42 protein-coding genes and 1 tRNA gene are annotated in these 43,792 nt (G+C 39.2%); 25 read left to right on the plus strand and 18 right to left on the minus strand.

The genetic code is table 11. The annotated features are described in order from the left end of the window. Positions 1-98 precede the first annotated feature (98 nt). A tRNA-Asn gene (locus H5120_RS18605) sits at positions 99-175 on the minus strand. A gap of 1,051 nt (positions 176-1,226) precedes the next feature. On the opposite strand from H5120_RS18605, the gene H5120_RS18610 reads away from it, so the two are divergent. The 5 genes from H5120_RS18610 to H5120_RS18630 all read left to right on the plus strand — a co-directional run bounded on the left by H5120_RS18610 (position 1,227) and on the right by H5120_RS18630 (position 7,343). Further along, positions 1,227-2,606 carry an MATE family efflux transporter gene (locus H5120_RS18610; protein WP_182675736.1) on the plus strand — a complete coding sequence of 460 codons (1,380 nt, stop codon included), beginning with the start codon at positions 1,227-1,229 and terminating at the stop codon, positions 2,604-2,606. Then, positions 2,603-4,597 carry an excinuclease ABC subunit UvrB gene (gene uvrB / locus H5120_RS18615; protein WP_154903414.1) on the plus strand — a complete coding sequence of 665 codons (1,995 nt, stop codon included), beginning with the start codon at positions 2,603-2,605 and terminating at the stop codon, positions 4,595-4,597. Before H5120_RS18610 ends, uvrB begins: the two co-directional genes overlap by 4 nt. A 2-nt stretch (positions 4,598-4,599) precedes the next feature. Further along, complete coding sequence (locus tag H5120_RS18620; protein WP_182675737.1) at positions 4,600-5,538, plus strand: class I SAM-dependent methyltransferase; 939 nt, start codon at positions 4,600-4,602, stop codon at positions 5,536-5,538. After that, positions 5,539-6,219: a tRNA (adenine(22)-N(1))-methyltransferase TrmK gene (locus H5120_RS18625; RefSeq protein WP_182675738.1), complete on the plus strand. Its 681-nt coding sequence runs from the start codon at positions 5,539-5,541 to the stop codon at positions 6,217-6,219. Positions 6,220-6,320: 101 nt separating this feature from the next. Further along, positions 6,321-7,343: a hypothetical protein gene (locus H5120_RS18630; RefSeq protein ID WP_182675739.1), complete on the plus strand. Its 1,023-nt coding sequence runs from the start codon at positions 6,321-6,323 to the stop codon at positions 7,341-7,343. A gap of 4 nt (positions 7,344-7,347) precedes the next feature. On the opposite strand, the gene H5120_RS18635 is transcribed toward H5120_RS18630, so the two are convergent. After that, positions 7,348-7,590, minus strand: a complete 243-nt coding sequence (locus H5120_RS18635; RefSeq protein WP_010553668.1) for a hypothetical protein — start codon at positions 7,588-7,590, stop codon at positions 7,348-7,350. 196 nt (positions 7,591-7,786) lie between these two features. Between H5120_RS18635 and H5120_RS18640 the strand changes: the two genes are divergently transcribed. Next, on the plus strand, positions 7,787-8,236 hold the full coding sequence (locus tag H5120_RS18640; protein ID WP_024596448.1) for an isoprenylcysteine carboxylmethyltransferase family protein: 450 nt from the start codon (positions 7,787-7,789) through the stop codon (positions 8,234-8,236). A gap of 94 nt (positions 8,237-8,330) precedes the next feature. Here H5120_RS18640 and queC read toward each other — a convergent pair whose 3' ends face one another. Then, positions 8,331-8,987 (minus strand): 7-cyano-7-deazaguanine synthase QueC, encoded by a 657-nt coding sequence (gene queC, locus H5120_RS18645; RefSeq protein WP_002960416.1) that lies wholly within the window; start codon positions 8,985-8,987, stop codon positions 8,331-8,333. Between the two features lie 145 nt (positions 8,988-9,132). Here queC and queE point away from each other — a divergent pair, with 145 nt between their 5' ends. Beyond that, entirely contained in the window at positions 9,133-9,798 is a 666-nt protein-coding gene (queE, locus tag H5120_RS18650; RefSeq protein WP_024591014.1) for a 7-carboxy-7-deazaguanine synthase QueE, read from the plus strand. Positions 9,799-10,024: 226 nt separating this feature from the next. Further along, positions 10,025-10,768: a class I SAM-dependent methyltransferase gene (locus H5120_RS18655; RefSeq protein ID WP_182675740.1), complete on the plus strand. Its 744-nt coding sequence runs from the start codon at positions 10,025-10,027 to the stop codon at positions 10,766-10,768. 214 nt (positions 10,769-10,982) lie between these two features. On the opposite strand, the gene H5120_RS18660 is transcribed toward H5120_RS18655, so the two are convergent. The 5 genes from H5120_RS18660 to H5120_RS18680 form a co-directional block, all read right to left on the minus strand. Next, positions 10,983-11,609, minus strand: coding sequence for a hypothetical protein (locus H5120_RS18660; protein WP_182675741.1), 627 nt, complete (start codon positions 11,607-11,609; stop codon positions 10,983-10,985). An 80-nt stretch (positions 11,610-11,689) separates the two neighbouring features. Continuing rightward, complete coding sequence (locus H5120_RS18665; protein WP_182675742.1) at positions 11,690-12,313, minus strand: hypothetical protein; 624 nt, start codon at positions 12,311-12,313, stop codon at positions 11,690-11,692. 6 nt (positions 12,314-12,319) lie between these two features. After that, on the minus strand, positions 12,320-13,291 hold the full coding sequence (locus tag H5120_RS18670) for an STM4504/CBY_0614 family protein (protein ID WP_182675743.1): 972 nt from the start codon (positions 13,289-13,291) through the stop codon (positions 12,320-12,322). A gap of 606 nt (positions 13,292-13,897) precedes the next feature. Next, positions 13,898-14,377: a thioredoxin-dependent thiol peroxidase gene (gene bcp, locus H5120_RS18675; RefSeq protein ID WP_002963124.1), complete on the minus strand. Its 480-nt coding sequence runs from the start codon at positions 14,375-14,377 to the stop codon at positions 13,898-13,900. Between the two features lie 11 nt (positions 14,378-14,388). Next, on the minus strand, positions 14,389-14,922 hold the full coding sequence (locus tag H5120_RS18680; protein WP_007583906.1) for a glycine cleavage system protein R: 534 nt from the start codon (positions 14,920-14,922) through the stop codon (positions 14,389-14,391). Between the two features lie 358 nt (positions 14,923-15,280). Between H5120_RS18680 and bamC the strand changes: the two genes are divergently transcribed. Together bamC and H5120_RS18690 are read left to right on the plus strand one after the other, a co-directional pair. Further along, on the plus strand, positions 15,281-16,342 hold the full coding sequence (bamC, locus tag H5120_RS18685) for an outer membrane protein assembly factor BamC (RefSeq protein WP_039487313.1): 1,062 nt from the start codon (positions 15,281-15,283) through the stop codon (positions 16,340-16,342). Between the two features lie 66 nt (positions 16,343-16,408). Further along, positions 16,409-17,779, plus strand: a complete 1,371-nt coding sequence (locus tag H5120_RS18690; protein ID WP_138489349.1) for a YjiH family protein — start codon at positions 16,409-16,411, stop codon at positions 17,777-17,779. Positions 17,780-17,831: 52 nt separating this feature from the next. On the opposite strand, the gene H5120_RS18695 is transcribed toward H5120_RS18690, so the two are convergent. Together H5120_RS18695 and H5120_RS18700 are read right to left on the minus strand one after the other, a co-directional pair. Continuing rightward, positions 17,832-17,978: a DUF2897 family protein gene (locus tag H5120_RS18695; protein ID WP_182675744.1), complete on the minus strand. Its 147-nt coding sequence runs from the start codon at positions 17,976-17,978 to the stop codon at positions 17,832-17,834. A gap of 89 nt (positions 17,979-18,067) precedes the next feature. Then, positions 18,068-18,604 carry an acyloxyacyl hydrolase gene (locus H5120_RS18700; protein WP_182672816.1) on the minus strand — a complete coding sequence of 179 codons (537 nt, stop codon included), beginning with the start codon at positions 18,602-18,604 and terminating at the stop codon, positions 18,068-18,070. Between the two features lie 244 nt (positions 18,605-18,848). Between H5120_RS18700 and H5120_RS18705 the strand changes: the two genes are divergently transcribed. Both H5120_RS18705 and H5120_RS18710 read left to right on the plus strand, forming a co-directional pair. Continuing rightward, positions 18,849-19,442 carry a phospholipid-binding protein MlaC gene (locus H5120_RS18705; RefSeq protein ID WP_024595677.1) on the plus strand — a complete coding sequence of 198 codons (594 nt, stop codon included), beginning with the start codon at positions 18,849-18,851 and terminating at the stop codon, positions 19,440-19,442. A 357-nt stretch (positions 19,443-19,799) separates the two neighbouring features. Then, positions 19,800-21,137 (plus strand): ankyrin repeat domain-containing protein, encoded by a 1,338-nt coding sequence (locus tag H5120_RS18710; protein ID WP_182672817.1) that lies wholly within the window; start codon positions 19,800-19,802, stop codon positions 21,135-21,137. A gap of 80 nt (positions 21,138-21,217) precedes the next feature. Here H5120_RS18710 and H5120_RS18715 read toward each other — a convergent pair whose 3' ends face one another. Genes H5120_RS18715 through H5120_RS18735 form a run of 5 tightly spaced genes read right to left on the minus strand, consistent with a single transcriptional unit; the run spans position 21,218 to position 24,737 of the window. After that, on the minus strand, positions 21,218-21,661 hold the full coding sequence (locus tag H5120_RS18715; protein ID WP_024595679.1) for a DUF2069 domain-containing protein: 444 nt from the start codon (positions 21,659-21,661) through the stop codon (positions 21,218-21,220). Beyond that, positions 21,658-22,212, minus strand: a complete 555-nt coding sequence (wrbA, locus tag H5120_RS18720; RefSeq protein WP_024595680.1) for an NAD(P)H:quinone oxidoreductase — start codon at positions 22,210-22,212, stop codon at positions 21,658-21,660. Before wrbA ends, H5120_RS18715 begins: the two co-directional genes overlap by 4 nt. Further along, positions 22,212-22,559 (minus strand): arsenate reductase (glutaredoxin), encoded by a 348-nt coding sequence (gene arsC / locus H5120_RS18725; protein WP_182675745.1) that lies wholly within the window; start codon positions 22,557-22,559, stop codon positions 22,212-22,214. The genes wrbA and arsC overlap by 1 nt, the downstream gene beginning before the upstream one ends. 53 nt (positions 22,560-22,612) lie before the next feature. Further along, positions 22,613-24,070, minus strand: a complete 1,458-nt coding sequence (locus H5120_RS18730; protein WP_182675746.1) for a M48 family metalloprotease — start codon at positions 24,068-24,070, stop codon at positions 22,613-22,615. A gap of 1 nt (position 24,071) precedes the next feature. After that, the gene (locus tag H5120_RS18735; protein ID WP_182675747.1) at positions 24,072-24,737 is read right to left on the minus strand and encodes a hypothetical protein; all 666 of its coding nucleotides are present in this window, start codon (positions 24,735-24,737) and stop codon (positions 24,072-24,074) included. Positions 24,738-24,882: 145 nt separating this feature from the next. On the opposite strand from H5120_RS18735, the gene H5120_RS20260 reads away from it, so the two are divergent. From H5120_RS20260 to H5120_RS18785, 11 genes are all read left to right on the plus strand, one after another. Next, the gene (locus H5120_RS20260) at positions 24,883-25,101 is read left to right on the plus strand and encodes a hypothetical protein (protein ID WP_039487329.1); all 219 of its coding nucleotides are present in this window, start codon (positions 24,883-24,885) and stop codon (positions 25,099-25,101) included. Further along, positions 25,094-26,170, plus strand: coding sequence for an AI-2E family transporter (locus H5120_RS18740; RefSeq protein ID WP_024606584.1), 1,077 nt, complete (start codon positions 25,094-25,096; stop codon positions 26,168-26,170). The genes H5120_RS20260 and H5120_RS18740 overlap by 8 nt, the downstream gene beginning before the upstream one ends. Before the next feature lie 135 nt (positions 26,171-26,305). Beyond that, on the plus strand, positions 26,306-28,561 hold the full coding sequence (locus H5120_RS18745; protein WP_182675748.1) for an aminotransferase class V-fold PLP-dependent enzyme: 2,256 nt from the start codon (positions 26,306-26,308) through the stop codon (positions 28,559-28,561). A 400-nt stretch (positions 28,562-28,961) separates the two neighbouring features. Next, a complete protein-coding gene (gene pgi / locus H5120_RS18750; RefSeq protein WP_182675749.1) occupies positions 28,962-30,608 on the plus strand; it encodes a glucose-6-phosphate isomerase in 1,647 nt (548 codons plus the stop codon). A 269-nt stretch (positions 30,609-30,877) separates the two neighbouring features. After that, a complete protein-coding gene (gene zwf, locus H5120_RS18755) occupies positions 30,878-32,350 on the plus strand; it encodes a glucose-6-phosphate dehydrogenase (RefSeq protein WP_024597624.1) in 1,473 nt (490 codons plus the stop codon). 2 nt (positions 32,351-32,352) lie between these two features. Further along, positions 32,353-33,063 carry a 6-phosphogluconolactonase gene (gene pgl / locus H5120_RS18760; RefSeq protein ID WP_182675750.1) on the plus strand — a complete coding sequence of 237 codons (711 nt, stop codon included), beginning with the start codon at positions 32,353-32,355 and terminating at the stop codon, positions 33,061-33,063. A 336-nt stretch (positions 33,064-33,399) separates the two neighbouring features. Continuing rightward, positions 33,400-34,104, plus strand: a complete 705-nt coding sequence (locus H5120_RS18765; RefSeq protein ID WP_024597622.1) for a SapC family protein — start codon at positions 33,400-33,402, stop codon at positions 34,102-34,104. A 127-nt stretch (positions 34,105-34,231) separates the two neighbouring features. Beyond that, entirely contained in the window at positions 34,232-35,263 is a 1,032-nt protein-coding gene (locus H5120_RS18770) for an isoaspartyl peptidase/L-asparaginase family protein (RefSeq protein ID WP_182675751.1), read from the plus strand. Positions 35,264-35,457: 194 nt separating this feature from the next. Next, on the plus strand, positions 35,458-39,345 hold the full coding sequence (gene hrpA, locus H5120_RS18775) for an ATP-dependent RNA helicase HrpA (protein WP_182675752.1): 3,888 nt from the start codon (positions 35,458-35,460) through the stop codon (positions 39,343-39,345). A 75-nt stretch (positions 39,346-39,420) separates the two neighbouring features. Beyond that, positions 39,421-39,801: a PleD family two-component system response regulator gene (locus tag H5120_RS18780; RefSeq protein WP_024597850.1), complete on the plus strand. Its 381-nt coding sequence runs from the start codon at positions 39,421-39,423 to the stop codon at positions 39,799-39,801. A gap of 9 nt (positions 39,802-39,810) precedes the next feature. Further along, entirely contained in the window at positions 39,811-40,107 is a 297-nt protein-coding gene (locus tag H5120_RS18785) for a PilZ domain-containing protein (RefSeq protein WP_182675753.1), read from the plus strand. Positions 40,108-40,137: 30 nt separating this feature from the next. Here H5120_RS18785 and H5120_RS18790 read toward each other — a convergent pair whose 3' ends face one another. After that, the gene (locus H5120_RS18790) at positions 40,138-41,328 is read right to left on the minus strand and encodes a class I SAM-dependent methyltransferase (RefSeq protein WP_182675754.1); all 1,191 of its coding nucleotides are present in this window, start codon (positions 41,326-41,328) and stop codon (positions 40,138-40,140) included. Positions 41,329-41,468: 140 nt separating this feature from the next. Here H5120_RS18790 and H5120_RS18795 point away from each other — a divergent pair, with 140 nt between their 5' ends. Together H5120_RS18795 and H5120_RS18800 are read left to right on the plus strand one after the other, a co-directional pair. Beyond that, complete coding sequence (locus tag H5120_RS18795) at positions 41,469-42,125, plus strand: HD domain-containing protein (RefSeq protein ID WP_039487345.1); 657 nt, start codon at positions 41,469-41,471, stop codon at positions 42,123-42,125. A gap of 1 nt (position 42,126) precedes the next feature. After that, the gene (locus H5120_RS18800; RefSeq protein WP_182675755.1) at positions 42,127-42,567 is read left to right on the plus strand and encodes a VOC family protein; all 441 of its coding nucleotides are present in this window, start codon (positions 42,127-42,129) and stop codon (positions 42,565-42,567) included. Here the strand turns inward: H5120_RS18800 and H5120_RS18805 are convergent. Both H5120_RS18805 and H5120_RS18810 read right to left on the minus strand, forming a co-directional pair. Next, positions 42,564-43,556: a two-component system response regulator gene (locus tag H5120_RS18805; RefSeq protein ID WP_002961438.1), complete on the minus strand. Its 993-nt coding sequence runs from the start codon at positions 43,554-43,556 to the stop codon at positions 42,564-42,566. The two genes, H5120_RS18800 and H5120_RS18805, sit on opposite strands and share 4 nt — an antisense overlap. 3 nt (positions 43,557-43,559) lie before the next feature. Then, a partial coding sequence (locus tag H5120_RS18810) for a hypothetical protein (RefSeq protein WP_182675756.1) occupies positions 43,560-43,792 on the minus strand: 233 nt, incomplete at its 5' end.

Below are 43,792 nucleotides of genomic sequence, written 5' to 3' on the forward strand. Positions count from 1 at the left end.
TGGCCTCAGCTCCGCGGCTTGAACGGTGGACCTACTGCTTAAGTTTCCGTCGCTCTAATCAAGTGCGCAGATGGGGAACTCTCTGTAGTTGAAAGACTTGGCTCCCCCTCCCCGACTCGAACGGGGGACCTGCGGATTAACAGTCCGTCGCTCTAACCAACTGAGCTAAGGGGGAAGCGTCTTGCCTTTCAACGGGGCGAAATATTAATGATGGAGCCGCAAAGTGTCAACATATAAAAGTCATAAATTGAAAAAAGAAGTTTATTCGTTGTTTTTGTGTTCGATCTGCGTGATTTATAGCTCTATTAAAGCTATTTTTTTGAGAATTTAAGAATACTAATGCGAGTTTTATTATTGTTGAGTCTTTAAATTGGTTAAATTAAACACGCCATTAAAGCCACTTGTAATTAAAAAACAACTCAAAAACATAAAATTTCATTTTTTACTTTCGGGTATTCTTCGTATTTATTTACTTTTTTATTTTAATTTTCTAAAAATATACCTACACGAATAGTCATAAAAGTATTTTCCCTCTTAATAGTGATCCAATTTTGATCTATAAATTGAGTATTTATTATCTTCGCTCAAAAATAGAACAATCAATAACTTAACTTTGTATTAAACGTTTTTTATTTACTAACGTATAACTATGTAAAGAAGAAAAATTGGCAAGCTTGCGTTTTCAGTGTGAGTTTATAAAAATGCCACAATTAGCAAATCAACAATTGGTTGGACCTCAGCGAAAATTGCGAGTCTCTCAAGGCCTTTATAAATGCGGCTTTGAATGAGTTATCCACGGTTTCTGTGGATAACTCTGTTTATGAAACTTTAAGAACATCATCGGCACCAATGTTTTAGGGTGCTACAACGATTTCAAGCTTTTAAATCACTATTTTTTATTCATTGTAAAACAGTAGGTTATGTTTTGGTGGCTAATAGATGTAACTCCATGAATGAATTTTTTCGTAACGATAAACCAAGTAGTTGCTTTGTGTAAAAAAGCATCAGATAACACAGGGGGTTTGTAATAAAAGTTATAAAAATGTGTTTTAATTGTTTTTTGGCGTGTTTAGGCTCTATTTTAACAAAAAGATGTAAAAACCAAGTTTTACTATTTTTTAGAATATTTACTTCCGTAATTACATCAATTGTAGTGATAAATCCGTGGCTTGAACTGCCTTGATGCTTTAAAATGATTCGTTCAGTAAAAGAGGCCTATTTATTTCATGCGCGCAATTTCAAAATCTCAGACTCGCCCAGATTTACTAAACGATCCTATCTTGCCTACATTAAAGACGATGACCATACCGATGATATTCGGCATGATCACACTAATGATGTTCAATATTGTAGACACCTTTTTTATAAGCTTACTTGGCACCGAACCACTAGCTGCCGTGAGCTTTACATTTCCGGTTACTTTTACCGTTATCAGCTTAGCAATAGGGCTGGGGATCGGTACATCAGCAGTAATAGCGAAAGCGCTCGGCAGTAATAAAATTGATGAAGCACGTTTTGATGCCAGTATTTCTTTAATGGTTGGTGTGGTTCTGGTTATTGTGTTGTCATCTGTTGGATATTTACTGATTGACCCCATATTTACTTTGCTAGGAGCGGGCGCGCAAGTATTGCCGTTAATACACGAATACATGAATGTATGGTTTATCGGTAGCGTATTTTTAATAACCCCAATGATTGGTAATTCGGTACTGCGTGCCAGCGGTGATACCAAAACGCCAAGTATAGTAATGGGCGGAGCCGGGCTGATAAACGCCGTACTTGACCCAATACTTATATTTGGCTTTGGGCCGGTACCCGCGTTAGGAATTCAAGGCGCTGCCATAGCAAGTGTTGTTGCATGGTCGGTCGCTGTGGTTATTATTTTATATATATTAGCGGTTAAAAAACGTTTGTTGAGTCTCAAAGCGGGCAAGCAAACTATAACTGGCGCTATTCGTAAAATATTAAAAATTGGTTTACCTGCTGCAGGTGCAAACATGCTTACACCCGTTGCAATGGCTGTAATGACCGCCTTAGTAGCGCATCATGGGCCAGAAGCCGTGGCCGCATTTGGAGTAGGAAGCCGGATAGAATCTATTGCAAGTATTTTAGTGCTTGCGTTATCGATGACATTACCGCCATTTGTGAGTCAAAACTTTGGGGCTGGCAAATTATGCCGTGTTAAAGAAGCGTATACCGGCACACTAAAATTTGTGATGGTATGGCAATTTGCCATTTACGTATTACTAATTGCATTTTCAGGTGTTATAAGCCAATTATTTGGTAAAGAACAAGCCGTAATAGATGTAATTAAGCTCTTTATTTATACCATCCCACTAAGCTATGGCTTACAAGGGGTGATCATATTATCAAACTCATCGTTTAATGCTTTACACAAACCAATGAACGCATTGGTACTAAGCGTTATTCGTTTATTCATATTTTATGTACCATTTGCTTATATCGGCAACGAAATAGCCGGATTATTAGGGTTATTTATAGGCGCTGCCATAGGTAATTTATTTACAGCAATAGTGGCATATAAATGGTTTATGAAAAAACTAGAAGCGCTGAGCGGCGAATCGTTACAGGAGTGCAATAATTGAGCGACCATTTTCAGTTAAAATCACATTTCAAACCAGCAGGCGATCAGCCTACCGCCATTAAACAGCTATGCGAAGGGTTAGAAGCGGGGCTTGCACACCAAACGTTATTAGGTGCCACCGGTACAGGTAAAACCTTTACTATGGCCAATATTATTAGCGATTTAAATCGTCCAACAATAATAATGGCGCACAATAAAACATTGGCTGCGCAGCTATACGGCGAGATGAAAGAGTTTTTTCCTAAAAACGCGGTTGAATACTTTGTATCGTATTACGATTACTACCAGCCAGAAGCCTATGTTGTATCTAGCGACACATTTATTGAAAAAGATGCTTCGATAAATGAGCACATAGAGCAAATGCGTTTAAGCGCGACCAAAGCATTGCTTGAGCGTCGCGACACCATTATTGTGGCATCGGTATCGGCTATTTATGGTTTGGGTGACCCTAAATCGTACATGAAAATGATGCTGCTTTTAAAAGTGGGCGAAAAAGTCGATCAACGCGACATGCTACGCCGCCTTGCTGAAATACAATATACCCGCAATGATATAGATTTTAGCCGAGGTACATATCGCGTACGTGGCGAAGTAGTTGATATATTCCCAGCTGAGTCAGACACTTTTGCTGTACGTGTAGAAATGTTTGATGATGAAATAGAACGCCTAAGTATTTTTGACCCGCTTACCGGTGCAATTGAAAAGCACATAGTGCGCGCTACTATTTATCCTAAAACGCACTATGTTACCCCGCGTGAAAAAATACTTGGCGCTATCGAAAAAATAAAAGAAGAACTAAAAGAGCGACGCGCTCAGTTACTCAGTGCAAACAAGTTAGTAGAAGAGCAACGTGTAGCACAGCGAACGCAATACGATATAGAAATGATGACCGAGCTAGGTTATTGCTCGGGTATAGAAAACTACAGCCGTTATTTATCGGGGCGTACGCCAGGCGATCCGCCGCCAACATTGCTTGATTACCTACCTGATGACGCATTAATGATTATTGATGAATCGCATGTAACCGTATCGCAAATTGGCGCAATGTATAAAGGCGACAGAAGCCGTAAAGAAAACCTTGTTGAGTATGGTTTTAGAATGCCCTCAGCAATGGATAATAGGCCACTGCGCTTTGAAGAGTTTGAAGCTATAGCACCACAAACTATTTATGTATCTGCAACGCCTGGCGACTTTGAGCTTGAGCGCAGCGCAGGCGAAGTAGCAGAGCAAGTAATTCGCCCAACAGGGCTGCTCGACCCACTTATAGAAGTACGTCCTGTGGGCGATCAGGTTGATGATTTACTCTCAGAAATATACAAAAGTGTGGAGAAGGGCGAACGCGTACTGGTAACTACACTTACTAAACGTATGTCTGAGGATTTAACAGATTACCTAAGCGAGCATAATGTAAAAGTACGTTACTTACATTCAGACATTGATACCGTTGAGCGCGTAGAAATAATTCGTGACTTACGAGCTGGCGTGTTTGATGTGTTAGTGGGCATTAACTTACTGCGAGAAGGCCTTGATATGCCTGAGGTGGCACTTGTTGCCATACTTGATGCTGACAAAGAGGGTTTTTTACGCTCGGCTCGCTCGCTGATACAAACCATTGGCCGTGCTGCGCGTCACTTAGATGGCCGCGCTATTTTATATGGCGACAGAATTACAAAATCAATGGCAAAAGCCATGGACGAAACAGCGCGCAGGCGCGAAATTCAGCATGCATACAACGTTGAGCACGGCATAGAGCCTCATGCTCTGGCTAAAAAAATACTTGATGTAATGGATGTAGGCGAAGAAGCGGCCCCTAAAGACAACCTTAAACTTATTCGTAAAGAGTCTAAAAAGGTTCTTAGTGCGAAAGAAATTGCCGTGCAAATTAAGCAGCTTGAAACCAAAATGCATGCATACGCAAGCGACCTAGAATTTGAAAAAGCGGGCTCTGTTCGCGATGAAATACATGAACTACAACAACAGTTGATTAATTAAAAATGACAGCAAACTTTACACCTCTTATTACTGCGCTTGAAGACGCGCCAATTTTAAAAAATGAACTGTGTCGTGTTTTTCATGGCCGAGGCCATAGCGTCGAAGCATTAAGTCATATTAATTTAGACTTTTACCCGCCCAGTTTATTTTTGGTTTCGTACGACGAAATTGACGAGCAAACACTAAGCGAGCTCACCAATGTTGTGTGGCAGTGGGCACAAAAAAATCAGCCAGAGCTTATTACGTCACTTGTGTACCAGCAACGTGCTGGCGTACAAAGCCAAAACACCGTGGTTTATGGGCAATTACCTAACCCACATGTTGTAACCGAAAATGGCATTCGCTTTTTGGTTGATTTACAAAGCCGCCAAAATACCGGAATATTTCCCGATATGCGTAGCGGCCGTGAATTTGTAATGGCTAACAGCAAGCATGGCAAAGTGCTTAATTTGTTTTCATATACGTGTGGGTTTTCGCTTGCCGCCATGCAAGGCGGGGCAGATCATGTGATGAACATGGATATGAGCAAAGGCGTGCTTAAAGTCGGCAAGCAAAACCATCAACTAAATGGTTTTGAGCGCGGCGTAAGTTTTTTACCCCACGATATTTTAAAATCTTTTGGAAAACTAAAAAAAGCAGCCCCGTTTGATTTAATAATAGTTGATCCGCCAAGCTTTCAAAAAGGCAGCTTTATATTAACTAAAGATTATCAAAAAGTGCTGCGCAGGTTGCCAGAGCTACTTTGCGATACCACACAATTATTATTGTGTGCTAATAGTCCAGAGCTTAGCGAAGATGCGTTTAAAGCATTAATAAACGAGCACACCCAAGGCGCAATTGAATTTGTACAGCGCCTAGCCCCCACCGAGCGTTTTATTGAAGTAGACAGCGACAAAAGTTTAAAAGCGCTTGTCTATAAAACGCCACAAACACCTGCTTAAATGAAGCTCAGTAAACGCCTAACTGCCATTGATACATTAATTTCGCAGCATCACGATATTATTTGGGATTGTTGCTGCGACCATGGTTATTTAGGCATGGCGCTATTAAAACGCGCAGCTGCAAACCACGTTATTTTTGTAGATATAGTCGCCACTTTAATGAACGACCTAGAAGCGCAATTATCATCTATTAATAAATTACAAAAAACCTGTGATAAAAACCCGCAGTGGCAGGTCTTATGTCAGGATGTAGGCAAAATAGAAATTGCGCAAAGTAAAAGCCAAGTAGTTGTAATAGCAGGTGTTGGCGGTGAGCTGTTGTTAAGTTTAGTACAACAAATCATTGCTAATAACGCAGTTGAGCATTTAAATAATGTTCGGTTTATTTTATGCCCAGTGCATCACACTTATAAGTTGCGAGTGGGTTTAAAACAACTTGGTTTAGGGCTTGTAAGTGAGCAAATAGTTTACGACAACAAACGTTTTTATGAAGTGATTGAAGTGAGCTTTAGTACCAATATTGAGATTAGCCATACCGGCAACAAAATGTGGGACTTTGCTAGTACAGAGCACGCTATGTACCAACGACAACTCATAAATCATTATAATAAAATGCTCAATAAAGATAAGCCATACTATCAAAAAGTTATAACAGACTATCAAGAACTCACCGATAGTTAAAAAAGCCCAAAAGTAGGGCGTACATGTGATCTAATTACGACATTGACGACGTAATGTGTTCATAGTTTATATCGCACAACGCGAGTTTATTTGGTTTATTTATGTCAGATAACAAGAGTCAGATTAATCATTTGCTTAGCAATGAACAAAAATGGCAACACAGTTACGAGCAACCTATTTCTTATGCACCCCTTGTGCAATTGGCTAATAGTAATTGGGTGGTGCCACAGCATTTTTTACGTTACAAGCACACGCTTCAAAGCGTAAACGAAATTCTCGAGAGTATTGAGTTTTCGGCTCACTTTAGGGTGCTTGCTGCACAAAAAGGTGAAGAAATTTACCTGCAAGTAGCAGTGCTGAGCCCAGATAACTATCAAAAAAGTGCATCTGCAAATGAAGGCAAAGCCAAAAAGCTATTATTTGGCAGACGCTGGATAGTAGAGGAAAACTTACCTACCTCAGAGCTTATTCAAACCGCATTTTTAGCGTTAAAAGTAGCGCGAGAACATGAAGTAAGAGAGCTTTTTCAGTTAATGCAAAGCGGCGCAACAAGCACGCCATTTAACAATCACCACGACTTACCTGTAATGGCGCAAAACCCAGAACTTGTTAAAAGCGAAGCGGTTACAAGTAACGTTGACAAAGTGCTTAAACGTATTGTATTTGCAGGAAAAAGTATTGAACTTAAAAGTCAGCAGCAAATAGCCGAGCAACATTTATATACTGTTGAGCTGTTGTGTGAGGATTGCCAGCTTAGCGAGTTTAATAAAAAAACAATCGCGTTTTTAACAGCAAATCCATCCGCTAATAGCTTTTTACACGCCTTAATTACAGCATTAGTAGCCACAAGCAATGATTACGTAAACGAGCAGTTTAAATACAAAGGTTTTGCCCGCTTTAGTAAGCACGTAGTGGTTGAACAAATAGGTAACCTAAGTATCGCTATGCGCTCGCCAAGCACCGTAGGGCTTTGCTCTATGGGTAAGCAACACGCTAATCAGTTAAACTTTGAGATAGACAGTGGGCGAGCACCACAGGGCTGCGGGCAAGCTATTGGTGGGTTTTTAGCTGCTCACGGCATTGAGCAGCCAGAAAATGCACATTTATATCCAAATTACCTATAACAACTTAAAGTTTATTAATTTCATCTTTAACGTTAAAGCTTGAATCAGTAACAATAGCCTCAAGTGTTTGTACTCGCTCTTTTAATGCAAGCACTTGTGCGTTTGTTTCAGCTAATTGTTTATGGGCATCGCTGTTGTTGTTTTGCATTTTATGCTTAAACTCAAGATGCTTTTTATACATATCGTAAACTACTCCTGAGCCAACCGAAATTAGCACAATAAGTACAATCATTGTAGTTCCAGACATAACCTCATTCCTTATCATTTTATTATTCGTTTATGGTTAAAGTATAACCTTTAAGCGCTTTTGATAAAGCTGACAATTGTAACTTAATTTGTATACTTTATTTAATTCAGCTTTGAGCGTGTTCATCATTTATACACTTCAGATATTGTTTAATAGCTACTTAAATAAACATAATTAGCCAATACAGTGAGTTGCCATGTTAAATAATAAAATTCCACCGGTTATCGTTGTGCTGTTTTTTGCAGGCATAATGGCGCTTATTGCGCATTACAGTGTTATTGATTTCACCGCCTTTATTACCTACCTAGCAGCAAGTTTGGTCATTATTGGGTGTGTTTTTTGTATTGCAGGTGTGGCGAGCTTTAAAATAGCAAACACCACAGTAAATCCTAATAAACCTGAGCAAGCGTCAAAACTTATTACGGGCGGCATTTATAAAATTTCGCGTAACCCAATGTATGTGGGTTTTGCATTTATTTTAGCAGGGTGGGGTGTTTGGTTAAGTTCCTTGTGGGCGCTTTTATGTATTATCGGGTTTATTGCGTATTTAACGTTTTTTCAAATAATACCCGAGGAGCGTGCGCTCACTAAATTATTTGGTGAAGAGTTTACCGCCTATAAAGCGCGCGTAAAACGCTGGCTGTAATCAATACCATTGACTTAAAACCTGACAAACAAAAAAGGCTATCGATGATAGCCTTTTTTTGTTTGCAGCAATTGTATTACTAATTAATTGCGGCTTATTCGTATTCTAACGGGTCTGTAATGTTATTTAGTGCAAATGCTTCAAGGCGTTCTTGGCACGCGCCACATTTACCACAGGCCTTTTCACGGCCGTTATAACAGGTCCACGTTTGGCTGTAATCTAAACCCATTTCAATACCGTCGGTTAAAATACCAATTTTAGTATTATTTAAATACGGGCTAAAAATTTCTACCGCGTCGTAGTTCGCAATACGACACACATCATCCATTTTTTGCACAAATTCAGGACGGCAATCAGGGTAAATAGCATGATCCCCAGAATGAGCGCCGTAATAAACTTGGCTAGCTTTAAGTGATACCGCGTAACCAACAGCAAGCGAGAGCAAAATCATATTACGATTAGGTACAATCGTACTTTTCATGCTTTCTTCTTCGTAATGGCCTTCAGGTACGTCAATATCATCAGTAAGTGATGAGCCACCAATAAGTTGGTTAATCGCCGAAATATCAACAATTTTATGCGGAACGTTTAATTTTTCACACACACTTGCCGCTACTTTAAGCTCTTTTACATGACGCTGACCATAGTCAAATGAAAGGGCATATACATCATGGCCTTGTTGCAGGGCTTTATTTAATACGGTAAACGAGTCCATACCGCCGGAATAAATAACAACTACTTTTTGCGTCATATCTGTTTTGCTCTTAGTTTTAATAGAGGTTTATATCAGGGCGCGATATACTACACGGCCGCAGCTTAAATAACAATTTTTGCACAGCGCTTTTTGGTTTTTTAATAGTAGCAATTTGGCTGCTAGGTAGTAAGTGAGATCTCTTTTGTACAAAATTAATGAAGTGTTTGAAACCATTCAAGGTGAAGCTAGCTTTACTGGCACACCCTCAATATTTTTACGTCTGCAAGGCTGCCCAGTAGGCTGCTCTTGGTGCGACACCAAGCAAACGTGGGATGTTGATAATGTATATAAAGTATCGCTGGACGAAACCGTAGAAAAAAAAGCCGACTCAGATCATTGGGCTAACGCCAGTGCAGAGCAAATTTTAGCGTTGTTTCAATCACGTGGTTATACCGCAAAGCACGTAGTTATTACTGGCGGCGAGCCATGTATGTTTGATTTAAATCCAGTATGTAACTTATTACACGAACACGGCTTTAGTACACAAATAGAAACCAGCGGCACGTTCGAAATACTCGCCCCAGAGCAAACATGGGTAACGGTATCACCAAAAATCAATATGCGCGGCGGCTATGAAGTACTTACCAGTGCAATGAAGCGTGCCAACGAAATTAAACACCCCGTTGCCATGCAAAAGCATGTAGAAGAGTTAGAAGAATTATTTGCTAAAACAGGTGTTAACCCTAAGCTTGTTTATTTACAGCCAATTAGCCAAAAAGTATCAGCAACTAAACTCGCAATCGACACCTGTATTGCCAAAAACTGGCGCCTATCAATACAAGTACATAAGTATTTAGGAATTAGTTAAAGCCAGCTTAAAGTTATAGTACGTATGTTGGGTAGAGCGAAGCTAAACCCAACAAACCTCTACTTCCGCACCATTTTCTAATAACGTTTTATAATATTTAAATACGTGGATTGGATAAGCGAAGCACCACCCGACAACCCTAAAGCTCATATCTTCTTCGCTAATAGCCATAACTAGTTTACTATGCGCGACTTAAAAATATTCTACTACTTACCACTAGGCTTATATGTCCGCAAATGCGCTTTACACCGACCTTTCTGATTACTACGACTTAATGTGCGCAGATATAGATTATCAAGCCCAAAGCAATTCTATTCACAGGCTGCACCAAATTTTTGGGAATGGCGCAAATACCCATCTCGATTTAGCATGTGGCACCGGCCCGCATGTACGCCACTTTATTGATTACGGCTATAAAAGTAGTGGGCTTGATTTAAACCAGCCAATGCTCGATAAAGCAAAAGTTCGTTGTCCAGAAGCGCAATTTTCGTTGCAAAACATGAGTGAGTTTAAAGTAACCGAGCCCTTGGATTTAATTACCTGCTTTTTGTATTCAATCCATTACTGCGACGGTATTAATAAGTTAAAAGAATGCCTTGCCAGCGTACACAGCGCATTAAACGTAGGTGGAATATTTTGCTTTAACACGGTTGATAAAAACAAAATCGACAGCGATTCATTTGTAGAGCACACAGCAACAAGCGAAAATAGCTTCTTCACATTTCGCTCTGGCTGGCACTATAGTGGCAGCGGCAGTAAACAGTTATTAAAACTCAATATAGAAAAAACCACCGCAGACAAAACACTCGTATGGCACGACGAGCACCCAATGGTGGCTTTTAGTTATACCGAGCTCAAAGAAGCCTTAAAGCCGTACTTCGAAATCCACATGTTTGAACATGACTACGACAAAATAACCCCATGGGCAGAGCGCTCAGGCAACGCCATTTTTGTCTGCGTAAAAATTTAAGTTAAACACGTAGGTTGGGTAGAGCGCAGCGAAACCCAACGAGCTCCAACGAACTTCCAATACCACGCCCCCAATAACCCCGCATTATATATTTGAAAATGTAGGTCGGATAAGCGAAGCGCCATCCGACACAGTAACTTATTTAAGTTTCGGCGAATATGAATAGCTAATTAATTATGATGTATGAAGTCAATATTTGACCCCTATGGCTCTTCTATGGCTCTTTAGAAATACTATCTTCCTTAGCTACCCAAATTGAAACAAGCTCTTGAGCATTGACGTATTCTGGATTTTCAGCTAAAGAGGAAATAGCAACTTTAGCTTCTTCAATAGAAGTTAGCTTTAAATTGCTTCTGTTAAAATACGCAGTAAGCTTTTGTTCTTGTGTTTTAGTCATATTATCGTAGTTGTTTGCAACCCAATATACGATGTGGATCAATGCTTCTGTATGTTTATTTTCCATACGCAGTATATTAGCTAAATCTACATGCACTGTGGCATCTAGCGCAAGTACTTGTTTGGCAGTGAAACCTGCATTATTTGCATGTTTCATATATGACATTTTTTGTTTTTGAAGTAACTTCCATGCTTCATCAAATAACTTGTTCTTTATAGCAACTTTTGCATTTTTTTTCAGTGCTGCGGCTTTGCCTAAATAATCCTCAGTAGTAGTGCTACTACTAAACAATTCCCCTGTATATTTAGATTCTCTTAGTCCACTACGAGAAACTATCTTTGTATCAGGTTTTCTTATCTGCTTATTAATATCTCTTTTTTGCTTTAAAGCTATGAAATACAACAATAGAAAAGCCCCGAGTAGAACTAAAATAAAAATCACCATAATCTATCTTCCTTATATAGATATTATATTGAATATAAAATTGTTAAATTGAGTAAATGAATTGCAAGCAAAAAGTAAATTTAGCTCTTGGTACCGTCTGGACTTTTATTTAAATTTTCTACAACTTCTCTATAATGTTGCTCTTTCAACTTTTTACGTTCTTCTAACTCTATTTTTTTCTTAGGCAATATTTCACTTGGATCGCAATACACTGATGCTTCTGAAGGAGGTAGTCCAGCCAAAATTCTCAGCTTACTTGCTAATTCTAATGCTTGAATTCCTAATTCAGTATAATGAAAATGCCGAGCATCGAAGCCTTTGTCATAAGTTGGTAGATCATCATACTCAAATGCTGCTGATATTATTTCATTCGCATTTTCTATTTTATTCGGAAAGTTTAAAGTCTCATACATCAATTTGTGCGGTAGTGATTTCCATTCTACATCTAACTTATAAGGGTCAAAGCTTGGTGGTTCAACTTGTACAATCGCATAGCCGTTTTTATCATATTGACCACATACAGTTCCGTCATCATTAATTACATCTATGCAGCCATATACAAAACGATCAAGCTCACATACGACCCGAATAGAAAGGTATTCATATTCTTTTTTACGTTTTAAGTGTTGAAGATACCAATCTTTAAATATCCCTAAAACAAAACCAAGACAAACACCTATTAACCCATATGTGGCTTTATCCATAAATTCTTAAATCCTTTCAATAATTGCTAAATTTTTTTCTGACTCTATTAAGAACAATATTGTTGAAGCAGTCATATGCAGCGTGAACAATGCTAATGAAATGGGAATATCTACAGTCTGTAAACCAGCCCCATGAGAATCATTTTTGTTTCTTATAGTTGGTATACTACTTTCAAGCAATGTTCTTAAAGAAGTCAATTGAGATTGTAGATAATCTGGAAATAACTTATTTTCAAAGCATATTTTAATTAAACCACTAGCACTTGCTTTAGTTTTAGCTTTATTCTCAGAAGATTCAGTTGCATTTGCAGACGTGTCGTAAAGCCAACCTTGTTTATGAATGATCACTTTCATTACACTCTCAAAAGCTTTGTTACACTCAAGAATAGCAGTGCCATTTTCGCCTTTTCTATATGCTTCATGAGCCTTTAAAAACTCGGTTTCTGCACCTACATACTCTTTTTGATTAAGTAACCTTAAAGCTGGTACAACAGCTTCTGAGTGTATGATCTCAGAATCAATTCGGATAATTTCATTATTTAAGAATTGATAACCTACCGCATTTTCTTTGAGTCGAATATTTAACTCATTTATGGCTTTTTCAACTTCATCTCTATTGAATCTATCGTGAAAACTATTTATCCCTCTAAAAATCAGCTCAATAACGTCAAGATTCTGATTTATTTTTTGGGCTTTAGTAAAGAAATTTATAATTGCTAAACTTGGTTTATCTTTGGTCAATATATTATTATGTGGAAGTTCAAATACGCCCATTTCTCGACACAAAACATGATGAAAGTGTCCATATATTTGGTACACATGACCATTATTCCAATTTTCAAAGTTACCGATCACATCATTCCAGATATGAATAATTTGATTTTTCAATTTATCAGGCAAGTAGTCATATTGGTAAACATCAATTTGATCGCCATTTAATCTAGCTTGTCGTTTAGAGTAAGTTTCATAGGTACTCATTTAAATTCCCTCTTAAATTAACTTTTTAAAGACTTAATATTACACCAGTCATGTTTTTTCTTGCCGCCAGAATATGTAACAGCTAGCTTATTATCAAGTAATTGATTTGAAAGTGATACAGCATCTAAGAATACATCAGCCACTATTACTTTAGCTTCTCTTAGCTTTTGAACTGTGAATTGCTTTGCTTTCTAGCTAATATTTTTTCATTTTCACATTTTGCCCTTAACTCAGGCGTGTCGATATTAGCTACTCTAACACTTATATTCTCACCAAAAATTCAGGGCATATCACCATCAAGATTAACTCGAAATGTGTCTCCATCGTAAATACTTACAATTTCAGATACGTTCAAATCCCCATAATTTTTTGCTACTGACAATGGTACGAATAGAAGAGTTAAAAAAAATAGAACCAAAGGGGTCAAATATTGACTTCATACATCAAAATTATTGACTGCCTATTTATCCCTCGAACATGCTCTTACTTAATCGAAATATTTAATAACTAGCATAAAAAAAGCGTTGCCCTTGAGCAACGCTTTTCTGTATTTGTCTAATAGCTGGTAGCTAACTTACCAAGCTGCTGGCTTACTCAGCCGCTAGCTTATTCTGCTGCAAGATAATCCAAAACCACTTGATGGTGATCTTTAGTTTTAAACTTATCAAATAGGTGTTTTATTTTACCGTCTTGGCCTACTAAAAACGTTAGGCGGTGAATACCATCGTATTCTTTACCCATAAACTTTTTGTAGCCCCATACACCAAATGCTTCAGCAATGGCGTGGTCTTCATCGGCTAATAAATCAAAATTAAGCTCTTTTTTAGTTTCAAAGTTTTTAAGGCGCTTAATTGGATCTGGGCTAATACCTACAACGCGGGTGTTAAATTTGGCAAGCTGTGCTTGCTCATCGCGTAGGTTTTCGGCTTGTACAGTACAACCCGGCGTTGACGCTTTAGGGTAAAAGTACACAAGCACTTGTTGCTCTTTTAACAGCTCGCTTAATGTTACTGTTTCGTCGTTTTGGTTTTGTAGGCTAAAAGCGGGTGCAGTATCGCCAGCTTGTAATGGACTAATTGTGTTCATGTTTAGCATCCTTAACGAATTCGTTTAAAAATATAATCTACGTTTAGTGTGTGAGAAAGGCTCTCAAAACTAATTTTAAATTGATCTATATCTACATCAACAGGTATGTTGAATTCAAGTTCACAACGCATCTTTATGTTGTCTTCTTGGGAATAAGTGTCTGACTTAAGTGAGCAAATACTAATATTATTGTCGGCAAAAAAGCGCGTTACTTTGCTCAATGTGCCAGGGGTGTCTATGCCTGTATATTCTAGTGTGTAACCTGCACAAAATTCGCTAGGAGTATGACTTGCTGTACGCTTCATCATGGTTAGCAGGCCAAGTTCCATGGCTTTAGTGGGCAGTACGTGCTCTATGCGGCTTATTGCCGACATGTCGCCGCTAAGTAGCATTATGAAGGTAAATTCGCAGCCTAAAATAGCAATACGGCTGTCAATAATGTTGCAGTGGCAATCGCTAACCAGTTGGGTTAGTTCACTTACTATACCGGGTCTGTCTTCGCCAATCGCTGTTAAAACAATTTGATGATTTGAAAATGCAGTCATGAGTTCAAATACCTTGTTACTTGGATTATATCAACCGAGTTGGCAACACCAAAAATACACACGAGAAGTTGCACGGCGGCGAAGTTTAACACAAAAAGGGCTCTAAACTACAGCACACGCTAATTAAGCGCTTTTAAAGTGCGGTGTTTCTTGTTTTTACTGGCACGGGAAAGTACCATAGCTAAAATTTGCTTATTTGCGCTTAGTTGCTTACTAAGTTGAAGTGCTGAACTTTATTGCATTTAGGCAGCCAAATAATAAATGTAAAGTTAATATTGATTTTACACTGAACCAAATCGGTATTACCCACTCATATATTTGTTAAAACAATTAAAGGGTATGCTAAGGAGAAATATCTGTGCAGTATTGGATCCCAAAAGCACTTGCAGTAAGTGTATTGGTAAGTTTATCAGGGTGTAGTGTATTTATTAATAAGGCACATGACGAGCGTAATTATCGTACGCATGAGCCTGTAAAAGCACCAGCGTCGTTATCTCAACCAGCTCAAGACCCAGTTTATAAAATGGATGTAGGTCAATACGACAATAATCCTGAAGCTACAAATTACCGCCCACCGGCACAAGTATTAACAATTGCGAAAGGCAGTTGGGTAGAAGAGACAGATAAACAAGCGCGTATTTATTTTGATAAAAATGATGGCATTGCTGATTTAGATGAGTTTCTTTGGGATACGATTAAATCTGTCCTAGCTGATAATAATGCAGGAACTACTAAAGAAGATAAGCTACTTGGTATTATTGAAACTGATTGGTACTCAATCATTAAAACCGAAGAAGGTTTTTGGTGGTGGGGCGATGAAGTTAACGATGATTTAGAAAAGTTTAGGTTCACTATTGAAGAAAAATCACATCAACGCACTGCGTCTTTACGTGTAGAGCTGATTGATTTTAAAGGTGATAAAACGCTAACAGACTTACTCAAGCAGCAGCTAGAAGTACGTGCGCTTAACCAAGTAGTAAGCGAGTTTGATTACCGTTACCGTCAACTTGAAGTTGATATGCGTAAACGCCAAGGTATTATTTCTCTTGAAATGGGCTTTGATAATAAAGGTAATGCAGCACTTGTAACTGAGCAATCTTACGACGCTGTGTTTGACCGTTTCTCTGGGTTTTTAGAGCGTTTGTCGTTCTCTATTGTTGAAATTAACCCAGATACGGGCTTAATTACTGCAGATTATACTAAACCAGAAACAAGCGTTTGGGATTCAATTTGGGGTGATGACGTAGCTCAACTACCTATTGATGAAGGCCAATACCAAATTTTAGTAAGTAAAACTAAAGAAGGCGGTACTAGCTTAACGTGGATGGATGATAAAGGCGAAACGCTTGAGCCAGGTACTATGAATGGTTTACAACAAGCATTAGAAGCAGCACTCATTCAGCGCGGCATTAAAATTTAAATAATAATAAGTTTTACCACAAAAAGAGCGCTATGCTCTTTTTGTGGTTTTTATAGGTTAAACAATATGTCTCAGCTACCTGAACGTTCACACTATACGTGGCGCACTTGGTTTACTTTTTTGGTTCCTTCGTTAATTGGTGTGTTTTTATTTATGACACCCATTAGTACTTCGCAAGGGATGACCATTCCTATTGCCGTTATGGCAAAAGCGGTTCAAGCAATGATGCTTGGCTCTGCTCAAGCAATTATTACCCTCATTATTTGTATTACAGGGGTTATTTCTGTAATTACTAAAGTGTTTAAACCCGCCGCTATATGTAACTCACCTTTGTTAAAGCATTTATTTGATGTGAGCTGGACATGGCTGGTGGTGCGCTTATTTGGTATGGCGTTTGGTTTAATGACGTACTTAAGCCTAGGCAGCGAGATGATTACCTCGGCTAATACTGGCGCGCTGGTATTAAATGACTTATTGCCTGTGTTGTTTTCGGTATTTATTTTAGCGGGCTTATTACTGCCGCTATTAATTAACTTTGGTCTATTAGAGCTTGCTGGTACGTTAATGACCAAAGTAATGCGCCCTGTATTTGGTGTACCAGGTAGAAGCGCGGTTGACTGTACTGCATCGTGGTTGGGTGATGGCAGTGTGGGTATTTTGATGACTGCAAGGCAGTACGATCAAAAGCACTATACACAACGCGAAGCGGCTATTATTGGTACTACGTTTTCAGCGGTTTCAATTACATTTAGTTTAGTGGTGCTTGGGCAAGTTAAACTTGAATACCTATTTGCACCGTTTTACGCAACGGTATGTTTAGCCGGTATTGTTGCCGCTATTATTGTGCCGCGATTACCGCCACTGCGCTTTAAAAAAGACTTACTCATTGATGGCACTGAGCCAGATAGAGACGCTGAAACAATTCCGGGTCATAAAACTTTATTTGGCCATTCGTTAGATGTTGCACTAGCTAAAGCAGATAATTCAACGGGTGTTAAAGGCACTATAAAAGAGGGCGTACATAATGCGCTTGATATGGTGTTTGGTGTGTTACCTGTAGTAATGGCGGTAGGCACATTTGCACTGATCATTGCTGAGCATACGCCTATATTTCAGTATTTAGGTATGCCGTTTGTGCCATTTTTAGAGCTATTGCAAGTACCCGAAGCAGCCGCTGCGTCGCAAACTATTATGGTAGGCTTTGCTGATATGTTTATTCCATCAATATTAGCTGCAGGGACTATCGAAAGTGATGTAACGCGCTTTATTATTGCCGCAATGAGTGTAACTCAGCTTATTTATATGTCTGAGGTAGGTGCACTTTTACTTGGCAGTAAAATACCGGTAAATATTTTAGAGCTATTTATTATATTTATTTTGCGAACGCTAATTACTTTACCTGTTATTGCGCTAATGGCGCATTGGCTAGTAGGCTAAATTAGCAAAAATATATTTAGCGAATTGGTATTATTGAAAAAGCCCTGATTGATCAGGGCTTTTTTGTGCCTGTTGTATTTTTTATATTGGCGTTGGGCTTTATAAACTCCTGTTTTGCAGAGAGTCTAATCAGCGCAATATTACCAATGATAATGGCAAAAACAACAGCCACAATAATTACAATATGCCAAGTTTGCATCGCAGTATCACTTAATATTTAGTACGTTTAAGTGTGACCGCTTTGCGCTATAACAGCAATTAATTTACTCAAAAATACAACCAATAACCTTAAAAACGTCTCGCTACCGAAAGCGTTAAAAAGTTAAGCCCAGGGTTTGGCTCTTTAAAGCCTGCGTTTGAATAGTGAATAACGCGAAGGGCAACATTGGTGTGGCCAAAATCGGCTACAAGGCCTATGCGGTCTTCAAACTGGTAGTGAGTACTTATGTTTTTACCGGCAAACTGCGTTTCATCAATCAGTGATACACCAATGCCTGCTTCTACATAAAATGGGGTGTTGTTAAAACTAAAAGCAGGAAATTGCAGTACAGGTGACATAGCAAGTACTAGGTTTGATTGTGTTTCATCGCCGTGGCGGTATTCCCACATATTTACGCTGGTTTCAAAGTAAAAGCGTGCATCACCAATAAGGTTTTGCATACCAGGCGCATGATACTGATACGCAAGCTTAACGCCGTTTACGTTACCTTCGCCTTTGAGAAAGTCAACGGCATAACCGTGGTCCGATTGAGCAAAAGCAAGCTTGCCAAAAAGTGAAACTACTAATACAAAAGAGATAATAAGTGTTTTAAGTGACGTTTTCATAGGTGCCAAATGTTTGTTTGATTTAAGTTGATAACTAAATGATAAGGGCGGCCTGTTAACAATTACAATGAGGACAAAATGCCGGTTGTATATGAGCTGTTAATGGAGTTTCTAACTGCTTGAATTTATTTTATTTATTTGATTGGTGCTAATTGGGCATTAATAAGTTGCTTATTTGTGCCTTTTTTATTGCGTATAGTTCGCGTAAATTACAGCCATCTTAATCACACAGACATATACAATTATGAAACTCTTTAAACTATTCGTTTTAGCCACTGCTTTTTTTAGCAGTTCGTTATTTGCACAAGCTCAGCAATCACCAGATCAGTTACTTGAATCGGTAGCCGACAAGCTTTTTGCAGATATTGGCCAAGTAAACTCAAAAGGTACAGCCAGCAAAGACGCGATGGCTGCCATTGTTGAAAAACGTTTAATGCCACATATTGACGTTAAGTTTGTGTCGTTTAAGTTATTAGGTAAACACATTAAAGGTATTGAGCGCGAGCAAGCTGTTCAATTTATAGATGCAGTAGAGCATTACTTAACAGGCACATACGCCGGTGCACTAATGAAGTATACGGGTCAAAAAGTAGTATTTGAGCGTAATAACGCAAAAAGTGACTCTGAGTACGCAACAGTTAATACGCAAATTATTGAGCCAAATGCGCCTACTATCGACTTAAGCTTTAAGCTTCGTTTAGGTAAAAACAATGAGTGGAAAGTATACGATATTGTTGCTGAAGGCATTTCACTATTAAGTGCTAAACAAAAAGAGATTATTCAACGCATTTCTGATGTGGGTTTAGAGCAAGTTATTAGTGAGTTAAAAAGTAAATAGACTATTTGTCTGGCTCTGATTAAGCCCAACTCCAACCTCAAAAACGGCCAATTACTTATGTACTTGGCCGTTTTTATATTTTTGCTAAGGACAATAACAATCCACAGTAATACTTAATCATTTAGAACAACTAAATAACGAAATTTTTGCCTTGCTATCACACGGTTTTCTACCTCAAAATAAATCACTTAATTAAGCGAATTGTTATAATCCTAAAGGATTGTTGTTATTGCGTAATTTTGCGCTAGCAGCAAAACAAAGGTGTGCTAGAATATCGGCACTTTGATTAAGCGTGGTGTCAGCTTAAAACTGATATAACTTACCACCCCCAAGCCACACTGGAGTTGTGTTGTTTTAATGGAAAATGTACTGATTTGGCCAAAGGAATACCCATTACTTATTAAAGGACTGGTAGAACAAAACGGTGCCTTTATTTTAGATGCTTTGGAAGCTTGGCCTGCTTGTCGTTCTACAAATGAAGACGATGGTGTATGCACCACCGTGCTGCCACCTATTTATTATTTGGCATGGCTAACCCCGCTGGAGCCATTTGAAGAATGTTACTTTCAACATATCTCTGAATATGACGAAGACGCACAAGCGTATATTAGTGCGGTTAAAAGCCATTACTACGATAATGAATACACCCCTGAAAGCTTAGTGCTTATGCTGTGCCAGCGCCTTGAAAAATACGCAAGCGTGGCTGCACAAAATACCATAGATACGCCACTGTCTTTAGTTGATTTATTTTTTAGTAAACGCTACTTCACCTTAATTGAGCATGCGTTAAATAATAAAAGTAAACTCTCGGCAAAGGACACATTAGCGCTTTGGAAGGAAGTTGATTTTAGAGAGCGCCTAAGTGCGTTTATTCCAGAGTCTATTGCTGATTTAGATACTCTTTGTGAACTTGCCAGCGAAAAAGTGGCAGCGGGTAAAGACTATTTTACGCTGCTGACGCAGGTTTCTCCTGATGTTGACTCTGTTGTTCTCTTAGAAAAAGCTTTGCTTACTCATTTACGTAAAAAAACAGCTAAGCAAACAATGGCAATGCGTTTTATTGAGCAAGGCGCTACTGGTGTACTTGCTGATGAAAACAATAAAACAGCCTTTATGTGGGCGGCCGAAAAAGGCTTTGTAAATGTGGTTGAAACACTACTTGCAAAGCAAGACAAAAAAGCGACAGATAACTTAGGTAATACTGCGCTTCATTATGCTGTGTTTGCTAAAAATGAGTCGTTAATGGTGCTGCTTATTAAAGCCGGATACGATTTTAGAGCACGTAATAAAGAAGGTTTAAGCTGTTACCGTTTAGCGGTGAGTATTAAAGCTAATAACTTAGTTAAATGTTTAGAGCGTGACTTTGGTATTAAAGAACTTTCGCCAGAAGGGCAGTTCGATCGCATTAAAAAAGTGCATGTGCTACATGCTATTGTGACTATATTGCTGCCTTTACAGTTGTTCTTCTTTTTTGATGAAACCCTCTCAATTAAAAGTGAGCTGACGCTGGGTTTAACTATGACTGCAGTGATTTGTTTTTTCTTTGCGACTACATTAAAGCGCTGTGCGCTATATCCACATATTAAACACCCTTGGGGTTTATTTGTGCTTAGAGGCTTTTCGTTTATTAGCTTAATTGCTCAAATAGGGTTGGCGAGTATTGTGGTGCTAGCTGCCTTGAGCGATTTAGTTTAGCTAGTTTTAAACAGTTAATAAAAAACGCGCTTAAAGTAATTTAAGCGCGTTTTTTTGTATATAGCGTTTATGGTTAAGCCTTATTTACCGTGCTCATTTGCTGCTTTTTCTTCAGCTAATTCTTCTTTAAGCTTACGGATTTTTAAACCTTGTTCTTGTCCGCGATGTCTTGCGTAGTAAGTACAACCAATAAACATAGATGATGCAAATACCAGCTCTAACAACACCCAAATTAATTCATCTGGCGCTGCCCACAGCATGGTAAGACCGTGGATAAAATAAAGCATTACAATAAAGTTAGCCCACGCATAGGTGTATGTGTTGTCTTGAATTATGCCTCTTAGCGGCAGCAGTAAAGGAATGATAGGAAAAAACAATGACACCCAACTAGTATTACCGTCTAGAGGGGGTACAAAATACATCCACAAAGGAATCAGAATAAGTAAACCAACATAGCCAAATAGTGCTGCACGTTGAAATTTTACCGTAATCGGCTTTTTAGCTGGACTGTCAGCTGTAGTCATTTAAGTTTTCTCGCAATGTGAGTAAGGCGTTTACCAACGCTTTGGCATATTTTAATTTCGTCTTTGCTTAGCTGTGCACTGTTAGCGCTGCCAGCGACGTGTGTTGCACCGTATGGTGTTCCACCGGTTTGTGTTGCAAGTAGTTCGGGTACATCGTACGGCACGCCCATAAGCACCATGCCGTGGTGTAATAGTGGCAAAGATAAGTTAAGTAAGGTTGCTTCATTTCCACCATGCATACTACTTGATGATGAAAATACACACGCTGGCTTATCGATTAATTGGCCTTTTAGCCACAAGTCGCTGGTGGTTTCCCAAAAGCTTTTTGCTTGAGAGGCCATCATGCCAAATCGGGTTGGTGTACCAAATGCTAAACCATCGCAATTTATTAAATCATCTTTGGTGATCACAATATCGTGCGCATTTTTAGCCACAAAGGTGCGAAGTAGTGCACTAGCACCTTGTTGCTCTATCGACTCTGCTATCTCGTGAGCCATCGCTTCAACTGAGCCATGGCTTGAGTGATAAAGCACCACTATGGTTGCACTCATTATAAAACGCTTAGTACGTTTTCTGGTGGACGACCAATCGCTGCTTTATTGTTATTAACTACGATAGGGCGTTCAATCAATTTTGGGTATTTAACCATAGCGTTAATAAGTGCGTCCTCATTTGTTTCATCTTTCAAATTAAGCGCTTTGTAGTCATCTTCTTTTGTGCGCATCATTTCACGTACGGATGAAAAACCAAGTTGGATTACAAGCGTTGAAATTTGCTCGTGAGTAAGAGGGGTTTTTAAATACTCTACAACACTTGGCTCTATCGCTTTACTTTGCAGTAGCGATAGCGTTTCGCGTGATTTAGAACAACGTGGGTTGTGGTAAATAGTAACAGACATAAAATGATTCCAAAGTGTGAATTGCGTCTATTTTAGGGTAAGCGCTTGCAGACTTAAAGTCTTGCAAGCTCTTTTTGTAAAAGTCGATACTGGGTAAGTAGTGCTTTTAAACGTTGTTGCTTTACAAGTTCAGTTGGCTCTACGAAGTTAAGTGCTTTTTGTACTTCGTCTGCGGCTTTTAAATAAGCACCGTATTGAGCCAATACATCGGCGTTCGCTTCGTGATATGAGGCTAATTTATCTTGTTTTTTATACGCATCAGCAAGAAGTTGCTTGCCTAGGTTATGAGCTGGCTTTTCGAGTAAAAAACTCTTCAAAATATTTTCGGCTAGTTCATATTGCTCAGCTTCAAGTGCTGCGTTGGCATAGTTAAGCGTAATCACCTGATTATTAGGGCGATACTGATTTAAATCAGCTAAAAATTTTACGGCTTCATCTGCCTTTTTTTGCGCGATGAGTAAATCGGTATGGGTATCTATATAAAATAGGTTTTTAGGATCGTTTTTTAAAAGCTCATCTAGTATTGGGGCTGCTTCATCAAGCTTTTTTTGATCAAGTAAGCTAATAGCTAAACCGTACTTTAAAGCGGTGTTATCGTAGCTATTTTCGCGAAGTCGTTTTCTAAATAGGTCTTCGGCGTTTTCTGGTTTGTTGTCGTAGCGTGCAAGCACGCGGCTTTTAGCTAAATTAAACTCAAGACTGGCATTCATATGACGCACAGGAAATTGCTCTGCACGCAAACGTACATCAGATACTCGGCTCTCTGGTAATGGGTGAGTAAGTAAAAACGCAGGTGGTTTATATTTATAACGAATTTGCGCGGCAAGTTTAGTTAAAAATTCGCTCGATGCACGTGCATCAAAGCCTGCATTGTTAAGCGTTTGCATGCCTATGCGGTCAGCTTCTTGCTCGGCTGAGCGACTATGCGTTAACTGACTAAAAGCAGATTGTGTTTGGCTGGCAGATATAATCGCAATACCCGCATCTGGTGCAACAACGGTTGCTAATATTCCGGCTATCATACCGGCAATAGTCAGCGCGCTGTTATCTTGTTGTTGCTGTATTCTTCGCGCTAAGTGGCGCTGTGTTACGTGAGCTATTTCGTGGCCAAGCACTGAGGCAAACTGGCTCTCGTTATCGGCTTGAGCTATTAACCCTGTGTGCACACCAACGTGTCCGCCATAAAAGGCGAAGGCATTTATTTCTGAGTTGTTTATCCAAAAAAACGAAAACGGAAAGCGCACGTCATTAGCATTAGCAACGAGTTTACGGCCAATAGTTGTGAGGTATTCATCAAGCACTGGGTCATTTATTACTGGTGATGAGCCTCGTATTTGCATCATCATTACTTCGCCAATGGCTTGTTCTTTTTCGAGTGGCAGTGCTTGTAATGCAGATGTTCCTAAATCAGGAAGCGTAAAGTTGGTTTGCGCTTTTAAAGGTTCGCTTATTAATAAGCTAAACGTAAGCGCAGCACTACATAAAGTGATAAATGCTGATTTTAGCTGCATTTTATTCCTTGTTAATTTGTTCGCCAATTGCAATTTTGGCTATGTCTATTTCGTCACTGCTTGCACGACTGTCTTTTTCGCACAATTGGTATAGTTCTTTTATTGTGACTCCATCAAGCTTTACAACGTTCAATTCTCGCTGCAAAAAAGTAATAATTTTATGTACTACTTTGTGTGCATGTAAAATAATGGCTTTATCTGCTTTGTCGCCTCGTTCAAAATAAAAGCCAATAAACTTATGTAACTGACTTATTCTGATCAAGTTTTTCATTGAATGTGGGTCCCACACTCTAAACTCCATAAAGCGATTATTTTTTATGTATTGATCAACAATAACATCTTTAGCATAAGGCTGTGCCCATAGCTCAAAGCCTCTGTCGGTAAATACTTGGTGCAGCGCAATACGTGGCTTATATTTGGTATGTATTTCACCTAAGTTATCTTCATAGCCTTCTAATAAATCTAAGTTCCAATTGCGTTTATCTAAAAGTTGTTTAACTGCATTGTCGAACCCATGATCTAAAATTCCTTCTGATTCGCTTATTGATGAGGCAACAAGGTGATAAAAAGGAGGTAGTTCGCCCCAATTAATCTGCTTTTTAAACCAATTAATCTCTTTGAGTGTTGGATTACTTGGTAGTTGCGCTTTATTATGCGTGCCAGGCATTAACTTATCCTTACTGCTAGTTATGTTATAAGGATAAACTATTGCAGGAATTGTTTTAACAAAAAGTTACAACGGTTTGAGTATATAAATACGTAGACCGTAAATATGCGACTTATTATTCATTTACTATACGGATAAAGTAGTTATGGTAGAGCGCGATTTAAAAGAGTTTAAGTGTCCTCAGCAATTTGTGCAGTTTAAGCTTGCGCTTCGAAGTGCACAGTCATCAAAACAATGCATCACTTTTAGTCTTAATAGAGGTGAAAGTGCGAACGACATTGAACGTTTTTTGCAAAAAAATGCTTATAGTTACAATTTTGATAAACAACGTGGGTTGTTATTAGTGGAGCCATTACATGTTTGAATACGTAAAAACATGGTACGAAAGGAAGTTCTCGGATCCTCATTCGTCTACCTTATTATTTTTATTATTGGTATCAGTTGCCTTACTTTACTTTTTTGGCGCGTTAATTGTTCCTGTGCTTGTTGCACTGGTTATCGCTTATTTACTAGATTGGCCGGTTGTTCATTTAGAGCGTGTTGGCTTAAAACGTTTTACTGCAACAATTATTGTAATGTTGATATTTATTAGCATTATGCTCACTCTTATTTTAGTTATTGGCCCAGTGCTTTGGAAGCAAACCAGTAACTTAGTGCAAGAAACACCGCATATGCTAGAGCAGGGGAAGTCTTATTTAATGGCTTTACCTGAACAATACCCAAGTTTAATTAATATAGAACAAGTACAAGCTATTGTTGCAACCGTAGAAGCTAAAATTATTGAGTTTGGCCAAGCGGTATTATCGTTTTCACTTACGTCTTTAAAAGATGTTGTTGCTTGGCTTATATATTTGGTACTTGTGCCGTTACTGGTGTTTTTTATGCTTAAAGATAAGCTGGAGCTGACAGGGAGTATAGCTAAACTGATCCCGCAGCAACGACGCTTGATTTTACAAGTGTGGAACGAAATGAACCAACAAATTATGAATTACATTCGCGGTAAAGTATTCGAAATTTTAATTGTTGGTGGTGTGTCTTTCATTGCATTTACTGTTTTAGATTTGCGCTATGCAGCTTTACTTGGTGTGCTTGTTGGCTTTTCGGTATTAATTCCATTTATTGGCGCGGCACTCGTCACTATTCCGGTAGCGGCAGTTGCACTGTTTCAGTTTGGATTAGAAACGCAGTTTTGGACCATTTTAATTATTTATGGAATTATTCAGGCGCTTGATGGCAATGTACTTGTACCGCTGTTGTTTTCTGAGGCAGTTGATTTAAATCCGGTATTTATAATTGTCGCGGTATTATTTTTTGGTGGCTTATGGGGATTTTGGGGTGTATTTTTTGCCATCCCGTTGGCCTCATTAGTAAAAGCGCTAATAACAGCTTGGTCGTCAACGCACGAAGAGATCAGCAAAGAGCTCAGTGAATAGTTAAGCAAACAGACTTTTAGTATAAAAAAGCATAGTAAACGCACCTCTAGTGCTAATTGATTATTACTCATTACGTGTAAATTTATGTACTATTGGTAATAAGATATATTTTTTAGTAATAAGGTGCGTTTTTTAATGTCTGAGTTTTTATTGCACGATGAGCCAGTAAAACAAGTTTACCTTGATGCAAATGCAACGACCCCTGTGTTGCCTTGTATTGCTGATGTTGTTTCTCATACCATGCAAATATGTTTTGGTAATCCTTCAAGCCCGCACATCACAGGTATTCAAGCCAAGCATTTATTAGAACAAACACGTCAAAAGGCACGCACGGTTATTGGTGCAACTAATGGCGATATCCTATTTACCTCTGGTGCAACGGAGGGTATTCAAACTGCGGTGGTTTCTACATTAATTAATGCTAAAAAGCAGTCTATTAAAAACCCTGTATTATTATATGGCGCTACTGAGCATAAAGCGGTGCCAAATACACTCAAGCACTGGAATAGCGTACTTGACGTTAATGCTGAGGTGCTTGCTATTCCGGTTGATAGTAACGGTATTTTAGATTTAGATTTTATCGCAGAGCATATTAATAACGCTTTGATGATTTGCACCATGGCCGTTAATAACGAAACCGGTGTATATCAAGATTTACCCGCTATAGAGCAGGTAATTCGTAGCCGTAACAAAAATGTATCGTGGATGGTGGATTGCGTGCAGGCACTCGGTAAACAAGCGCTCGCACTGAGTAATACAACTATTGATTACGCTCCTTTTTCGGGGCATAAGCTTTACGCACCTAAAGGTATTGGCTTTTTATATATTCGTAGTGGCAGTGCGTACACACCTTTTATAGCGGGTGGCGGTCAAGAAAGTGGAATGCGTTCAGGCACCGAAAATCTACCCGGTATTGCAGGGTTAAATAAACTATTTAGTATGTTGCTTGATAAATCAGACGATACATTTAAACCAATTAGCATACTTAACTCTTATCGAAGCCAGTTACAAAGCGCGATAAAAGACACCTTTGGCGATATTACATTTAATCATGATTTTGCTTATAGCGTGCCTACCACACTTAACTTTGCGGTAAACGATTTAACGAGCAAAGAAGTGATTGATTTATTTGATGCTGCGGGCATTCGCGTAAGTGGTGGCTCGGCTTGTAGTACAGGCGCATCAACAAGTTTTGTTTTAGATGCAATGGGTGCAAGTAAGTGGCAAAGCGAAAATGCGATTAGGCTATCGTTTGGACCTGCTGCAACACAACACGATATTGATGATGCTTGTGTGCGTATTCGCGCTCTTAAAGCAATACTTCAGGCTAACTGTTTAATTGTATCTGATAGCACTACACCACAACAAGAAGTGTGCGCACTTGGCCTTACTCAGTTTAGGCACCAAGGAGCATGTAGTTGGCTTTATGTAAGCGATGATAAGCGTGCAGTTATAATAGACCCGATTGTTGAGCTTATTCCGCGCTTTGAAAAAATAGCCAATACACAAAACTTAACTATATCAGCGGTGCTTAATACTCATCTGCATCAAGAGCGAGAGTCAGCGACTAATTTATTAACCAGCGTTCTTGCATCAAGAGTTGTAAAAGGTGAGGTTGATGCTTTAGGTTGGCCACTAAATGCAGAAAGTATTAGCTTAGCAAATGACGTACTTGAAAAAATAGCGACACCTGGGCACAGCAAAGATAGCGTAAGTTATTTATTAAAAAATATTAATGGCGAAACGCGTTATTGTTTTTGTGGTGATTTAATTTTGCCTGCAGGACTTGGCAATACATCGCTTATAGGTGGGGATGCAAAAGCAATGGCACGCTCTATTTTAGCAATAAGCGAGCAACTTAATAGCACCAGCATTATTTGCTCAGGGCACGACTATCAACAATGTTTTGCCATGAACTGGGCTGTACAACAAAACCAAACGCCATTACTCAATGCGTTAGTAAGCGGCAGTATTTCAGTTGATGAATTTACAATACAAAAGCAGCAGTACGACGCTTCAAAGCAAGTAAATAACACGCAATTGTGTGGTTATGTAAATGCATTGCCTGAGATTGATACACAGCAATTAAATTTTGATGACGCTAAAGCAATGTTAAACACCATCGATGCATATTTAATAGATACTCGGGAGCCGTATGAACATGGAGCAAATAATGTTGCTCAGTTATTTAATACACTAGATGAAAAAACATTAAATATACCGCTTAGCAGAATGGCAAATGCGGTGTTTGAAGGGCAGTTAAGTAAAAATAACAAATATATTTTATTATGCCGCAGTGGTAACCGCTCAAAAATTGCTGCGAGCAATTTAATGCAGCTAGGGTACAAAACTGTTTATAACCTAAGTGGTGGGCTAGCGCTTAGTAATTAAGCAAAGATTGTAATTTATACAAAATCGGCTTTAGAGCCGATTTTTTGTTTTTAAGGTTTATTTGTTTGCAAGGCAAACAATTACAGTAATTAGTGAATAACTATGAAAAGTAATTAGCAGCGCTTATAAAAATTCATTAATATTTCATTTTGATTGATTAAGCTATGCCGTTGCCTTTAAAATTACAGGTAAATTAATTTATAAAATTTTTATGATACCGGTGTCAAAAGCTAAAAATTGCGTTATCATCTGCACATAAAATTATAAAAATAGCACTTTTTTTGCATTTTTAGTTATACTATTTGCGCTTTAATTTAGTGTGAATAAGTAGTATTAAGAGTTTTGCTTTTATAAAAAACATTTTTAAATCAATTGATTGAAAAAAATAGAGGATATTTCCATGTCTAACCGAGCGCAACTAGCAAGTTGGCAAGCACTAGAACAAAGTGCAGCTAAGATGAAACAAACACATCTAAAAACGTTATTTGCACAAGATGACACGCGCTTTTCTCAGTTTTCTACTCAAGTACCAGGCGTATTATTCGACTATTCTAAGCAACTTATTGATAACGATGTTTTTGCTAACTTAATGTCGCTTGCTAAAGAATGCGATATTGCATCGTGGCGCGATAAAATGTTTAGCGGTGAAAAAATAAATATCACTGAGGATCGCTCAGTTTTGCATACGGCACTTCGTAATCGTGCTCACACTCCATTAATTGTTGATGGCGAAAACGTGACACAAGCCGTAGACAACGAGTTAGCTAAAATTAAAGTGTTTGTAGAAAAAGTTCGTAGCGGTAAATGGTTAGGCTATACCGGCAAAGCGGTAAAAGATGTTGTAAGTATTGGTGTTGGTGGCTCTAACCTTGGTCCACAAATGGCAACTGAGGCATTAAAAGCACTTGCTGATGATACGTTAAATGTTCACTACGTATCTAATGCTGACGGTGTACAAATTTCGTCTATATTAAAAGCCATTGACCCTGAAACAACATTATTTGTTATTTCTTCAAAAACATTTACTACGTCAGAAACCATGACAAACGCAAAAACGGCGGTTGACTGGTTTTTACAAACAACAAAAGATGAAAGTACAATTGCAAAGCATTTTGTTGCAGTAAGTACAAATTTAGAAAAAACGGCAGCCTTTGGTATTAGCGACGAAAACGTATTCACTATGTGGGATTGGGTTGGTGGTCGCTTTTCACTTTGGAGTGCGATAGGCTTACCAATTGCTTTATATTTAGGCTACGACGCCTTTGAAGCAATTTTAGAAGGTGCGTTTGAAATAGACGAGCACTTTAAATCTGCGCCGTTTGAGCAAAATATACCATTAATTATGGCATTGCTTAGTGTATGGAATACGAGCTTTTTAGGTTATACAGCGCAAGCTATATTACCGTACGATCAAGCACTGCATATGTTGCCTGCGTATTTACAGCAAGGCGAAATGGAAAGTAACGGTAAACACGTTAACTTTGCAGGCGAAACGGTACCTTATACTACAGTTCCAATTATTTGGGGCATGACGGGTATTAATGGTCAGCATGCCTTTTATCAGTGTTTACACCAAGGTAATGTAATTGTACCTGCAGATTTTATTGCATCAGTTAAGCCACAAGTGAATGTTGATAAGCATCACGATATTTTATTATCGAACTTCTTTGCACAAACAGAAGCGATGATGAGTGGTGTAGATGCAGCGCAAGTTACAGCTGATTTAACCGCTAAGGGTAAATCGCAAGCAGAGATTGATGAGTTATTAAATCATAAAATTCATCAAGGCAATCGTCCTACAACGTCTATGCTATTAGATACAGTAGATGCTAAAACAGTGGGCCGTTTAATTGCACTGTATGAGCATAAGATATTTTGCCAAGGCATTATTTTAGAAATATGCTCGTTTGACCAATGGGGTGTAGAGCTGGGTAAAGGTTTAGCATCTAAAATTGAGAGTGAACTCACTGATGATAGCGTGAAACACGCTCATGATAGTTCTACAAACGGCTTAATGGCGTACTATAAACAAAACCGTACGCAGTAAAAAATTCGCTTACGCAAGTAAGTAAACCGAGTACCTTTGAACGGGTAGCGCTGGAGTGCTTAGGGTCTGTATTTTTGTGAGAGGAGATACAGGGCCCCTAAGGCTCATTTAATAAGCGCAATGATAAACAATAATAATAAATCATCGATACAGAACAATTCAGCAGGCTTTTATTTAAATACAGCTATAAAAGCCATCTAATCTAGCAATAAATAGGCATACCCGCGCATTTACAAAATGTACTGGGTATCATAACGTAGAGAGTAACTATGCTTAATCCTTTTGATATTATAATTTTTGGGGGCGGTGGTGATCTTGCGTTACGCAAATTGCTACCCGCAATGTACAGAGCATATCAAGAAGGTAACTTACCTGAAGGCTCACGTATCCTACCAACAGTGCGCGAAGAATCGAAACGTGCTGAATACATAGAAACAGCGCATAAAGCATTACAAGAATTTTTAAGCAAAGGTGAGTTTAACGCTAAAGATTGGAAAGCGTTTTCTACTTTTTTAGTGCCAGTGGTAAGTAATGTTACAGAAGCAGACGACAACTGGGATGTGCTAAAAGGCATTTTAGATGAGCACGAAAGCACTAAGTCTCGCGTGTTTTACTTATCGCTTCCGCCTGCTGTTTACGGCACATGTTGTGAAATATTATCGACTAAAGGTTTAATTACACCTACATCACGCGTTGTTGTTGAAAAGCCAATTGGTTATTGCGGTGATTCTGCTGAAGCAATTAATGGAAAAATTGCAGAGTTTTTTAATGAAGAACAAATTTTCCGTATTGACCATTACTTAGGTAAAGAAACAGTACAAAACTTAATGGCGCTGCGTTTTTCAAACTCATTGTTTGAAAATATGTGGGATGCTAAATCTATTGATAATATTCAAATTAGCTTGTCAGAAACGGTTGGTCTCGAAAGCCGCGCTGGTTTTTATGATAAAGCCGGTGCACTTCGTGACATGGTTCAAAACCACTTATTACAACTACTTTGCTTAGTTGCAATGGAGTCGCCTAATAAGCTTAACGCTAACAGCATTCGTAACGAAAAACTAAAAGTATTAGAAGCACTTCGCCCGCTTGTAGATGGTGATGTTGATGAAAATATTGTTCGTGGTCAATACGTACCAGGTGACTTAAACGGTAAAATTGTACCGGGTTACTTAGAAGAGCTAAATGAAGGTTCTAGTAAAACAGAAACGTTTGTAGCTATTCGCGCGCATATTGATAACTGGCGCTGGGCAGGTGTTCCATTTTACCTTCGTACGGGTAAACGTATGGCTAAGCGCTGTGCAGAAATTGTGGTTGAATACAAAAAAGTATCTCACAATATCTACGAAGATAACGTGGGTAATATCGAGCCAAATCGTCTTGTTATTCGTTTGCAGCCAGAGGAAACAATTCAACTAACGCTTATGTCTAAGCGCCTTGATAATCTTCAAATGCAACTTGAGCCAGTAACAATGAATATTGAGCTTTCACAAGCTTACAGCAATGGTTTCCACTCAGATGCGTACAAGCGTTTAATGCTTGATGCCGCTGCTGATAACCCGTCGTTATTTATTCACCGTGATGAAGTTCGTCAAGCGTGGAAGTGGATTGATCCAATCATCGACCGTTGGCAAGACAAAGGCAAGCCAGCGCTTTACCGTGCTGGTAGCTGGGGACCTGATGATGCTGATGAATTATTGGCAGAAAACAATCATGTATGGTTTAACACAGGCGATAAGGTATAAGCATGGCAACACTAGTTGAAAAGTTTTTTGATGATAAAGACGCGTTAACAGCTGAGCTTTCTGCAACGCTTGAGCAATCATTACGTGATGGCATTAAAAACGATGGCCGTGCTGTATTAATGGTGTCGGGCGGCTCGTCTCCTGCGCCCGCTTATAAGCATTTATCAACGCTTGATTTAGATTGGCAACATATTGATGTTGCTATGGTTGATGAGCGTTGGGTAGACCCAAGCCATGAAAAAAGTAATGAAGCATTTATTAAAAGTACTTTATTACAAAATCATGGTAGTGCTGCCAACTTTATTACTATGAAGAACGCTGCAGTAACGGCTCAACAGGGCGTACAAGAGTGTGAAGCGGCTTATAGCGAGCTAAAAAGCCCATATGATGTAACTATTTTAGGTATGGGCCCAGATGGCCATACAGCGTCGTTATTCCCAAATGCAGACGGTTTAGAGCATGGTTTAACAACTGAGCAAACAGTATGTGCAATTAATGCGATACAAAGTGAAGTAACCGGTAGTATTACCGAGCGAATGACGCTTACGTTAAATGCCATTGCGCAATCTAAAGTGGTTAAGCTTTTAATTAGCGGTGAAGAAAAACTCGCTGTTTATAAGCAAGCAAAAGCGGGCGGCGATGTGAATGACATGCCACTACGCGCTGTGCTTAACCATCCAAGTATCAATATTGAAGTATATTGGGCACCTTAATTTAGATGCCAATTTAACTTTTAAAGGCCGCTTATATAAGCGGCCTTTTTTATTTGCTTAAATTTAAGCCTAAACACTGCAAAAAAATAGCTTTGAACTGTTAACCAATGTTAATGAATAACTTTGTTTTGTATTAAAATCAACCACGAAGTGTGTTGTTTTTGAACAAAATTTATGAGTTTGAGCTGTATGTTTTTTAGCAACGTTCAGATTTAGTTAAATTTTATTTTTTCATGGTTGTTGTCATAAAAGTTTCCCTTCCTTTTTTAGCTCAAAAGCATTAGCCTAAAGGCATTAACAATGAAACATATAAATTAAAATAAACGGAGCAGTAACATGGCGGAGCAACAAGTACAGCCTTTACACAACGAAAAACATGCCAACACTAAAATTCAAAACGGCATCAATGTAGAATTCATGAAAACTCAACACTTAGTGCCAGTAGTTGCACATGAGTTTGCACGTGTAGCAAACGAGTTTCCAATGTCATTCGTTAAAAATAACGAAACAGGCACTTTTCAAGCAGTTGCTATGTTTGGTTTAGAGCCAGGCGAAAACCTTTTTGTAGAAGATGGTAAATGGACTGCAGCATTTGCACCTATGGCATCTACTCGTTACCCACTGGGTTTAGTTAAACACCCAGATCAAGATCAATACGGTATCGTAATTGACGAAGCAAGTGCGCTTGTTGGTGAAGACGAAGGTAACGCATTATTTGAAAACGGCGAAGAAACAGATTACCTAAAACGTCGTAAAGAAGCGCTAGTATCATTTATTGAGTTTTCTCAAGTAACTGAAGCGTTCACTAAATTCCTTGCTGATAAAGAGCTACTAATTGCGCAAACGCTAACAGTAGACATTAAAGGCGAGAAAAAAGACATCAACGGTATTTACCTTATCGATGAGAAAAAACTAAACGAGTTAAGCGATGCTGATTTCTTAGAGCTTCGTAAACGTGGTTACTTAGCACCAATTTACTCGTTCTTAACGTCTACTCACCAAGTAGCACGTTTAGCGCGTTTAAAAGCTAAACAAGCTTAATTACAAACACGTAAAGTTTTAAAAAGCGCCTTAAGGCGCTTTTTTTATGCCATTAAACTCACTTTAGTTGAAATTAAGTCCGTAACCATTCACATTAGTTTATAACTTCCCCATAAAAGAACTCATTATGAAAACACCATTATTAGCGATTTTTGCGAGCAGCTTTGTTGCTTTAAGTAATAGCGCAGTAGCTGCAGAGACTCCTTTTGCCATTGCGATTCATGGTGGGGCAGGGACAATTGAAAAAGCACGATTTACACCCGCTCAAGAAAAAGAGTATCGGGCAAAATTAACAGAGGCAGTAGAGACCGGTTATGAAGTATTACACCAAGGCGGCGAAAGCTTAGATGCGGTGATTGCAGCAATTGCAGTATTAGAGCAATCCCCTTATTTTAATGCAGGGCGTGGAGCGGTATACACCTACGATGGCGGGCATGAGCTTGATGCATCCATAATGGATGGTCGAAACCGTGAAGCAGGCGCAGTTGCGGGTGTAAAGCATATTGAGAGCCCAATTAACTTAGCGCGTTTGGTAATGGATAACTCTGTACATGTAATGCTTAGTGGGCAAGGCGCTGAAGAGTTTGCTAAAGAGCAAGGTGTTGAGCTTGTCGAAAATAACTTATTTGATACCGAGCCTCGCTACAAAGCGCTTTTAAAAGCAAAACAAAAATTAGATAAAGCCAAAGCAACCAGTAAAGAGTACCAAGCCGCGCACAAAGCATTACCTAACTCTTACAAAATGGGCACGGTTGGCGCAGTGGCGCTTGATAAAAATGGTAATTTAGCTGCAGGTACATCAACAGGTGGTATGACCGCAAAACGTTATGGTCGTGTGGGGGATGCGCCGGTAATTGGGGCCGGAACATTTGCTGAAAATGAATCGTGCGCGGTATCGGCAACAGGGCATGGTGAATATTTTATTCGCTATAACGTAGCAAGCGATATATGTGCGCGAGTTAAGTATCAAGGTAAAACCATTGCTGAGGCAGGGGATGAAGTTATACACGGCGTGCTTAAGCCTATTGGTGGCACTGGCGGCGTAATTATTATTGATACAAAGGGTAATATTAGCTTACCGTTTAATACCTCTGGCATGTATCGGGCAAGTAAATCGAATACGCAAGCGACCTACGTGGGCATTTTTAGTGACGAATAAGCCAACGTCATTTAATTTATTCAATGTAGTTAGCCCTGAAAATAATTGTTTAAAATAAATTTATTATTCACAGTTTAGTTCAATAGCAGCGTTTATATAACAAACAACACCGCGTTATGCATTTTGTAGGATTAACCCCAGCCGTTTAATTTGATACAATTACGGCTCTTTAACTAATTTTATAAGGTATGCGGGTGGTAAACCTAGGTCAGTTGTTTGGCGAGCTAAAAACGTGCTTAAAAAAAGATCAATTCATTTTCAAAAAACGCTTACATGGCGTAAAAAAAATAACCGATGAAAACAAGCATGCCAACGCGCTTGAAAAAATAGCGGCTGATATAACCCGTAGCCAAGAATTACGCGATAAACGCTTAGCTGGCCTCCCTAAAGTGACTTACCCTGAGCAATTGCCGGTAAGTCAAAAAAAGGAATTAATTAAAGACGCCATTGCAAATAACCAAGTGGTTATTATTGCCGGTGAGACGGGCTCAGGCAAAACAACGCAAATACCTAAAATGTGTTTAGAGCTTGGTCGTGGTGTTGATGGTTTAATTGGTCATACGCAACCACGTCGATTAGCAGCGCGTACGGTGGCTAATCGTATTGCTGAAGAAATGAAGTGTGAACTTGGTCAGCAAGTTGGCTTTAAAATTCGTTTTAGCGATCAGGTATCTAATAATACGTATATTAAATTAATGACCGACGGTATTTTGCTGGCTGAAATTCAGCAAGACCGTTTTTTAAATCAATACGACACGATTATTATTGATGAAGCGCATGAGCGTAGTTTAAATATTGATTTTATTTTAGGTTACTTAAAAAACCTGCTTCCAAAACGCCCTGATTTAAAAATAATAATTACCTCAGCGACTATCGATCCTGAGCGTTTTTCAAAGCACTTTGATGATGCGCCCATTATAGAAGTATCGGGTCGTACTTTCCCTGTTGATGTGCGCTACAACCCTATTACTGATATTAATAAAGATGATATGGAAGCGGAGGGCGATCAGCTACAAGGTATTTTTGATGCCGTTGATGAGCTGTGCGCTGAAGGCCCTGGCGATATTCTCATATTTTTAAATGGTGAGCGTGAAATACGCGATACCGCAGATGCACTTAGCAAGCGTAATTTAAAACACACCGATGTATTGCCACTTTACTCGCGTTTATCTAACGCAGAGCAAAACCGTATATTTGCGCCGCATTCTCGTCGTCATATTATTTTATCGACTAACGTAGCCGAAACGTCACTCACCGTGCCAGGTATTCGTTATGTAATAGACCCAGGTACTGCGCGTATAAGTCGCTACAGCTATCGTACAAAAGTACAGCGCCTACCAATAGAGCCTATATCACAAGCAAGTGCTAATCAGCGTATGGGTCGTTGTGGACGTGTTGAAGCGGGTATTTGTATTAGGTTGTATTCTGAGGATGATTTTTTATCACGTCCAGAGTTTACCGACCCTGAAATACTGCGTACTAACCTTGCGTCTGTTATTTTACAAATGTTGGCGCTAGGGCTTGGTGATATGGCGCAATTCCCGTTTGTACAAGCGCCAGATAGCCGCAATATTAATGATGGCCTAACATTGCTTGAAGAGCTACAAGCGGTAAAACCAGCTAAACGCGATAGTAAAACCAGCCTAACTCAATCGGGCAGAGAGCTTAGTCGATTACCCGTTGACCCACGTTTAGCGAAAATGGTGCTAACAGCCCATAAACTTGGCGCATTGCGTGAAGTGATTATTATTGTGGCGGCGTTGTCTATTCAAGACCCACGTGAACGCCCACAAGAAAAACGTGCTGCTGCCAATGAAAAACACGGTCGTTTTGATGATCCAGATTCTGATTTTATCGCTTTTTTAAACTTATGGAATTACCTAGAAGAGCAGCAAAGCGAGCTGACTAATAGCCAATTTAGAAAGCTGTGTCAAAAAGACTTCTTAGCCTATATGCGCCTGCGTGAATGGCAAGATATTGTTTATCAAATAAGTACTGTGTGTAACGAAATGGGCATGAAAGCAACCAGCCAAGCGGCTGATGGCGAACTTGTTCACAAAGCGTTGTTAAGCGGGATGCTAAGCCATATTGGCTTTAAAGATGAAAAACAAATATACAAAGGCGCACGTAATAGTCAGTTTCATATTTTTCCGGGTTCAGGTTTATTTAAAAAGAGCCCTAAATGGATCATGTCAGCAGAGCTGGTAGAAACCAGTAAATTATATGCCCGCACAAATGCAAAAATAGACATTAACTGGGTAGAGCCATTAGCACAACACCTAGTAAAACGTAGTTACACAGAACCTCATTGGGAGAAAAAGCCAGGTGCGGTAATCGCGTTTGAACAGCAAACTTTATACGGCTTACTTGTTGTAAATAAACGCCGCTGTGTTTATAGCAACATAGACCCTAAAGTGAGTCGAGAGCTTTTTGTGCGCACTGCATTAGTTGAGCAAGAACTTGGCTTAAACGAGGGCTTTTTAGCGATTAACCGTGAGCTAATAGAAGATATTCAAGTTCTGGAAAATAAGTCACGTCGTCGTGATATTTTAGTTGATGAGCAAACGTTATTTGAGTTTTACGATAAAAAAATACCCAAAGAAATTAATAACCGCGCTGCATTTTTAAAATGGTATAAAACACAAAAACAACAAAATAAGCATTACCTACACATGACTCGTGAAGAGTTAATGCAGCATGGTGCAAGTAATATCACTGAGTTTGACTACCCTGACACATGGCAGCAAGACAATATTATATTGCCGCTTGCTTATCATTTCGACCCAGGCCAAGCCGTTGATGGCGTTGCGGTACAAATACCGGTCGCGCTGTTGAATCAAGTGCAAGAAAGTGGTTTTGACTGGCACATACCAGCATTTAGGCATGAGCTAATAAGTGGACTTATAAAGTCATTGCCTAAATCGCTTCGTCGTAATTTTGTGCCAGCACCAAACTATGCTGATGCAGTGCTGGCAGCTATTGAGCCAATGCAAGGGAGCTTAATTGATGCATTAACGACGCGTTTATTGAGAATGACAGGTGTGAGGGTTGATCCAGAGGCATGGGACTTAAGTGCATTAGCCCCGCATTTACGATTACAGTTTGAAGTACGTGATGAGAGCGATAAGTTACTTGCACGAGGACTTGATTTAGCCAAGCTCAAAGCAGAGCTGCAAGGTGAAGTCACCGAAACACTCTCTAAAGTAGCCGATAAAGGCATTGAAAAGTCAGACTTAACACAATGGGATTTTGGTGAGTTACCCGCTTCATACGTTAAAAAGCAAGGTCAATATGAGATAAAAGCATACCCTGCGCTGGTGGATAAAAAATCAGCCGCTGCAGTGGAGCTTTTTGATAGCGAAGCAAAAGCGCAGCAAGCACATCAACAAGGTTTGCGCCGTTTAGTACTATTAAATGTGCCATCGCCAATTAAGTACTTACAACAAAACTTACCGAATAAGGCAAAGCTGGGTTTGTACTTTAACCCATTTGGTAAAATAGCTGATTTAATTGATGACTGTATTGCCGCTGGTGTTGATAGTTTATTGCTAAAACATGGTGATATACGCGACGAAAAAGCATTTGAAACAGTAAAAGAGCAAATACGCGGTGAGCTGGGTGATGCAGTGGTATCGATTGCAACGCAAGTTGAGCAAGTATTAAGTATTGCTCATGCGCTGCATAAAAAGATGAAAGGGCGAGTAGATTTAACCATGATAACCGCGCACGGCGATATAAAGTCACAGCTTGAGTCACTTATATTTAAAGGTTTTGTGAGCGCGCATGGCGCAGATAAAATAGCGGATTTAATTCGTTATTTAAAAGCGATTCAAAAACGTTTAGAAAAGCTGCCTGTGGATCCAAATCGTGATAGGTTATGCGTACTAGAGCTAGATAAAGTTGCGCAAGAGTATAAAAAAGTAGTTAATAAAACGCCTAAAGGGTTGCCTATACCACAAGAGGTAACCGCTATTTTTTGGATGCAACAGGAGCTTAGAGTGTCGTTATTTGCTCAAACACTAGGAACGCCTTACCCAATTTCAGCCAAGCGGGTACTTAATGCGATAAAAGAGATAGAATAAAACTTGCATTTTCTATTAAGCTTAGTACCTTAATAGAAGGATTTATTTTTGTTTTGAAAAGGAAGCGACATAGTTATGTCCTCATCGATTGAACATAAAACAAAGCGACTTTTAGTGGTAGATGACGAGTATTTTAATTTTGAAATGCTCAAAGCCGCACTAGCGTCGAAATTTGATGTTAGTTACGCAGATTCAGGGCAAAGCTGCCTTGCATCAGCAATTGCGAGTCCGCCAGATATAATTTTGCTTGATGTTTGTATGCCTGGTCTTGATGGTTATGATACATGCCGAATGCTGAAGCACACACCTGAAACAAAAAATATTCCTGTTGTTATGGTATCGGGCCTGGAGTCCCCATCTGAAAAACAAGCAGGGTTTGATGCTGGTTGTAACGCGTATGTTGTAAAGCCATTTTCAGTGGGTGCTTTGTTGGAAGAAATTAACACGGTTGTTTAGAGGTAACATATGTTTACTGATGATAAGCGAAATTTTAGACGCATGCAGATTAACACGCCTGCAAATTTAACAACGATAGAACCAATAGCGGGTTTAAGTTTTGCCGCAGAGTGCGTGGATTTAAGTGCAACAGGTTTATCAATTCATTTAGATGAATTGCTTGAACCTAATACCTTACTGGCGGTGAACATTGATTCGACTCATCCAAGTATTGCGCCTTTAAATGCAACTGCAAAAGTAATACGTGCCAGCAAAGAAGATGATGGCACGGTAACAGCAGGTCTTGAAATCATTGAGTTTAACTAAATCGAATTCAGTTAAACTCAATAGTAGATATTAAAAAACCTTACAGATTAAGCCTTTTAAGTAAAAGCCTTCAGGGTAGCTGCCAGCAATTGGGTGATCGGCTGCCTGGTTTAATCGCTCCATTATCAGTAGGTCTTTACCTGCATCAAGTGCTGCATCGGCTACTACTTTTTGAAACAAGTTTTGTTCCATTAAACCAGAGCATGAGAATGTTAATAGTGTTCCGCCTGGTTTTAGTATTTGCATGGCAATCATGTTGATATCTTTATAGCCACGACACGCTCCCGTTAACTGCGCTTTATTATCAGCAAATTTTGGTGGGTCCATTACGATGGTATCAAACTGTCTACCTTCGTCGCGGTATTGGCGTAATAATTTAAATACATCCTGCTTAACAAAGCTCACTTTGTTTAAATCTAAGTTGTTATGCTCAACATTACGCTTTGCTGTATCTAAAGCGGGTTGCGATACATCTACGTTAGTTACATGCTCACATCCACCACGCAGGGCATACAACGAGAATGTACCTGTGTAACTAAAGCAGTTAAGGACAGTTTTACCTCTTGAGAAGCGCTCAAGTGCAGCACGGCTGTCACGCTGATCTAAGTAAAATCCTGTTTTGTGACCTTCAATTATATCAACTTCGATTTTTAAGCCGTTTTCTTCAATAAGCACAGGCTCTTTTGGTTCATTCCCCCAAAGTGCGCCTTTAATTGGTTCTAAGCCTTCTTTAGTACGTACATCTACGTCAGAACGTTCATATATGCTAGAGCCGGGGAAAATAGACATCAAGGCGCCTACAATCTCGCCTTTATGGCGCTCGGCACCGGCGCTTAATAGCTGGCACACTAATACGTTGTCAAATTTATCTATTGTAACGCCTGGTAAGTAATCAGACTCAGCAGCGCATAAGCGAAACCCTGTTAATCCGCCTTCTTCAATAACTTGGCTACGGGCTTCTAATGAGCGACGTAAACGGCGTTCAAAAAAGTGTTGATCGATGACTTCTTTTTCGTCAAAGCTCCAAACACGTGCACGAATTTGTGAGTGAGGGCTATATGCAGCAGTTGCTAAAAACTTACCTTCGCTGTCGTGAATCGTTACTGTGTCGCCTAATCCAGGTTTACCTTTAATTTTTTTGATGGCTTTTGAAAATAACCAAGGGTGTTTTCTTTTTAATGATTTATCGCGACCAGCTTGTAGGTAAACGGCAGATGACATAAGGCTTCTCAGTAGTAATAAATAAGCGCTGTATTTTAGTCAAGCAAGGAGCAACATACAATGAATGTTTTGCAAGGGTGGCATAAAGCACGGTAAAGTACGGATAATTCATTGATTAATTAGCTTTTTGGAACCTAACTTTGTCTGACGTCGCTTTAAGCCCTGATTTAGAAATACTTAACTCACAATGTAGAGGGTTTATCGCCTCTTTAGTGCATGCCGATGTTGCTCATGACATTACTCATATAGAGCGAGTGGTGCGCGTTGCAATACAGTTATGTAATGCGGAGCAGGCAAACATGTCAGTAGTATTACCTGCAGCGTGGATGCACGACTGTGTGGCTGTGGCTAAAAACCACCCTGATCGTGCAAAAGCCTCTACTATGGCAGCTGATAAGGCATTGGAGTTTTTAAAATCGATTAATTATGACGAGTCACTTTTTGATGAGATTCATCATGCAATTGCAGCACATAGCTTCAGCGCAAATATAAAAATTAAAACAGTTGAAGCGCAAATAGTACAAGATGCCGACAGAATGGATGCATTGGGCGCTATTGGCGTTAGCCGATGCATGAAAGTTGGTGGCTCAATTTCTCGGTTATTATATAACCCAAATGACCCTTTTTGTGTTGAACGCGAGGCTGATGATAAAACATACACGCTTGATCATTTTTTCATAAAGTTATTACATATTGCCGATAGTATGAATACCCCATCAGCTAAAGCAGAGGCGAACAGACGAACAAGGTATATGCATGAGTTTTTAGAGCAATTAAAGTCAGAAATTGGTGAGTAACGTGAATAATACAAGCATACCGAAATTATCTGGCATTGATCATTGCCATTTAAATGTTGATAACTTAGCTAATGCCGTTAAGTGGTATGAGCGGGTTTTAGGTTTTAGCGTAGTGCCAGAACTTGCCTTTTGGGATGAGGATGGGCGAGGCCCTTTAACGCTTGAAGATGGTTGTTCAACCACTCGTTTAGCATTGTTTGAAGGAGAGGGGCGCAGTAAAGGGATTGCATTTTTGGCCTCAGGGGATCAATTTATTCAATGGCGTATTCATCTTGAGAGTTTAAATATAAAAGTAGTTTTAGCAGATCATGGTGTAACGTTTTCTATGTACTTTAAAGACGAAAGTGGCAATAGCCATGAAATTACGTCACATGACTATCGTTATATAAAATCTTGTTACCCAAATGTTGAGCTTGGCTCTCACAGTGCTAAAAAGAATTAGCTTTCTTGATTTGCATTTTTTATAGCAATAATATCGTCTAAGTTTTTTACTAATAGCTCGATTAGAGCGGGATCGAAATGAGTTCCTGCTTGCTCTTGCATATGCAAAACTGTTTTCTCTACGCTCCAAGCCTCTTTGTAAGGGCGTTTTGAGGTAAGTGCATCAAATACGTCAGCTATAGCAACAATTCTACCTTCAACTGATATTTCCTCGCCTTTGATCCCGTTAGGATAGCCTGAGCCATCCCATTTTTCGTGGTGTTCAATTGCAAGTGTATGCGCAAGTTGTAGTAAAGGAGATGATGAGTTTGCTAAAATTTGCGCGCCAATGGTGGCGTGTTCTTTCATATGATCAAACTCTTCAGAGGTTAACTTTCCAGGTTTGAGTAGGATAGCGTCAGGAATACCTATTTTTCCTACATCGTGCATTGGGGCGGCTTGACGTAGAAGTTCTGCTCGTTGTTCATCCATACCTAGTGCTAACGCTAATACTTTACTGTATTGGCTCATGCGCACTATATGTTCACCCGTGTCGGTGTCTTTATATTCCGCTGCACGGCCTAGACGTTCTACTAAATCTACATGAGCTTGCTTTAATTGCTCTGCTTGTACTAGCGACAAGTGAGTATTAACCCTTGCTCTTACAATGGCAGGGCTTATTGGTTTAGTAATATAATCTACTGCGCCTAACTCAAAACCTTTGTATTCATCGCTTTCATCGCCAAGCGCAGTTACAAAAATAATTGGGATGTGTGATGTTTTAGGATTTCTCTTAACTATTTGGCACACTTCAAAGCCATTCATATCTGGCATCATTATGTCGAGCAAAATTAGCTTTGGTAGTTCTTTTTCAAGTAGTGCTAGTGCGGCATCACCCGATTTAGCAAACGACATACGATATTGATTACCTAACACTTCGCGCATTACTTTTAGATTTGCAGGCTCATCGTCAACAATTAATACCCGTGGCCTATCTGTCGTAAAATCCATTAATTAATACTCATCGTTTGTTAGTTTTTCAAGTAAGGTTTCAAGTATTACGTGTGCTTTATCAAAATCAAATTCATCAAAGGCTTCGGCTATATCATCAACTTCATTTTGAAAGGTAGAAGGTGCGCCGCGTTGCAACTTTGCGAGTAGTTCATCATTTAATTCTGCGTTTTGCGCATCTTGATGAAGTGTTTCACACAATTGCTTAATCTCATCTATTGATAGAGTGTCGGAGC

Origin of the sequence: Pseudoalteromonas sp. SR43-2 (genome assembly GCF_014163885.1) — a bacterium.
Classification (GTDB): Bacteria; Pseudomonadota; Gammaproteobacteria; order Enterobacterales; family Alteromonadaceae; genus Pseudoalteromonas; species Pseudoalteromonas distincta.

Excerpts from the sequence above, each read along its gene's own strand:
- H5120_RS18670 (WP_182675743.1), bottom strand. The coding sequence starts at position 13,291 with ATGAGTACCTATGAAACTTACTCTAAACGACAAGCTAGATTAAATGGC.
- H5120_RS18790 (WP_182675754.1), bottom strand. The coding sequence starts at position 41,328 with ATGTCATCTGCCGTTTACCTACAAGCTGGTCGCGATAAATCATTAAAA.
- H5120_RS18740 (WP_024606584.1), top strand. The coding sequence starts at position 25,094 with ATGTTTGAATACGTAAAAACATGGTACGAAAGGAAGTTCTCGGATCCT.
- H5120_RS20260 (WP_039487329.1), top strand. The coding sequence starts at position 24,883 with ATGGTAGAGCGCGATTTAAAAGAGTTTAAGTGTCCTCAGCAATTTGTG.
- H5120_RS18665 (WP_182675742.1), bottom strand. The coding sequence starts at position 12,313 with ATGGATAAAGCCACATATGGGTTAATAGGTGTTTGTCTTGGTTTTGTT.
- H5120_RS18610 (WP_182675736.1), top strand. The coding sequence starts at position 1,227 with ATGCGCGCAATTTCAAAATCTCAGACTCGCCCAGATTTACTAAACGAT.
- H5120_RS18680 (WP_007583906.1), bottom strand. The coding sequence starts at position 14,922 with ATGACTGCATTTTCAAATCATCAAATTGTTTTAACAGCGATTGGCGAA.
- H5120_RS18780 (WP_024597850.1), top strand. The coding sequence starts at position 39,421 with ATGTCCTCATCGATTGAACATAAAACAAAGCGACTTTTAGTGGTAGAT.
- pgl (WP_182675750.1), top strand. The coding sequence starts at position 32,353 with ATGGCAACACTAGTTGAAAAGTTTTTTGATGATAAAGACGCGTTAACA.
- zwf (WP_024597624.1), top strand. The coding sequence starts at position 30,878 with ATGCTTAATCCTTTTGATATTATAATTTTTGGGGGCGGTGGTGATCTT.
- H5120_RS18745 (WP_182675748.1), top strand. The coding sequence starts at position 26,306 with ATGTCTGAGTTTTTATTGCACGATGAGCCAGTAAAACAAGTTTACCTT.
- H5120_RS18715 (WP_024595679.1), bottom strand. The coding sequence starts at position 21,661 with ATGACTACAGCTGACAGTCCAGCTAAAAAGCCGATTACGGTAAAATTT.
- H5120_RS18635 (WP_010553668.1), bottom strand. The coding sequence starts at position 7,590 with ATGTCTGGAACTACAATGATTGTACTTATTGTGCTAATTTCGGTTGGC.
- H5120_RS18730 (WP_182675746.1), bottom strand. The coding sequence starts at position 24,070 with ATGCAGCTAAAATCAGCATTTATCACTTTATGTAGTGCTGCGCTTACG.
- H5120_RS18785 (WP_182675753.1), top strand. The coding sequence starts at position 39,811 with ATGTTTACTGATGATAAGCGAAATTTTAGACGCATGCAGATTAACACG.
- H5120_RS18690 (WP_138489349.1), top strand. The coding sequence starts at position 16,409 with ATGTCTCAGCTACCTGAACGTTCACACTATACGTGGCGCACTTGGTTT.
- H5120_RS18705 (WP_024595677.1), top strand. The coding sequence starts at position 18,849 with ATGAAACTCTTTAAACTATTCGTTTTAGCCACTGCTTTTTTTAGCAGT.
- bcp (WP_002963124.1), bottom strand. The coding sequence starts at position 14,377 with ATGAACACAATTAGTCCATTACAAGCTGGCGATACTGCACCCGCTTTT.
- arsC (WP_182675745.1), bottom strand. The coding sequence starts at position 22,559 with ATGTCTGTTACTATTTACCACAACCCACGTTGTTCTAAATCACGCGAA.
- H5120_RS18805 (WP_002961438.1), bottom strand. The coding sequence starts at position 43,556 with ATGGATTTTACGACAGATAGGCCACGGGTATTAATTGTTGACGATGAG.
- H5120_RS18630 (WP_182675739.1), top strand. The coding sequence starts at position 6,321 with ATGTCAGATAACAAGAGTCAGATTAATCATTTGCTTAGCAATGAACAA.
- H5120_RS18640 (WP_024596448.1), top strand. The coding sequence starts at position 7,787 with ATGTTAAATAATAAAATTCCACCGGTTATCGTTGTGCTGTTTTTTGCA.
- H5120_RS18735 (WP_182675747.1), bottom strand. The coding sequence starts at position 24,737 with ATGCCTGGCACGCATAATAAAGCGCAACTACCAAGTAATCCAACACTC.
- H5120_RS18710 (WP_182672817.1), top strand. The coding sequence starts at position 19,800 with ATGGAAAATGTACTGATTTGGCCAAAGGAATACCCATTACTTATTAAA.
- wrbA (WP_024595680.1), bottom strand. The coding sequence starts at position 22,212 with ATGAGTGCAACCATAGTGGTGCTTTATCACTCAAGCCATGGCTCAGTT.
- H5120_RS18620 (WP_182675737.1), top strand. The coding sequence starts at position 4,600 with ATGACAGCAAACTTTACACCTCTTATTACTGCGCTTGAAGACGCGCCA.
- queC (WP_002960416.1), bottom strand. The coding sequence starts at position 8,987 with ATGACGCAAAAAGTAGTTGTTATTTATTCCGGCGGTATGGACTCGTTT.
- H5120_RS18695 (WP_182675744.1), bottom strand. The coding sequence starts at position 17,978 with ATGCAAACTTGGCATATTGTAATTATTGTGGCTGTTGTTTTTGCCATT.
- H5120_RS18700 (WP_182672816.1), bottom strand. The coding sequence starts at position 18,604 with ATGAAAACGTCACTTAAAACACTTATTATCTCTTTTGTATTAGTAGTT.
- H5120_RS18765 (WP_024597622.1), top strand. The coding sequence starts at position 33,400 with ATGGCGGAGCAACAAGTACAGCCTTTACACAACGAAAAACATGCCAAC.
- H5120_RS18660 (WP_182675741.1), bottom strand. The coding sequence starts at position 11,609 with ATGGTGATTTTTATTTTAGTTCTACTCGGGGCTTTTCTATTGTTGTAT.
- H5120_RS18770 (WP_182675751.1), top strand. The coding sequence starts at position 34,232 with ATGAAAACACCATTATTAGCGATTTTTGCGAGCAGCTTTGTTGCTTTA.
- H5120_RS18655 (WP_182675740.1), top strand. The coding sequence starts at position 10,025 with ATGTCCGCAAATGCGCTTTACACCGACCTTTCTGATTACTACGACTTA.
- H5120_RS18625 (WP_182675738.1), top strand. The coding sequence starts at position 5,539 with ATGAAGCTCAGTAAACGCCTAACTGCCATTGATACATTAATTTCGCAG.
- pgi (WP_182675749.1), top strand. The coding sequence starts at position 28,962 with ATGTCTAACCGAGCGCAACTAGCAAGTTGGCAAGCACTAGAACAAAGT.